Origin of the sequence: Kitasatospora sp. NPDC087861 (assembly GCF_044742585.1) — a bacterium.
Lineage (GTDB): Bacteria > Actinomycetota > Actinomycetes > Streptomycetales > Streptomycetaceae > Kitasatospora.
On sequence record NZ_JBIUUS010000009.1, the window covers coordinates 1 to 55,572 of the forward strand.

Annotated in this window: 55 protein-coding genes; 39 read left to right on the forward strand and 16 right to left on the reverse strand. The window is 73.8% G+C overall.

The annotated features are described in order from the left end of the window. The first annotated feature begins 262 nt into the window (after positions 1-262). The 14 genes from ACIOJE_RS14890 to ACIOJE_RS14955 all read left to right on the forward strand — a co-directional run bounded on the left by ACIOJE_RS14890 (position 263) and on the right by ACIOJE_RS14955 (position 12,929). Entirely contained in the window at positions 263-1,240 is a 978-nt protein-coding gene (locus ACIOJE_RS14890) for a WYL domain-containing protein (protein ID WP_280681792.1), read from the forward strand. 26 nt (positions 1,241-1,266) lie between these two features. After that, entirely contained in the window at positions 1,267-2,211 is a 945-nt protein-coding gene (locus ACIOJE_RS14895; protein WP_400776734.1) for a helix-turn-helix transcriptional regulator, read from the forward strand. A 3-nt stretch (positions 2,212-2,214) separates the two neighbouring features. Beyond that, entirely contained in the window at positions 2,215-2,445 is a 231-nt protein-coding gene (locus ACIOJE_RS14900; protein WP_280681791.1) for a hypothetical protein, read from the forward strand. Positions 2,446-2,490: 45 nt separating this feature from the next. Then, the gene (locus tag ACIOJE_RS14905) at positions 2,491-2,667 is read left to right on the forward strand and encodes a hypothetical protein (protein ID WP_280681790.1); all 177 of its coding nucleotides are present in this window, start codon (positions 2,491-2,493) and stop codon (positions 2,665-2,667) included. A 211-nt stretch (positions 2,668-2,878) separates the two neighbouring features. Next, entirely contained in the window at positions 2,879-3,196 is a 318-nt protein-coding gene (gene tatA / locus ACIOJE_RS14910; RefSeq protein ID WP_280681789.1) for a Sec-independent protein translocase subunit TatA, read from the forward strand. A 127-nt stretch (positions 3,197-3,323) separates the two neighbouring features. After that, positions 3,324-4,214: a twin-arginine translocase subunit TatC gene (gene tatC / locus ACIOJE_RS14915; protein WP_400776736.1), complete on the forward strand. Its 891-nt coding sequence runs from the start codon at positions 3,324-3,326 to the stop codon at positions 4,212-4,214. A gap of 153 nt (positions 4,215-4,367) precedes the next feature. Further along, positions 4,368-5,543: an NAD(P)/FAD-dependent oxidoreductase gene (locus tag ACIOJE_RS14920; protein WP_400776441.1), complete on the forward strand. Its 1,176-nt coding sequence runs from the start codon at positions 4,368-4,370 to the stop codon at positions 5,541-5,543. Positions 5,544-5,614: 71 nt separating this feature from the next. Continuing rightward, positions 5,615-5,929: a (2Fe-2S)-binding protein gene (locus tag ACIOJE_RS14925; protein WP_280681783.1), complete on the forward strand. Its 315-nt coding sequence runs from the start codon at positions 5,615-5,617 to the stop codon at positions 5,927-5,929. Positions 5,930-5,933: 4 nt separating this feature from the next. Next, a complete protein-coding gene (locus tag ACIOJE_RS14930; protein ID WP_400776443.1) occupies positions 5,934-7,334 on the forward strand; it encodes an NAD(P)/FAD-dependent oxidoreductase in 1,401 nt (466 codons plus the stop codon). Positions 7,335-7,483: 149 nt separating this feature from the next. Then, the gene (locus ACIOJE_RS14935; RefSeq protein WP_400776738.1) at positions 7,484-8,347 is read left to right on the forward strand and encodes a dihydrodipicolinate synthase family protein; all 864 of its coding nucleotides are present in this window, start codon (positions 7,484-7,486) and stop codon (positions 8,345-8,347) included. Between the two features lie 109 nt (positions 8,348-8,456). Then, positions 8,457-9,461, forward strand: coding sequence for a proline racemase family protein (locus tag ACIOJE_RS14940; RefSeq protein ID WP_280681777.1), 1,005 nt, complete (start codon positions 8,457-8,459; stop codon positions 9,459-9,461). Between the two features lie 50 nt (positions 9,462-9,511). After that, on the forward strand, positions 9,512-10,876 hold the full coding sequence (locus tag ACIOJE_RS14945) for an aldehyde dehydrogenase family protein (RefSeq protein WP_400776446.1): 1,365 nt from the start codon (positions 9,512-9,514) through the stop codon (positions 10,874-10,876). Continuing rightward, positions 10,876-11,904, forward strand: coding sequence for a proline racemase family protein (locus tag ACIOJE_RS14950; RefSeq protein ID WP_400776447.1), 1,029 nt, complete (start codon positions 10,876-10,878; stop codon positions 11,902-11,904). The genes ACIOJE_RS14945 and ACIOJE_RS14950 overlap by 1 nt, the downstream gene beginning before the upstream one ends. Beyond that, the gene (locus tag ACIOJE_RS14955; RefSeq protein WP_400776449.1) at positions 11,901-12,929 is read left to right on the forward strand and encodes an ornithine cyclodeaminase family protein; all 1,029 of its coding nucleotides are present in this window, start codon (positions 11,901-11,903) and stop codon (positions 12,927-12,929) included. Before ACIOJE_RS14950 ends, ACIOJE_RS14955 begins: the two co-directional genes overlap by 4 nt. Positions 12,930-12,932: 3 nt before the next feature. Here ACIOJE_RS14955 and ACIOJE_RS14960 read toward each other — a convergent pair whose 3' ends face one another. Continuing rightward, positions 12,933-13,079, reverse strand: a complete 147-nt coding sequence (locus ACIOJE_RS14960) for a hypothetical protein (RefSeq protein WP_400776451.1) — start codon at positions 13,077-13,079, stop codon at positions 12,933-12,935. 303 nt (positions 13,080-13,382) lie between these two features. On the opposite strand from ACIOJE_RS14960, the gene ACIOJE_RS14965 reads away from it, so the two are divergent. After that, on the forward strand, positions 13,383-14,093 hold the full coding sequence (locus ACIOJE_RS14965) for a GntR family transcriptional regulator (RefSeq protein WP_280681773.1): 711 nt from the start codon (positions 13,383-13,385) through the stop codon (positions 14,091-14,093). A gap of 157 nt (positions 14,094-14,250) precedes the next feature. Here the strand turns inward: ACIOJE_RS14965 and ACIOJE_RS14970 are convergent, their stop codons facing one another. Then, a complete protein-coding gene (locus ACIOJE_RS14970) occupies positions 14,251-14,934 on the reverse strand; it encodes an ABC transporter ATP-binding protein (RefSeq protein WP_280681771.1) in 684 nt (227 codons plus the stop codon). Beyond that, positions 14,931-16,007, reverse strand: a complete 1,077-nt coding sequence (locus ACIOJE_RS14975; protein ID WP_400776452.1) for an ABC transporter permease — start codon at positions 16,005-16,007, stop codon at positions 14,931-14,933. The genes ACIOJE_RS14970 and ACIOJE_RS14975 overlap by 4 nt, the downstream gene beginning before the upstream one ends. 165 nt (positions 16,008-16,172) lie before the next feature. On the opposite strand from ACIOJE_RS14975, the gene ACIOJE_RS14980 reads away from it, so the two are divergent. The 10 genes from ACIOJE_RS14980 to ACIOJE_RS15025 all read left to right on the forward strand — a co-directional run bounded on the left by ACIOJE_RS14980 (position 16,173) and on the right by ACIOJE_RS15025 (position 25,681). Continuing rightward, positions 16,173-17,444, forward strand: coding sequence for a sensor histidine kinase (locus tag ACIOJE_RS14980; RefSeq protein ID WP_400776454.1), 1,272 nt, complete (start codon positions 16,173-16,175; stop codon positions 17,442-17,444). After that, positions 17,441-18,079, forward strand: coding sequence for a response regulator transcription factor (locus tag ACIOJE_RS14985; protein ID WP_280681765.1), 639 nt, complete (start codon positions 17,441-17,443; stop codon positions 18,077-18,079). Before ACIOJE_RS14980 ends, ACIOJE_RS14985 begins: the two co-directional genes overlap by 4 nt. Positions 18,080-18,137: 58 nt before the next feature. Beyond that, positions 18,138-19,160, forward strand: a complete 1,023-nt coding sequence (locus ACIOJE_RS14990) for a nitronate monooxygenase (RefSeq protein ID WP_400776455.1) — start codon at positions 18,138-18,140, stop codon at positions 19,158-19,160. 20 nt (positions 19,161-19,180) lie between these two features. Next, on the forward strand, positions 19,181-19,414 hold the full coding sequence (locus ACIOJE_RS14995) for a type II toxin-antitoxin system RelE/ParE family toxin (RefSeq protein ID WP_400776458.1): 234 nt from the start codon (positions 19,181-19,183) through the stop codon (positions 19,412-19,414). Then, positions 19,411-19,740 (forward strand): XRE family transcriptional regulator, encoded by a 330-nt coding sequence (locus tag ACIOJE_RS15000; RefSeq protein WP_280681759.1) that lies wholly within the window; start codon positions 19,411-19,413, stop codon positions 19,738-19,740. Before ACIOJE_RS14995 ends, ACIOJE_RS15000 begins: the two co-directional genes overlap by 4 nt. 261 nt (positions 19,741-20,001) lie before the next feature. Further along, the gene (locus ACIOJE_RS15005; RefSeq protein WP_280681757.1) at positions 20,002-21,753 is read left to right on the forward strand and encodes an ABC transporter substrate-binding protein; all 1,752 of its coding nucleotides are present in this window, start codon (positions 20,002-20,004) and stop codon (positions 21,751-21,753) included. Between the two features lie 13 nt (positions 21,754-21,766). Next, a complete protein-coding gene (locus ACIOJE_RS15010; RefSeq protein WP_280681755.1) occupies positions 21,767-22,726 on the forward strand; it encodes an ABC transporter permease in 960 nt (319 codons plus the stop codon). After that, positions 22,723-23,709: an ABC transporter permease gene (locus tag ACIOJE_RS15015; RefSeq protein WP_280681753.1), complete on the forward strand. Its 987-nt coding sequence runs from the start codon at positions 22,723-22,725 to the stop codon at positions 23,707-23,709. Before ACIOJE_RS15010 ends, ACIOJE_RS15015 begins: the two co-directional genes overlap by 4 nt. Continuing rightward, the gene (locus ACIOJE_RS15020; RefSeq protein ID WP_400776461.1) at positions 23,709-24,707 is read left to right on the forward strand and encodes an ABC transporter ATP-binding protein; all 999 of its coding nucleotides are present in this window, start codon (positions 23,709-23,711) and stop codon (positions 24,705-24,707) included. Before ACIOJE_RS15015 ends, ACIOJE_RS15020 begins: the two co-directional genes overlap by 1 nt. After that, positions 24,704-25,681, forward strand: coding sequence for an ABC transporter ATP-binding protein (locus ACIOJE_RS15025; RefSeq protein ID WP_280681749.1), 978 nt, complete (start codon positions 24,704-24,706; stop codon positions 25,679-25,681). The genes ACIOJE_RS15020 and ACIOJE_RS15025 overlap by 4 nt, the downstream gene beginning before the upstream one ends. A 203-nt stretch (positions 25,682-25,884) precedes the next feature. On the opposite strand, the gene soxR is transcribed toward ACIOJE_RS15025, so the two are convergent. Then, on the reverse strand, positions 25,885-26,385 hold the full coding sequence (gene soxR, locus ACIOJE_RS15030; protein ID WP_280681747.1) for a redox-sensitive transcriptional activator SoxR: 501 nt from the start codon (positions 26,383-26,385) through the stop codon (positions 25,885-25,887). 83 nt (positions 26,386-26,468) lie between these two features. Between soxR and ACIOJE_RS15035 the strand changes: the two genes are divergently transcribed. Further along, on the forward strand, positions 26,469-26,648 hold the full coding sequence (locus ACIOJE_RS15035) for a hypothetical protein (RefSeq protein WP_400776464.1): 180 nt from the start codon (positions 26,469-26,471) through the stop codon (positions 26,646-26,648). A gap of 75 nt (positions 26,649-26,723) precedes the next feature. On the opposite strand, the gene ACIOJE_RS15040 is transcribed toward ACIOJE_RS15035, so the two are convergent. Then, positions 26,724-29,096, reverse strand: coding sequence for an immune inhibitor A domain-containing protein (locus tag ACIOJE_RS15040; protein ID WP_400776467.1), 2,373 nt, complete (start codon positions 29,094-29,096; stop codon positions 26,724-26,726). A gap of 148 nt (positions 29,097-29,244) precedes the next feature. Beyond that, positions 29,245-31,311, reverse strand: coding sequence for a prolyl oligopeptidase family serine peptidase (locus ACIOJE_RS15045; protein WP_400776469.1), 2,067 nt, complete (start codon positions 31,309-31,311; stop codon positions 29,245-29,247). Positions 31,312-31,394: 83 nt separating this feature from the next. Between ACIOJE_RS15045 and ACIOJE_RS15050 the strand changes: the two genes are divergently transcribed. Next, positions 31,395-32,567, forward strand: a complete 1,173-nt coding sequence (locus tag ACIOJE_RS15050) for an aminotransferase class V-fold PLP-dependent enzyme (RefSeq protein ID WP_280681735.1) — start codon at positions 31,395-31,397, stop codon at positions 32,565-32,567. A 74-nt stretch (positions 32,568-32,641) separates the two neighbouring features. Here the strand turns inward: ACIOJE_RS15050 and ACIOJE_RS15055 are convergent, their stop codons facing one another. Next, a complete protein-coding gene (locus ACIOJE_RS15055) occupies positions 32,642-32,974 on the reverse strand; it encodes a metalloregulator ArsR/SmtB family transcription factor (protein ID WP_280681733.1) in 333 nt (110 codons plus the stop codon). Between the two features lie 28 nt (positions 32,975-33,002). Further along, complete coding sequence (locus ACIOJE_RS15060) at positions 33,003-33,377, reverse strand: hypothetical protein (RefSeq protein ID WP_280681732.1); 375 nt, start codon at positions 33,375-33,377, stop codon at positions 33,003-33,005. 266 nt (positions 33,378-33,643) lie between these two features. Here ACIOJE_RS15060 and ACIOJE_RS15065 point away from each other — a divergent pair, with 266 nt between their 5' ends. Then, positions 33,644-36,499, forward strand: coding sequence for a DEAD/DEAH box helicase (locus ACIOJE_RS15065; protein ID WP_400776741.1), 2,856 nt, complete (start codon positions 33,644-33,646; stop codon positions 36,497-36,499). Between the two features lie 278 nt (positions 36,500-36,777). Here the strand turns inward: ACIOJE_RS15065 and ACIOJE_RS15070 are convergent, their stop codons facing one another. The 3 genes from ACIOJE_RS15070 to ACIOJE_RS15080 form a co-directional block, all read right to left on the reverse strand. Then, positions 36,778-37,266: an SAM-dependent methyltransferase gene (locus tag ACIOJE_RS15070; RefSeq protein ID WP_400776472.1), complete on the reverse strand. Its 489-nt coding sequence runs from the start codon at positions 37,264-37,266 to the stop codon at positions 36,778-36,780. A 365-nt stretch (positions 37,267-37,631) separates the two neighbouring features. Further along, a complete protein-coding gene (locus ACIOJE_RS15075) occupies positions 37,632-38,534 on the reverse strand; it encodes a 5'-3' exonuclease H3TH domain-containing protein (RefSeq protein ID WP_400776744.1) in 903 nt (300 codons plus the stop codon). 58 nt (positions 38,535-38,592) lie between these two features. Beyond that, positions 38,593-39,693 carry a cation diffusion facilitator family transporter gene (locus ACIOJE_RS15080; protein ID WP_400776475.1) on the reverse strand — a complete coding sequence of 367 codons (1,101 nt, stop codon included), beginning with the start codon at positions 39,691-39,693 and terminating at the stop codon, positions 38,593-38,595. A 324-nt stretch (positions 39,694-40,017) separates the two neighbouring features. Here ACIOJE_RS15080 and ACIOJE_RS15085 point away from each other — a divergent pair, with 324 nt between their 5' ends. From ACIOJE_RS15085 to ACIOJE_RS15110, 6 genes are read left to right on the forward strand one after another with little or no spacing between them, the layout of a single operon-like run. Further along, positions 40,018-40,635 carry an acyl-ACP desaturase gene (locus tag ACIOJE_RS15085; RefSeq protein WP_400776477.1) on the forward strand — a complete coding sequence of 206 codons (618 nt, stop codon included), beginning with the start codon at positions 40,018-40,020 and terminating at the stop codon, positions 40,633-40,635. A 37-nt stretch (positions 40,636-40,672) separates the two neighbouring features. Then, positions 40,673-41,578 (forward strand): class I SAM-dependent methyltransferase, encoded by a 906-nt coding sequence (locus tag ACIOJE_RS15090; protein ID WP_400776480.1) that lies wholly within the window; start codon positions 40,673-40,675, stop codon positions 41,576-41,578. A 9-nt stretch (positions 41,579-41,587) separates the two neighbouring features. Beyond that, complete coding sequence (locus ACIOJE_RS15095; RefSeq protein ID WP_400776482.1) at positions 41,588-43,033, forward strand: MFS transporter; 1,446 nt, start codon at positions 41,588-41,590, stop codon at positions 43,031-43,033. 13 nt (positions 43,034-43,046) lie between these two features. After that, on the forward strand, positions 43,047-43,289 hold the full coding sequence (locus ACIOJE_RS15100) for an acyl carrier protein (RefSeq protein WP_400776485.1): 243 nt from the start codon (positions 43,047-43,049) through the stop codon (positions 43,287-43,289). Then, the gene (locus ACIOJE_RS15105) at positions 43,286-44,509 is read left to right on the forward strand and encodes a beta-ketoacyl-[acyl-carrier-protein] synthase family protein (protein WP_400776487.1); all 1,224 of its coding nucleotides are present in this window, start codon (positions 43,286-43,288) and stop codon (positions 44,507-44,509) included. Before ACIOJE_RS15100 ends, ACIOJE_RS15105 begins: the two co-directional genes overlap by 4 nt. A gap of 15 nt (positions 44,510-44,524) precedes the next feature. Then, positions 44,525-45,271 carry an SGNH/GDSL hydrolase family protein gene (locus ACIOJE_RS15110; RefSeq protein ID WP_400776490.1) on the forward strand — a complete coding sequence of 249 codons (747 nt, stop codon included), beginning with the start codon at positions 44,525-44,527 and terminating at the stop codon, positions 45,269-45,271. A gap of 110 nt (positions 45,272-45,381) precedes the next feature. Here the strand turns inward: ACIOJE_RS15110 and ACIOJE_RS15115 are convergent, their stop codons facing one another. Further along, complete coding sequence (locus ACIOJE_RS15115) at positions 45,382-46,131, reverse strand: gamma-glutamyl-gamma-aminobutyrate hydrolase family protein (RefSeq protein ID WP_280681718.1); 750 nt, start codon at positions 46,129-46,131, stop codon at positions 45,382-45,384. Positions 46,132-46,286: 155 nt separating this feature from the next. On the opposite strand from ACIOJE_RS15115, the gene ACIOJE_RS15120 reads away from it, so the two are divergent. The 4 genes from ACIOJE_RS15120 (at position 46,287) to ACIOJE_RS15135 (ending at position 51,121) form a co-directional block, all read left to right on the forward strand. Then, the gene (locus ACIOJE_RS15120) at positions 46,287-47,672 is read left to right on the forward strand and encodes a glutamine synthetase family protein (protein ID WP_400776493.1); all 1,386 of its coding nucleotides are present in this window, start codon (positions 46,287-46,289) and stop codon (positions 47,670-47,672) included. A 5-nt stretch (positions 47,673-47,677) separates the two neighbouring features. Next, positions 47,678-49,060, forward strand: a complete 1,383-nt coding sequence (locus ACIOJE_RS15125) for an aldehyde dehydrogenase family protein (RefSeq protein WP_280681713.1) — start codon at positions 47,678-47,680, stop codon at positions 49,058-49,060. Positions 49,061-49,067: 7 nt separating this feature from the next. Beyond that, on the forward strand, positions 49,068-49,856 hold the full coding sequence (locus tag ACIOJE_RS15130; RefSeq protein ID WP_280681711.1) for a 3-oxoacyl-ACP reductase: 789 nt from the start codon (positions 49,068-49,070) through the stop codon (positions 49,854-49,856). 101 nt (positions 49,857-49,957) lie between these two features. Then, the gene (locus ACIOJE_RS15135; RefSeq protein WP_400776494.1) at positions 49,958-51,121 is read left to right on the forward strand and encodes a DUF2510 domain-containing protein; all 1,164 of its coding nucleotides are present in this window, start codon (positions 49,958-49,960) and stop codon (positions 51,119-51,121) included. Positions 51,122-51,258: 137 nt separating this feature from the next. On the opposite strand, the gene ACIOJE_RS15140 is transcribed toward ACIOJE_RS15135, so the two are convergent. The 3 genes from ACIOJE_RS15140 to ACIOJE_RS15150 form a co-directional block, all read right to left on the reverse strand. Continuing rightward, positions 51,259-52,173, reverse strand: a complete 915-nt coding sequence (locus ACIOJE_RS15140) for a lytic polysaccharide monooxygenase (protein ID WP_400776496.1) — start codon at positions 52,171-52,173, stop codon at positions 51,259-51,261. 249 nt (positions 52,174-52,422) lie between these two features. Beyond that, on the reverse strand, positions 52,423-52,833 hold the full coding sequence (locus ACIOJE_RS15145; protein ID WP_400776499.1) for a hypothetical protein: 411 nt from the start codon (positions 52,831-52,833) through the stop codon (positions 52,423-52,425). A 64-nt stretch (positions 52,834-52,897) separates the two neighbouring features. Then, positions 52,898-54,115, reverse strand: a complete 1,218-nt coding sequence (locus ACIOJE_RS15150; protein ID WP_400776501.1) for an alanine racemase — start codon at positions 54,113-54,115, stop codon at positions 52,898-52,900. A gap of 90 nt (positions 54,116-54,205) precedes the next feature. Here ACIOJE_RS15150 and ACIOJE_RS15155 point away from each other — a divergent pair, with 90 nt between their 5' ends. After that, entirely contained in the window at positions 54,206-54,949 is a 744-nt protein-coding gene (locus ACIOJE_RS15155; protein ID WP_400776504.1) for an SseB family protein, read from the forward strand. A gap of 73 nt (positions 54,950-55,022) precedes the next feature. Here ACIOJE_RS15155 and ACIOJE_RS15160 read toward each other — a convergent pair whose 3' ends face one another. After that, positions 55,023-55,400, reverse strand: coding sequence for a DUF1844 domain-containing protein (locus ACIOJE_RS15160; protein WP_280681703.1), 378 nt, complete (start codon positions 55,398-55,400; stop codon positions 55,023-55,025). Between the last annotated feature and the right edge of the window lie 172 nt (positions 55,401-55,572).

A 55,572-nucleotide genomic window follows, 5' to 3' on the forward strand; every position in this document is an offset into this window, starting at 1 on the left:
CCGGGGGCCCCGCAACCCGGCCCCCCCCCCCGCCCCCCCGGGGGGGCCCCCCCGTTTTGTGGGGGGGCGCCGGGGGGGGGGTCTGCGCGGGGGGGGGGGGCCCCCCCCCGGGGGGGGGTGCGCCCCACGGTCGTGTCCTGAGGAGCAGGTGCCGGACGCCGCTTTTGCAGTGCGTACCGCTACCGGTACGGTCGGTCCCGCCGGGTGACGACTACCCGGCGGCGCACCCCGCGCACGGCGCGGCACACCGGAAGGGTCAGCGATGGCGATCGCCAAGGCAGAGCGGCTGATGAATCTCGCCCTGTGCCTGATGAACACCAGGCGTCCGCTCTCCAAGAAGGAGCTGCGGGAATCCATCGAGGCGTATCGCGAAGCCTGGCAGAACAGCAGCGAGGACGCCTTCAACCGGATGTTCGAGCGGGACAAGGACGACCTGCGGGAACTCGGCCTGGTGATCGACGTGGACGAGAACGCCCTGGACGGCGAACTCGGCTACCTGGCCCGCGCCGACCGCAACCGGCTGCCCGAGATCGCGCTGGACGCCGAGGAGGCGGCCGCGCTGACCCTGGCCGCCCGGGTCTGGCAGCAGGCCAAGATGTCCGGCGCGGCCAGCGGCGCGCTGCAGAAGCTGCGCGCGGCCGGGGTGCCGTTCGCCGAGCCCGAGGGCCGGACCGCCCTGGAGCCGCGCATCCCCGCCCGGGAGGCCGCGTTCGAGCCGCTGCTCACCGCCGCCCGGGACCGCCGAGCGGTCGGCTTCGAGTACCGCAAGGCCGGCGCCGCCGCCGTCGAACTGCGCAGCGTCGAGCCGTGGGCACTGGAGTGCTGGCGCGGGCACTGGTACCTGGCGGGGTGGGACCGCGACCGCGGCGACGCCCGGGTGTTCCGGCTCAGCCGGATCATCGGCAAGGTCCGGGCCAAGTCCGGCGCGTTCCTCGGCACCGTGCCCGAGCACGTGGACGTCCGCGCCACCGTCGCGAAGTTCGCCGGTGAGGGCGCCACCGCCACCGCCTCCGTCCGGGTCCGCCGGGGGGCGGGCTTCCCGCTGCGCACCAAGGCGCTGAGCAGCTCGCGGGTGGACGAGGACTGGGACGAACTGGAGATCCCGTACGGCAACGGGCTGGGCGCCGACCTCGCGGAGTTCGGGCCGGACGTGCTGGTGCTCGGCCCCGAGGAGCTGCGGGCCGACGTGATCGACCGGCTGCGGGCCGTCGCCGGGCTGAGTGAAGGAGTGCGGGCGTGAGCAACGCGATCGACCAGACCAGGCGGATGCTGTCGCTGGTCACCTACCTGCGCGAGCGCCCCGGCGCCGAGGTGGCCGAGGTGGCCCGCGCCTTCGGGATCTCCGAGCGCGAGCTGATCGGGGACCTCAACGTGCTGCCGATGTGCGGCACCAGCTTCCGCGGCGGCGACCTGCTCGACATCGACACCGACGGCGAGCGGATCTGGTGGCACAACGTCGACGACGTGGCCCAGCCGCTGCGCCTGGCCGCCGACGAGGCCACCGCGCTGCTGGTCGCCGCCCGTGCGGTGGCCGGCCTGCCCGGCCTGCGGGCGGGCGACCGCGAGGCGCTCACCCGGGCCGTCGTCAAGATCGAGAACGCGGCCGGAGAGAGCGCCGCCGGCAGCGCCCGGGTCGGCGTGACCTTCGAGGCGGAGGGCCACGTGTTCGCGGACATCGACCGCGCGCTCAGCGAGGGGCGCCGGCTGTGGCTGCGCTACTACTCGCACGGGCGCGGCGGGATGACCGAGCGCGAGGTCGACCCGATCCGGCTGCTCACCGAGGGCCACACCTACCTCGAGGCCTGGTGCCGCACCTCCGAGGACCACCGGATGTTCCGGCTGGACCGGGTCGCCGAGATCCGGGTGCTGGACGTCCCGGCCGACCCGCCCCGGCGCGAGCCGCGCGACCTGAGCGGCGGGCTGGTCAACCCGTCCGCGGACGACCCCGAGGTGGTCGTCGAGGTCTCCTCCGGTGGGCGCTGGGTGGCCGAGTACTACACCCACGACCGGGCCGAGGAACTGTCCGACGGCGGACTGCGGATCACCCTGCGCAGCGCCGACCCCTCCCAGCTGCGCCCGCTGGCGCTGCGGCTGGGCCGGGACGGCCGGATCGTCTCGCCGCCCGAGCTGGCCGGACAGGCCCGCGCGGCCGCCCTGGAGGCGCTGGCCGCCTACGGCGAGCCGACGGTCGGCGGGGAGCGGCAGGTCTGATCGGTGGAGCCCGGGACCAGATTCAAGGTGTACTGCTCCGAGTGCCGGGAGAAGGTCGAGCTCCCGGCCGAGGAGTTCCGGCTGACCCTCGGTCGTACCCCGGCCCAGGCGTACTACAGCTTCGGCTGTCCGCTCTGCGGGGCGGCGGTGCGCAAGCCGGCCGGGGAGAAGATCGTCGCGGCGCTCACCGGTGCCGGGGTCCGCACCATGCGGCTCGTCCCGGCCGAGGGGTAGCGCACCCGGCCGGAGCCGCAGGTGGGCCCGTATAGGGTGGGGCGCATGTCCTGGATGCTCGTCGCCGCCGTCCTGCTCGCCACCGCGGGCCTGCTGGTCCTCGGGGCGCTCGCGATCCGGCTCTGGCTGGACGTGCGGGCGCTGGCCAAGGGCGTGGACGCGGCCTCGCGGGCGCTGGCCGAGGCGGCGGGGGACCTGGCCTCGGCCGTGCCCGGCCGGTAGGGCCGGTCCGGTAGCACAGTGGGGCCGTCGGTGGGACGGGGCTGCTGCCGGGAGGCCCGGGCGGGTTACGCTCTCAGGTGGCTCCTGCACTGCTTCACGGCGAACGGGGGTCGCTGTCCTGTTAGGGAGGCCGTCGTCGTGGCGTCATCCGCAGCGGTTACCATCCGCGGCGGGCGGCCCGACGGGTCGCCATGAGTGAAGGTGGTCGCGCATGCGTATCTCGATGACCGCGATCGTGGTGGTCGTGGTTTTCGCCGTCCTGCTGTTCGGCGCGAAGCGGCTGCCCGATCTGGCGCGTTCGCTCGGGAAGTCGATGCGGATCCTGAAGAGCGAGGCCAGGGCGATGCGCTCGGACGGCGCCGAGGAGGGCGACGCCGCGACGCCGCCCCCGGCGGCGCAGGTCGACGGTGGTCCGGCGACGACCGCGGCCAGGACCATCCAGGCCGCTCCGGGCGCGTCGGGCACGGCCCGTCCGGTGGCCGAGCCCACCGCCGGGCCGTCCGCGCCCGACGGCGACCGCCCGCACTGAGCGCGGCGCACGTGACGAACGCGACCACGGAGGCCCGTCGACCGGCGGGCCTCGACGCACGAGTTGAGGACCGGGGTTGAGCAAGCTCTCCAAGGCGTCGAAGGCGTCCAAGGATCCTGAGGGGCGGATGGCCCTCGCCGACCACCTGCGGGAACTGCGCAACCGCGTGGTCAAGTCGGTCCTGGCGATCGTGGTGATCACGATCATCGCGGCGATCTACCACAAGAAGATCGAGGACTTCCTGCTCACGCCGCTGCCGCACTGCACGCCGGACACCGCCGACCAGTACCACGGCAAGTGCGCCCAGGTCTCCAACATCGGTCTGACCGCCGGTTTCACCTGGATGCTCAAGGTGTCGCTGACGGCCGGTGTGGTCGCGACCGTGCCGATCTGGCTCTACCAGGTCTGGGCCTTCGTGGCGCCCGGTCTGCACAAGCACGAGAAGAAGTACGCGGTCATCTTCATGGCCGCCGGGGCACCGCTCTTCCTGGCCGGTGTGGGCTGCGCCATCCTGGTGCTGCCGACCACCGTCGACGTGCTGATCTCGTTCACCCCGAACCACACCACGCCGATCCTGCCGCCCGAGGACTACCTCGACATCGCCACCCGGATGGTGCTGGTCTTCGGTCTGGCCTTCGAGTTCCCGTTGCTGCTCGTGATGCTGAACATGGTCGGCATGGTCACCGGCAAGCGGCTGCTCGGCTGGTGGCGCGGCATGGTCATGGGCATCACGGTCTTCGCGGCCTTCGCGACGCCGAGTGCCGATCCGGTGAGCATGCTCGTCCTGGCCGCGCCGATCTGGGCGCTCTACTTCATCGCGGTGGCCATCGCGTTGTTCAACGACAAGCGCAAGCTCCGCCGGAACCCCGATGCCGGGCTGAGCGACGAGGAGGCCTCGCAGCTGGACCTCTCGGTGCAGCCGGTGGCCGGTGCGGAGATGGTCGAGGCCTCGACCGCGCCGGCGGCCGGAGCCCCGGTGCCGGCCGCCCGCCACGAGCAGATCGACGACATCACCTGAGCCGGTAGCGCATCGTGAGGGCGTGTGCCACACGCCCGGGGCCCCGGCCCGCCGCCCGACGCGGCGGGCCGGGGCTTTTGCGCTGTTCCGGTCCGGTTCGGGATTCGGCCGGATGGTCTTGGCAGGGTGGATGGCATGTGACATATTACCGACGTGCTGAAGACCCAGAGACCTCCCCTGGACGTCGTCGTGGTCGGCGCCGGCGTGGTCGGCGCCGCCTGCGCCTACTACGCGGCCCGCGCCGGGCTCACCGTCGCCGTCGTCGACCGCGGGCCGGTGGCCGGCGGCACCACCGGCGCCGGTGAGGGCAACCTGCTGGTCTCCGACAAGGAGCCCGGGCCCGAGCTCGACCTCGCGCTGCTCAGCACCCGGCTCTGGCGCGAGCTCGCCGAGCGCTTCGGCGCGGCCATGGAGTACGAGCCCAAGGGCGGCGTGGTGGTCTCCGCCACCGCGGCCGGGCAGGACGCGCTGCGGGCCTTCGCCGCCGGGCAGGCCGCCGTCGGCGTCACCGCCGAGGAGGTCCCCGCCGAGCGGCTGCGCGACCTGGAGCCGCACCTCGCCCCCGGTCTGGCCGGCGGCTTCCACTACCCGCAGGACGCCCAGGTCCAGCCCGCCCTCGCCGCCGCCCACCTGCTGCGCGAGGCCCGCCGGATGGGCGCCGAGCTGATCACCGGCGAGACCGTCACCGCCGTGCTCCGGGGGCCGGACGGCGCCGTGCGCGGCGTGCGGACCGACCGCCGCCGGCTGGACGCCCCCGCCGTGGTCAACGCGGCCGGCACCTGGGGCGGCGAACTGGCCCGGCTGGCCGGGGCGCACCTGCCGGTGATGCCCCGCCGCGGCTTCGTCCTGGTCACCGAGCCGCTGCCGCGGATCGTCCGGCACAAGGTCTACGCCGCCGACTACGTGGCCGACGTCGCCAGCGGCTCGGCCGGGCTGCAGACCTCCGCCGTGGTCGAGGGCACCCCCGGCGGGCCGGTGCTGATCGGCGCCAGTCGCGAGCGGGTCGGCTTCGACCGGACCCTCTCCCAGGAGGCGCTGCGGCGGCTCGCCGCACAGGCCGCGGCGCTGTTCCCGGTGCTCGCGGACGTCACCGTGATGCGCACCTACCGGGGCTTTCGCCCGTACCTGCCGAACCACCTGCCGGCGATCGGCGAGGACCCCCGGGTGCCCGGGCTCCACCACGCCTGCGGGCACGAGGGCGCCGGCATCGGGCTGGCCCCGGCGACCGGCCTGCTGATCAGCGAGCAGCTGACCGGCAAGCGGCCGGAACTCGACCTCGCGCCGTTCCGCGCGGACCGCTTCCCGGCGGACACCGGTACGGACGCCTGAACCGGCTCCTCGACCTGCGTCCGACCCCCCGCACCCCCCTGTCGACCACCCCCGGAACGGAGAGGCCGCTGATGCGCCGCACCCCCGCCGAGCTGGTCGGGGCCGAGCCCGGCCCCGCCCACCACATCGAGTTCGACGGCCGACCCGTCCCGGCCCTGCCCGGACAGTCGATCGCCGCCGCGCTCTGGGCCGACGGCGTGCTCGCCTGGCGCACCACCCGGGTCGGCGGCCGGCCGCGCGGCGTGTTCTGCGGCATCGGCGCCTGCTTCGACTGCCTGGCCACCGTCGACGGCCGCCCCAACCAGCGCACCTGCCTGCTCCCCGCCGAGCCCGGCACCACCGTGACCACCCAGGAGGGCAACGGCCGTGCCGACCTCGCCGTCTGAGCCCGTGGAACCGCCGCAGTCCGCCCGGTACGACCTCGCGGTGGTCGGTGCCGGCCCGGCCGGGCTCGCCGCCGCCGTCACCGCCGCCGACCTCGGGCTGCGCTGCGTCCTGCTGGACGGCGGCCGCGACACCGGCGGGCAGTACTACCGCCACCCCGCGCCCGGCCTCGGCGCGGCCCGCCCGGACCGGCTCCACCACGGCTGGTCCGTCTACACCGGACTGGCCGACCGGCTCGCCGCGCACGAGCGGGCCGGGCGGGTCCGCTTCCGCGGCGGGCACCAGGTGTGGGCGCTGGAGCGGACCGCCGACGGCTTCGCCGTGCACGTGACGCGCGGGCCGGAGGCCGCCGACCGGACCACCGTCCCGGCCCGCTCCGTGCTGCTCGCCACCGGCGCGTACGAGCGGCAGCTGCCGTTCCCCGGCTGGACCCTGCCCGGGGTGGTCACCGCGGGCGGCGCACAGGCCATGCTCAAGGCCGGGCTGGTGCTGCCCGGGCGGCGGATCGTGGTGGCCGGCAGCGGGCCGCTGCTGCTCGCGGCGGCGTCCTCGCTGGTCACCGCCGGGGCCGAGGTGCCCGCGGTGGTCGAGGCCACCGACTACCTCGGCTACGCCCGGCGCCCGGGCGTACTGGCGGCCGTCCCCGCCAAGCTCGTCGAGGGCGCCGGGCACGGGGGCGTGCTGCTGCGGCACGGCGTCCGGCTGCGTCCGCGCGGCGCCGTCGTCGAGGCGCACGGGACCGAGCGGGTCACCGCCGTCACGGTGGCCCGGCTGGACGCCGAGTGGCGGCCGGTGCCCGGCACGGAGCGCCGGATCGACTGTGACGCCGTCGCCGTGGGCCACGGACTGCTGCCGCAGATCGACCTGGCGACCGAACTCGGCGCGGCCACCCGGACCGCACCGGACGGCGCGGTCGGACTCCGGGTCGACGCCCGGCTGCGCACCACCGTGCCCGGCCTGTGGTCGGCGGGGGAGACCAACGGCGTCGGCGGCGCGGATCTCGCGATCGTCGAGGGCGAACTGGCCGCGCACGCCGTGGCCGACCGGGTGCCGAAGCCCGCGCTGCTGCGCCGCCGGACCCGGCTGCGGAAGTTCGCCGAGCTGATGGCCGCGGCCCACCGGCCCGGCCCCGGCTGGACGGGCTGGCTGCGGCCGGACACCGACGTCTGCCGGTGCGAGGAGGTGCCGGTCGCGAGGATCCGGGAGGCCGTGGACGAGCTGGGCGCGGGCGATCCGCGCACCGTCAAGCTGCTCACCCGGGCCGGGATGGGCTGGTGCCAGGGCCGGATGTGCGGTCCGGCCGTGGCCTGCCTGGCCGGTCCGGGTGAGCCTGGGCCGGACCGGCGGCCGCTGGCCTGCCCGGTGCCGCTCTCGCAGCTGGCGGCCGGGCCGTCCGGCGAGGGCTAGGGCCTGTCCGGCCCTAGGGCCGGTTTTCGAACCTGTGGGCCGGGGACTCTTGTCTCCGGCCCCTCCCCTCTAATAAAATGTCACACCTCACCAAGGAGCTCATCGTGTCCAACACCCCGCGCGACACCACCCGGCCCTGGCGCGGCATCATGGTCGCCACCACGATCCCGCTGCGCCCGGACCTCTCCGTCGACTACGACGCGTACGCCGAGCACGTCCGCTGGCTGATCGAGTCCGGCTGCGACGGCGTCGTCCCCAACGGCTCGCTGGGCGAGTACCAGACGCTCACCGCCGAGGAGCGCGCCCGCGTCGTCGAGGTGGCCGTCGAGGCGGCCGGTGACGGCTCCCGGGTCATGCCCGGCGTGGCCGCCTACGGCAGTGCCGAGTCCCGCCGCTGGGCCGAGCACGCCGCCGAGGCCGGTGCCGGGTCCGTGCTGCTGCTGCCGCCGAACGCCTACCGGGCCGACCACGCGTCCGTCCGCGCGCACTACGCCGAGGTCGCCAAGGCCGGCCTGCCGGTCGTCGCGTACAACAACCCGATCGACACCAAGGTCGACCTCGTCCCCGCGCTGCTCGCGCAGCTGCACGGCGAGGGCTCGATCGTCGCGGTCAAGGAGTTCAGCGGCGACGTCCGCCGGGCCTACGAGATCGCCGAGCTGGCCCCCGGGCTGGACCTGCTGATCGGCGCCGACGACGTGCTGCTGGAGCTGGCGCTGGCCGGCGCGGTCGGCTGGATCGCCGGCTACCCGAACGCGCTGCCGGAGGCCAGCGTGGCGCTGTACCGGGCGGCCGTGGCGCACGAGTTGGACACCGCGCTGCCGCTGTACAAGTCGCTGCACTCGCTGCTGCGCTGGGACTCCAAGACCGAGTTCGTGCAGGCCATCAAGCTGTCCATGGACATCGCCGGGCGCCCCGGCGGCCCGGTCCGCGCGCCGCGCCAGCCGCTGACCCCGGAGATCGAGACGGCCGTCCGCGCGGCCACCGAGAAGGCGCTGGCCGAAGGCCTCGCGTAACTGCGGGACATCGTCACCAGGCCGGCTGCGGGGGCAGCCGGCCCGGCCCACCCATCCGATCCCGTACGGTCGTCCTGTCCGTACGGCCACCCGACGGGAGTCGTAAGCCATGCGCAGCCGTCACGTGTTCCACGCCGTCGACTCGCACACCGAGGGCATGCCGACCCGGGTCGTCACCGGCGGCTTCGGCGTCATCCCCGGGGCCACCATGGCCGAGCGCCGGGTGCACTTCCAGCAGCACCTGGACCACTTCCGCACCCTGCTGATGTACGAGCCGCGCGGCCACGCCGCGATGAGCGGCGCCATCCTGCAGCCGCCGACCCGGCCGGACGCCGACTTCGGCGTGCTCTACATCGAGGTCTCCGGCCTGCTACCGATGTGCGGGCACGGCACCATCGGCGTCGCCACCGTGCTGGTCGAGACCGGCATGGTGCCCGTGGTCGAGCCGGTCACCACGGTCCGGCTGGACACGCCCGCCGGGCTGGTGATCGCCGAGGTGCGGGTCGAGAACGGCGCCGCGACGGCGGTGACCATCCGCAACGTGCCCTCCTACTCGGTCGCGCTGGACAGCAAGATCGAGGTGCCCGGGTACGGCTCCGTCGGCTACGACCTGGCGTACGGCGGCAACTTCTACGCCGTCCTGCCGCTCGCCGAGTTCGGGCTGCCGTTCGAGCGCGAGCGCAAGCAGGACATCCTGGACGCCGGACTGGCCCTGATGAAGGCCATCAACGCGAGCCCCGACCGCCCGGTGCACCCGGAGGACGCGTCCATCCACGGCTGCCACCACGTCCAGCTGCTCGCGCCCGGTTCGACCGCCGAGCACTCCCGGCACGCCATGGCCATCCACCCCGGCTGGTTCGACCGCTCGCCCTGCGGCACCGGCACCTCGGCGCGGATGGCGCAGCTGCACGCGCGCGGCGAACTGCCGCTGGGGCGGGACTTCCGCAACGACTCCTTCATCGGGACGACCTTCATCGGGCGCCTGGTCGAGGAGACCGAGGTGGCCGGGCGGCCCGCCGTGGTGCCCACCGTCACCGGGCGGGCCTGGATCACCGGCACCGCCCAGTACTTCCTGGACCCGAGCGACCCGTTCCCGGCCGGATTCCTGTTGTGAGCGGTGCCTGCTCCGACGCCTGCTGAACCACCTCTGAAGGGCTGCTAGTTGTGACCATCACCTCGTACAACCCCGCCGACCCCGCGGACCTCGTCGTCGCCGTCGAGGAGCCCGGAGCGGAGGCCGTCCGGGCCGCCGTCGGGCGGGCCCGGGCCGCGCAGCCCGGCTGGCTCGCGGCCGGTGCGGGCGCCCGCTCGGCGGCGCTCGGCCGGATCGCCGAGGCGGTCGAGGCGCACGCGGAGGAACTGGCCGGGCTGATCGTGCGCGAGGTCGGCAAGCCGCTCGCCGAGGCGCGCGGCGAGGTCGCCCGCACCGCGGCGATCTGGCGGTACTACGCGCAGGCGCCGTTCGCGCCGTCCGGGGCGGTGCACGAGACCGCGGCCGGGCCCGGGCTGCTGCTCACCCGGCGCCGCCCGTACGGGGTGGCCGGGCTGATCGCACCGTGGAACTTCCCGCTGGCGATCCCGACCTGGAAGGCCGCGCCGGCGCTGGCGGTCGGCAACACCGCGGTGCTCAAGCCGGCGCCCGAGGCGACCGCCTGCGCGCTGCGGCTGGCCGAACTGGCCGCGGGGGCCGGGCTGCCCGAGGGCGTGTTCACCGTGCTGCCGGGCGGCGCGGAGGAGGGCGTGGCGCTGGTCGACGCGGTGGACGTGGTCTCCTTCACCGGCTCGACCGGCGTCGGCCGGGCCGTGGTCCGGGCCGCCACCGAGCGCGGCGTGCCGGTGCAGGCCGAACTCGGCGGGCTGAACGCCGCGTTGGTGCTGCCGGACGCCGACCTCGCGCAGGCCGCCGCCCACATCGCCTCCGCCATCGCCGGGTACGCCGGGCAGAAGTGCACCGCCACCAGCCGGGTGATCGCGGTCGGCGCCGCGTACGAGCCGCTGCGCGACGCCCTGGTCAAGGCGCTGGAGCTGGTCGACGACGCGGCCTGCGGGCCGGTCATCAACGCCGCCGCCCGGGACCGGCTCACCGACGCCGTCGCCACCGCCACCGCCGCCGGGGCCACCCTGCTCACCGGCGGCCGGGCGCCCGAGCGGGACGGCTGGTACGTCGAACCGGCCCTGCTCACCGACGTGCCAGCCGAACACCCGCTGGCGCGTGAGGAGTTCTTCGGCCCGATCGCGCTGCTGCACGCCGCCGCCGACCTGGACGAGGCGATCGCGCTCGCCAACGACACCCCGCACAGCCTCTCCACCTCGGTGCACACCCGCAGCCTGGACGTGGCGCTGGCCGCCGCCGACCGGCTGGACGCGGGCATGATCCGGGTCAACGCGCCGTCCAGCGGCGTCGACTTCCACCTGCCGTTCGGCGGCGCCAAGGGAGCCGCCCACGGCGAGCGCGAGCAGGGCCAGGCGGCGCTGGACTTCTACACCGTCAGCCGCACGGTCAGTGTCCTGCCGGGCGGTGGTGCGTGATGTTCGTCCGCACCGTCGACTACCACGCGGCCGGTGAGCCGTTCCGGATCGTGCTGGACGGCGTGCCGGCGATCCCCGGCGACACCGTCGCCGAGCGGCGGGCCATCGCGCTCGGCGCCGGCGGCAGCGCGACCGCGCCCCGGCCGAGCGCGCTGGACGACGTCCGGCGGCTGCTCAGCCGCGAGCCGCGCGGCCACGCCGGGATGTACGGCGGGTTCCTGGTGCCGCCGGACGACGACGAGGCGCACCTCGGGGTGCTGTTCTGGCACAAGGACGGCTACTCGACGGCCTGTGGGCACGGCACCATCGCGCTCGGCGCCTGGGCGGTGGACTCCGGACTGGTCGCGGCCCCCGCCGACGGCGTGGCGCGGGTGCGGATCGACGTGCCGTCCGGCCGGGTCACCGCGCTGGTGCACCGGGCCGGCGGGCGGACCACCGGCGTGACCTTCCGCAACGTGCCCACCCGGGTCAGCGCGCTCAAGCTGGCGCTGGCCACCTCGCGGGGCACCGTGGAGGTCGCGGTGGCGCACGCGGGCGCCTGCTACGCCTCGGTGCCGGCGGCCGCCCTCGGCCTCGCGGTGGAGCCCGGGCAGCTGCCCGAACTCACCGCCGCCGGGCGGGAGATCAGGGAACTGCTGGTCGGCTCGGCGGCGGTGGCGCACCCGGCCGACCCGCTGCTGTCGGGCGTCTACGGGGTCATCCTCTACGACGAACTCCCGGCCGAGGACGGGGGGGTGAACCAGCGGAACGTCACCGTCTTCGCGGACGGGCAGATCGACCGTTCGCCCTGCGGCTCCGGCACCTCGGCCCGGCTCGCCGTGCTCGCCGCCGAGGGGCGGCTGGCGCCGGGGGAGGAGCTGCGGCACGAGTCCGTCATCGGGACGGTCTTCACCGGCCGCGTCCTGCCCGGCGGCGACCCGCTGGGGGGCGGCGTCGTCACCGAGGTCACCGGCAGCGCGCACCGCACCGGCGAGCACGGGTTCGTCCTGGAACCGGACGACGACCTGGGTGCGGGGTTCCTGCTGTGAGCGGCCCCGTCCCGATTCCGGCCGTCCCGATTCCCCCCGTCCCGGTTTCCCCCGCGCAGCCCGGTGCGGCGGCTGAGCCGCTCCAGTACGCCGTGCCGGGCGTTGGTGATGTCACGGCCGCCGGGGCCGTGGCGGCGATCGAGCGGGTGCTGCTCGACGGGTTCGACCCGGAGCCGGCCCCGGCCCGCTCGGCCGTCCCGGTCCCGGCCGGCGAGCTGCTGATGATGCCGGCCGCTGCCGGGCCGTACGCCGGCGTCAAGATCGCCGGGGTCGCGCCCGCCAACCCCGAGCGGGGGCTGCCCCGGATCACCGGCAGCTACCTGCTGCTCGACGGGCCCACCCTGCAGCCGCTCGCCCTGCTCGACGGCGCCGCGCTCACCACGCTGCGCACACCCGCCGTCACCGCCGTCGCACTGCGCCGGCTGGCCGTGCCGGACGCCGCGCACCTGGTGCTGTTCGGCTCCGGGCCGCAGGCGTACGGGCACCTGGATGCGCTGCTGGCCGTCCGGCCGCTGACCCGGCTCACCGTGGTGGCGCGCAACGCCGAACGGGCCGGGGCACTGGCCGCGTACGGGCGGGGGCTCGGGCTGGTGGCCGAGGTCGGCGGGCCCGGGGCGGTGGCCGGGGCGGACCTGGTGGTCTGCTGCACCACCGCGCGCACGCCGCTGTTCGACGGCGCGCTGGTGCCCGCGCACGCCGCTGTCGCGGCGGTCGGCTCGCACGAGCCGGACGCGCGGGAGGTGGACGAGGTGCTGGTCGAGCGGGCCGAACTGTACGTGGAGGCGCGGGCGGTGGCGGCCCGGGAGGCGGGCGACCTGCTGATGGCCGGGGTCGCGGGGGGCGGGGACGGTTCGCGGCGGGTGTGGAACCTGGCCGAGCTGGTGGCCGGGGAGGTGCCGGTGCCGGGGGACCGCCCGCGGTTCTTCAAGAGCGTCGGCATGGCCTGGGAGGACCTGGCGGTCGCGGCGGCGGTGTACCGGAGCGCCGGGCGTGCGGAGGCAGGTGGGGCCGCCGGGAGCGCCTGACGCTCAGTCGCCGAGGAGGCGGCGCCGGCTGCCCGGGGTGGCGGCGAGTGCCGGGCCGTGGTCGCCGGAGAGGTGCAGCAGCGTCGGGCCGGGCCGGCGGCCGGCGTCCGGAGGGCCGTCGTACAACGCGATGTCGATTCCCAAGTCCATTACTCCGGGCGCTTGTCGGGAGTCGTGAAGCAGGGGTCGGCGCGGTGGGAAGGGATCCCCCGCCGCGTCGGCTCCGTTCGTCTGCTCGCGGGGAGCGTCGTGTGAGAATGCGTGGCAGCTCGTGCGCCGCCGGCCGTTGTCACGGTCGGCGGCCGCTGTCACGATGGGCGTCGGCCGGATCGGAGCCGGCGAGGGCTCGGCGAACTGACAGTAGCTGACAGGTCGCTCGAATCGCGGAATGTTGCACACTCAACGTAACGTGACATTGTACACTGGTGTTCTGCACCCACCCGGAGGAACACCATGGCCGACCTCAAACCCCGCACCCTGATCTCCGTACAGGAGCGGCTTCGCGACCAGGTCGCCCACGCGCTCCGGGCGGCCCTGATCTCCGGCGAACTGCGCCCCGGCGTCGTCTACTCCGCACCCGCGCTCGCCGCCGACTTCGGCGTCTCCGCCACCCCCGTCCGCGAGGCCATGCTCGACCTCGCCCGCGAAGGCCTCGTCGAGGCCGTCCGCAACAAGGGCTTCCGGGTCACCGAGCTCACCGAGCGCGACCTCGACGACTACACCGAGATCCGCGCCCTGATCGAGGTCCCCACCGTCGGCCGGGTCACCCGCACCGCCACCAAGGAGCAGCTGGAGCGGCTGCGCCCGCAGGCGGAGGCCATCGTCGCCGCAGCCCGCAAGCACGACCTCATCGGCTACCTGGAGGCGGACCGGCAGTTCCACCTGGACCTGCTGGGGCTGGCCGGGAACGCCCGCCTCGTCGACGTCGTCAGCGACCTGCGCAAGCGCTCGCGGCTGTACGGCCTCAACCGGCTCGACGAGCGCGGTGAGCTGACCTCCTCGGCGGAGGAGCACCTGGAGCTGCTGGACCTGATGCTCACGGGCGACGCGGAGGCGGCGGAGGCCTGCATGACGCGCCACCTCAGCCACGTCCGCTCGCTGTGGGCGGGCCAGGAGGAGGCGGCCGAGGCGGAGCGCCCGGCGCTGCGGTTGCGGGCGCGGTAGGGGTTAAACCACTCGGTCGGGTGAAGGCCGCGGATCGGGCGCGCCGGAAGGCGCCTGCACGCCGTCCACCACCCGGGGCAGCCGTTCACACGGCCGGAGTCGATCGGGGCGTCGGTGACGCTCACGGTGGACGACGTGCTGACGGCGCGGAAGAAGCTCAGACCGCCGCCGCGGGCACCGTCAGGCGGCCGTCGTGGACCTCGGCGACCTGGTCGACGGCGGTCAGGTGGGTGCGGTCGTGGGTGACCAGGACGGTGGCGGTGGCGCGGCGGTGGGTGAGCTCGGTGATCAGGTCGAGGACGGCCGCGCCGCGCTCGTGGTCGAGGGCGCTGGTGGGTTCGTCGATCAGCAGGACGGTGGGGTCGTTCATCAGCGCGCGGGCGATGTTGACGCGCTGGCGCTGACCGCCGGAGAGCTGGTGCGGGCGGCGGCCGGCCTGGTCGCGCAGACCGACCGCGGCCAGCAGGTCCAGGGCCCGGGGGAGGGCGGCGCGCGGGGAGCGGCCGTCCAGGTGGGCCATCACCTGGAGCTGTTCGGCGGCGGTCAGCGAGGGCAGCAGGTTGGCCTGCTGGAAGACGATGCCGATCCGGGTGCGGCGCAGCGCGGTCAGCTCGGCGCGGCCGAGGCCCGTGGTGTCGGTGCCGTCCACCACGACCCGGCCGGAGTCCGGGGTGATCAGGGTGGCGGCGACCGCCAGCAGGCTGGACTTTCCGGAGCCGGACGGGCCGACCACGGCCGTGATCGAGCCCTTGGGGACGGTCAGCGAGACGTCGTCCAGGGCGGTGAGCCGGTCGTCGCCGTCCGGGTAGGTGAGGGTGATGCGGTCGAGGTGAAGGCTCATCGGGCGCTCCCCAGGGCGGTCAGCGGGTCGACGGAGGTGATCCGGCGGATGGACAGGGCCGCGCCGACGGCGCCGAGCGCGATCATCACCACGGCCGGGAACAGGACGGTCGGGGCGTCCAGCACGAAGGGCACGGCGGAGCCGACCAGTGCCCCCACGCCCGCCGCGAGGGCGGTGCCGAGGGCGGTGCCGAGCACCAGCAGCAGGACGGCCTGGCCGAGGGCGTCGCGCAGCAGGTAGCGGGTGGAGGCGCCGAGGGCCTTCAGCACCGCGATGTCGCCGCTGCGCTGGATCGTCCAGACGGTGAAGAACGCGCCGATGACCAGCGCGGCGATGGCGAACAGGAAGCCGCGCATCAGTTGCAGCGAGCCGTTCTCGGAGGTGTAGGAGCCGATCGCGGCGAGGGCGTCGTCGCGGGTGCGGGTGACGGTGCCGTGGCGGGCGTCGGCGCCGCCCAGGTCGGCGCCCTCGGCGGTGGTGAGCGCGATGACGGTCGCGTGGCCGGCGCCGCCGGGGGCGGCCTGCTGCCAGTCGGTGAGGCTGGTCCAGATCACCGGGGTGTGGCTGTACGCGGCGTCGCCGTCGACGGCCGCGACCTGGAGGTGGTGGCCGGCCAGGGTGACGTCGGCGCCGGGGGCGAGCCCGCCCAGGTTCTCGGCGGCGGTCTTCGACAGGACGGCCTGGCCGGGGGCGATCCGGGCGCCCTGCGGGGCCAGCCCGGAGCCGTCCGGGACGCCGAAGGCGGACAGCGCGGCGGTGCGGGCGCCGGCGGCGGCCTTGGTGGTGGTGATGCCCAGCGGCTGGGCGGAGGTGACGCCCGGCTCGCGCGCCCAGGCCTGCCACTGCTCGGGGGTGACCTGGGAGTCGGTGAAGGAGAGCTTCTGCCCGTCGGCCGGTTTGCCGAACACCAGGTGGTCGGCGGGCAGGCCGGTGATCGCGGAGATGTTCTGCCGGCCGAGCCCGGCGGTCAGGCCGGACAGCAGGCCGACCAGTACGGTGATCAGCACGATGACGGTCCCCATCAGGGCGAACCGCCCCTTGGCGAACCCCAGATCCCTCCAGGCGACGAACACGGTGGGCCTTTCTTGTGGACAACTGCTTTCCGACGCTTCCACCGTCCCGGAGGAGGGGCCCCGCGGGCATCGCACCGGGGATTGCATCCTCGGCATCAAAGGGCAGAAGCGGAGTTCAACCTTTTGATTGATGCCGGGGCCCGGCGCGGAACCTAGGCTGGACGGATGGCGACCGAACGATCCCGCACCACCCCCGTCGCCCGCGTCCTCCAGGTCTGCCTGCACCTGCTCGTGGCGGGCCTGCTCGCACTCGCCGTCGCCCGCGCCGTGGTCGGCCGGGGCGCCGAGCCGGCGTCCGTCGTCGCCGCGGCCACCGCGATGGCCGCCGTCTATGCCGTCGGGCCCCGACTGGCCGCCGTCCGCCGCTCGCGCCGGGCCGCCGCGCTCTGGCTGGCGCTGCTCGGCGTGACCTGGGTGGGCGTGCTGGTCGCCACCCAGGACGGGGTGTGGCTGGCGTTCCCGCTGTACTTCCTGGAACTGCACCTGCTCGGGCGGCGCGCCGGCCTCACCGCGGTCGGGCTGACCGCCGCCACCGCGATCGCCGCCTGGTCCTGGCACCAGCACACCTTCAGCCTGCCCGCCGCGATCGGGCCCGCGCTCGGCGCGGCCGTCGCCACCGCCACCGTGCTCGGCTACCAGGCGCTGTACCGGGAGAGCGAGGAACGGCGCCGGCTGATCGACGAGCTGACCGCCGCCCGTGCCGACGCCGCCGCCGCGCACCACATGACCGGGGTGCTCGCCGAGCGGGAGCGCCTCGCGCGGGAGATCCACGACACCCTCGCGCAGAGCCTCACCTCCATCCAGCTGCTGCTGCGGGCCGCCCAGCGGGAACTGCCGGAACGCACCGAGGCCGCCGCCGGGTACGTCGAACAGGCCCGGCAGGCCGCCCAGGACAACCTGGACGAGGCCCGGCGGTTCGTCCGCGCGCTCACCCCGCCCGCGTTGGACGGCGACCCACTGCCGGTCGCGCTGGAACGGCTCTGCGCGACCACCACGGCGCACAGCGCCCTGCCCGTCCACCTGCACGTCTCCGGGGAGCCGGTACGGCTGCCGGTACCGCAGGAGGTCGCGCTGCTGCGGATCGCGCAGTCCGCGCTCGGCAACACCGTCCGGCACGCGCAGGCCTCGCACGCCGAGGTGACACTCAGCTACATGGAGGGCGAGGTGGCGTTGGACGTGTTCGACGACGGGGCCGGATTCGATCCGGCGGCGGTCGCGGGTCGCACCGGTGCGGACGGCGGATTCGGGCTGCCGTCGATGCGGGCCCGGGCGCGGGCGCTGGGCGGCACCTTCACGGTGGAGTCGGCGCCCGGCGAGGGGACGGCGCTCGCGGTGCAGTTGCCCGTCGTGGGGCGGCCGCTTGGCGCGGAGGATCTGCCCGGTACGGACGATCTGCCCGGTACGGAGGATCTGCCGGGTGGGGAGGAGCGCGGATGAGCGGCGCGGTGATCCGGCTGCTGCTGGCGGACGACCACCCGGTGGTGCGGGCCGGGCTGCGGGCGGTGCTGGAGGGCGAACCGGACTTCGCCATCGTCGCCGAGGCCGCGACCGCCGAGCGGGCCGTCGAGCTGGCGGCGGCGGGCGGGGTCGACGTGGTGCTGATGGACCTCCAGTTCGGGCCCGGTTCGGCCATGAACGGCGCCCAGGCGACCGCCGAGATCACCGCCCGGGCGGGCGCGCCCCGGGTCCTCGTCGTCACCACCTACGACACCGACGCCGACACCCTGCCCGCGCTGGAGGCCGGCGCCACCGGCTACCTGCTCAAGGACGCCCCGCCGGAGCACCTGGCCCAGGCCGTCCGGGCGGCCGCGGCGGGACGCTCGGCGCTGGCGCCGAGCGTCGCCGACCGGCTGCTGGAACGGATGCGGACGCCCGCGGCTGCGCTCAGCGCGCGGGAGACCGAGGTGCTGGGGCTGGTCGCGGACGGGCTGACCAACCAGCAGATCAGCCAGCGACTGCACCTGAGCCAGGCCACGGTGAAGTCCCATCTGGTGCACATCTACACCAAGTTGGGGGTGGACTCGCGTACTGCGGCGGTGCGGGCGGCGCGCGGACGGGGGCTGATCCGCTAGGGCGGGTCCGGGCATAGGGTGGGATGGTCCGTGCCCGCAGGAAGTGGAGGAACTCCCGATGGCCGTGCGTCTCGACGAACTCGCCGTACCGGTGGTCGGCGCGCCGATGGCGGGTGGGGCGTCCACCCCGGAACTGGTGGCCGCGGTGAACCGGGCCGGCGGGCTGGGGTTCCTCGCCTCCGGGTACCGGAGTGCCGCCGCGATGGCCGAACAGATCGCACTGGTCCGGGAGTTGACCGATCGGCCGTACGGCGTGAACCTGTTCGTCCCGGCTCCGCCCGGCGATCCGGCGGCCGTCGCCGCGTACCGGGAGCGGCTGCGGCCCGAGGCCGAGCGGTGGGGTGTGGCGCTGCCCGAGGAGATCGGGCCGGACCGGGACGACTGGGAGGCCAAGCTCGCCGTACTGCTGGCGGATCCGGTGCCGGTGGTGTCGTACACCTTCGGTCTGCCCGCGCCGGAGGAGGCGGCGGCGGTCCGGGCGGCCGGGACGGTCCAGGTCGGCACCGTCACCACGCCCGCCGAGGCGCGGGCGGCGGAGGCGGTCGGGATGGACGCGCTGTGCGTGCAGGGCCCGGAGGCCGGCGGGCACCGCGCCACCCACCGCGTCGAGGACGAGCCCGGGGCCGTCCCGCTGCTGGAACTGCTGCCCGCCGTACGGGCGGTGACGACGGTGCCGTTGATCGCGGCCGGCGGGCTCGGCGACGGCCCGGCGGTGGCGGCGGCGCTGCGCGCCGGGGCGGTCGCGGTGCAGCTGGGCACGGCCCTGCTGCGCGCCGACGAGTCCGGCGCCTCGGCGGTGCACCGGGCGGCGCTCACCGACCTCCCGGAGACGGTCGTCACCCGGGCCTTCACCGGTCGCCCGGCCCGCGGCCTGCGCAACGCCTTCATCGACCGCCACGGTCCGTACGCGCCGCCCGCCTACCCCGAGGTGCACCACCTCACCCAGCCGCTGCGCGCCGCCGCCACCCGTCGTGCCGACGTCCAGGCCATGCACCTCTGGGCCGGCACCGCCCGCCACCTCGCCCGCACCGGCCCGGCGGCCGACCTGGTCACCCGGCTCTGGCGGTCCGCCCAGGGGTAGCGCGCCCCGCGCGGCCTGCGGTGGACCGGATCCACCGCAGCCGGTTGCACAACCTCAAGGAACTGAGGCCCGGGTTCTCGGGCGGCAGCGAGGTGCGCATGCTCTTCGTCTTCGACCAGGAGCGGGAGGCGATCATCTTCGTGGCGGGTGACAAGTCGGGTCATTGGTCGGAGTGGTACGACAAGTCGATTCCTCTGGCGGAGAAGCGGTATGCGGACTGCGTCGAGGAGCGGCGGAAGGGAGCGCGCGCATGAAGGGTCGGAGCTGGACGGAGGTTCGGGCCGAGGCACTCCGCCTCAACCCCGAGCTGGCGACGCCGGAGGCGGAGGCCGATCGGGCGCGCATCCGGCAGGAGACGCTGGCGAGGATCCGCGGATACGAGCTCGCCGAGTTGCGGCGGAAGGCCGAGCTGACGCAGAAGGACGTGGCCGCTCTGATGGGGGTGAGCCAGGCGAGGGTGTCGCAGATCGAGCACGGGCAGGTGGACAGCCTGGAAAATCTGCGGGCGTACGCGGCGGCGATCGGCGGAGAGGTCGAGGTGGCGGTGCGGCAGGGGGAGCGGACGGTCAAGGTGGCGTGATCGCCCGACCCCGGGGCCTCGGCTGAGCAGGGTCGGGTGTGGGCCCCGGGTGAACTCCTGTGGGAGGCGGGGGAGGTGCGGCCCGGACACAGCTCGGTAACGGGTGGCGTCACCTCTTGTGCAGTGCAATTTCACATTACTATGTTACGGGTCACACCGCGGAGTGGCCGGGCCTTGACGGTCGCCCTCCCGGTCGGGCCCCGGATCCCTGCCGGGGTGGACCACGGGCTTCACGGCAGGCCCCCCACAGCGGAGTTGCACATGACCAGGCGCACCCACGCCGCCCTCGCGGCGGCCCTCGCGGCGACCCTCACCCTCGGCCTCGGGGCCTGCAAGAACGACAAGAGCGACAGTGGCGGCGACGCCGCGCCCTCCAGCACCAAGGGCCCGGGTGCGGAGTCCGGGTCGATCGTCGGCGGCACCCCGGTCAAGGGCGGCACCCTCACCGTCCTGTCCAACCAGGACTTCGCCCACCTCGACCCGGCCCGCAACTGGACCATGCCGAACATGGACTTCGGCATCCGGCTGCTCTACCGCACCCTGGTCACCTTCAAAGCCGAGCCGGGCGCCGCCGGCAGCGAGCTCGTCCCCGACCTCGCCACCGACCTCGGCCGCCCCTCCGACGGCGGGAAGACCTGGTCGTTCACCCTCAAGGACGGCGTCAAGTACGAGGACGGGACGCCGATCAAGGCCGCCGACGTCAAGTACAACGTCGAGCGCTCCTTCGCCCCGGACCTCACCGGCGGCCCCGACTACGCCCAGCAGTACCTGGCCGACGGCGAGAACTACAAGGGCCCGCTGAACGGCGAGCACCTGTCCAGCATCGAGACCCCGGACGACAAGACCATCGTCTTCCACCTGAAGCGCCCGGTCGCCGAGTTCTCCTACACCACGACGCTGTCGACCTTCGCCCCGGTGCCGCAGTCCCAGGACAAGGGCACCCAGTACGACCTGCGCCCGTTCTCCTCCGGCCCGTACAAGATCGAGACCTACGACCGCGGCAAGCAGCTGACGCTGGTCCGCAACGACAAGTGGGACCAGTCCACCGACCCGGTCCGCAAGGCCTACCCGGACAAGATCGTGGTCGTCGAGGGCCTCAAGGGCGGACAGGTCGACGACCGGATCATCGCCAGCGAGGGCGCGGACGCCTCCGCGATCGAGTGGATGAACCTGCGCCCGGAGTCGATCTCCAAGGTGCTGCCCAAGCCGGACGTGAAGTCCCGGCTGATCGCCGAGCAGCAGGGTTGTACCGACATGCTCTACCCCAACACCTCCAAGGCGCCGTTCGACGACCCGAAGGTGCGCGAGGCGCTGATGTACGCCGTGGACCGGGACGCCCAGGTCACCGCGTACGGCGGCCCGGCGATGGCCGACGTGGCCACCTCCTACCTGCCGCCCGCGCTGACCGGCGGCACCAAGCAGGACACCCTGAAGATCGCCCCGACCGGCGACCCGGAGAAGGCCAAGCAGCTGCTCAAGGACGCCGGCAAGACCGACCTCAAGGTCTCGCTGACCACCTCCTCCGGTGACAAGACCCGGGCCGAGGCGCTCCAGCAGTCGCTGTCCAAGGTCGGCATCCAGGTCACCATCACCACCGCCGACCCGTCCGTCTACTACGACACCATCGGCGACACCAAGAACGCCCCCGACCTCGCCATCGTCGGCTGGTGTCCGGACTACCCGTCGGGCGCCACCTTCCTGCCCATGGTCTTCGACGGCCGCACCATCAAGGAGAAGGGCAACCAGGGCAACGTCGAGCAGTTCCGCGACCAGGCCACCTCGGACCGGATCGACCAGATCAACGCGATGAGCGACGTCACCGAGGCCAACAAGGCCTGGATGCAGCTCAGCGACGACCTGCTGAAGAAGGCGCCCACCGTGCCGATGCTGTGGCAGCGCCGCCCGCTGCTGGCCGGCACCAACGTGGCCGGCGCCTTCGGCCACCCGGTCTGGACCGGCCAGTGGGACTTCGCCACCATCGGTCTCAAGGACCCCTCGAAGAGCAAGGGCTGAGGGACCGTCCGCGATGAGTACAACCACTGAGCCCGCCGCCGCGCCGGTCGCGGTGGCGGGCCCCGCGAAAGCCGCCGGCCGTGGGCCGTGGCGGCTGGTCTGGGACCAGTTGTGGGCCAAGGGATCGGCCCGCTTCGGCCTGATCACGGTCGCCCTCATGGTCCTGCTGACCGCCCTGGCCGGACCGCTGAGCGCGCTCGGCGGCTGGACGCCCGACGAGTTCGACAAACGCGCGATCGACCCCTACCTCGGCGGCCTGCCGATCGGTGACTTCGGCGGGATCGGCACCCGGCACTGGCTGGGCGTCGAACCCGCGACCGGGCGCGACCTGTTCGCCCGGGTCCTGCACGGCGGCCAGACCTCGCTGCTGATCGCGTTCACCGCCACCGCGGTGGTCGTGGTCGTCGGCACCCTGACCGGCATCGTCGCCGGCTACTTCGGCGGCCGCACCGACGCCGTGCTCTCCCGGGTGATGGACCTCACCATGTCCTTCCCGTCCCTGATCTTCATGATCTCGATGATGTCGGTGGCCAAGGACGTCAACCGGATCGTGCTGATGACCCTGGTGATCGGCCTGTTCGGCTGGCCCGGCATCGCCCGCGTGGTCCGCGGCCAGACCCTCTCGCTCAAGCACCGCGAGTACGTCGACGCGGCCAAGGTCGGCGGCGCCCGTTCCTGGCGGATCCTCACCCGGGAGATCCTGCCGAACGTCTCCGGCCCGATCATCGCCTACACCACGCTGCTCATCCCCGGCATGATCGCCACCGAGGCCGCGCTCAGCTACCTCGGCGTGGGCGTGCGCCCGCCGACCCCGTCCTGGGGCCAGATGATCGCCGAGAGCATCGTCCACTACGAGACCGACCCGACGTACTTCCTGATCCCGACGGTCTTCCTGTTCCTCGCGGTGCTCGCCTTCACCCTGCTCGGCGACGCGCTGCGCGACATCCTCGACCCCCGGGGAGGCCGGTCGTGATCCTCTACCTCGGCCGTCGACTGCTCGCCGCGGCCGGCATCCTGCTGGCCGTCTGCGCGATCACCTTCACCATCTTCTACCTGCTGCCCTCCGACCCGGCGGTGGCCGCCTGCGGCAAGACCTGCAGCCCCGAACGGGTCGCCGAGGTCAAGATCGCGATGGGCCTGGACAAGCCGGTCTGGGAGCAGTTCGCCACCTACCTCACCGGCATCTTCGCCGGGCGCGACTACGGCAGCGGCGCCAGCGCCACCCACTGCGGCTTCCCCTGCCTCGGCTACTCCTACGAGTACTCGCTGCCGGTCTGGGACCTGCTCACCGACCGCCTGCCGGTCTCCGTCTCGCTCGCCGTCGGCGCGGCCGTGCTCTGGCTGGTCCTCGGCCTGGGTGCCGGTGTCACCTCGGCGCTGCGCAAGGGCAGCCTCACCGACAAGACGCTGATGGTGGCCTCGGTCGGCGCCGCGTCGCTTCCGGTCTACTTCACCTCGATCATGCTGATCTGGGGCGTCGTCAGAACGGCTGGCCTGCTGCCGTACCCGTCGTACCACCAGTTCACCGACAACCCGGTCGAGTGGGCCTCCAACCTGCTGCTGCCGTGGATCGCGCTGGCCCTGCTGTACGCGGCCATGTACGCCCGGCAGAGCCGCAACTCGATGATCGAGGCGATGGCCGAGCCGTACATCCGCACCGCCCGGGCCAAGGGCCTGCCGCCCGCCACCGTCGCCGTCAAGCACGGGCTGCGCGCCGGGATGACGCCGATCCTCACGATCTTCGGCATGGACCTCGGCGGCCTGCTGGCCGGCGCCGTCATCACCGAGTCCATCTTCGGCCTGCCCGGCGTCGGACGGCTGTTCTACGACGCGCTGGTCCGCTCCGACCAGCCCGTCATCCTCGGCGTCACCCTGCTCGCGGCCTCCTTCATCGTCGCCGCGAACCTGCTGGTCGACCTGCTCTACGCGTACGTCGACCCGAGAGTGAGGTATTGATGACTCTGTTGGAGGTCGACGACCTCAGGGTCTCCTTCGACACGCCCCGCGGCGTCGTCCGGGCGGTGGACGGCATCTCCTTCGCCGTCGAGGCCGGGCGCACGCTCGGCCTGGTCGGCGAGTCCGGCAGCGGCAAGTCGGTCACCTCGCTCGCCGTGATGGGCCTGCACCGCGGTGCCGCCGTCACCGGCTCGATCCGGCTCAACGGGCAGGAGCTCAACGGGCTCGGCGAGCGGGCGCTGGGCACCGTCCGGGGCCGCCGGATCGCGATGATCTTCCAGGACCCGCTGTCCAGCCTGCACCCCTTCTACACCGTCGGGGAGCAGATCGCCGAGCACTACCGGGTGCACTTCAAGGCCAACCGCAGGGCCGGCCGCGAGCGGGCGATCGAGATGCTGGCCGAGGTCGGCATCCCGGAGCCGGCCCGCCGGGTCGACGAGTACCCGCACCAGTTCTCCGGCGGCATGCGCCAGCGCGTCATGATCGCCATGGCGCTCGCCTGCGAGCCCGAACTGCTGATCGCCGACGAGCCCACCACGGCCCTCGACGTCACCGTCCAGGCGCAGATCCTCGACCTGATCGCCCGCATCCAGCAGGAGCGCGGCCTCGGAGTCTTCATGATCACCCACGACCTCGGCGTGGTCGCCCGGGTCGCCCACGAGGTGCTGGTCATGTACGGCGGCCGGGCCGCCGAACAGGCCCCGGTGGACCGGTTGTTCGCCACCCCCGCGCACCCGTACACCCGCGGCCTGCTGGACTCGCTGCCGCGCCTGGACGACACCGACGACGCCCCGCTGCGGGCCATCCCCGGCAGTCCGCCGTCGCTGATCGCCCCCGCCCCCGGCTGTGCCTTCGCCCCGCGCTGCGCCCGCACCGTCGCCGCCACCGCCGAGGAACACGCCCGCTGCCTGGCCGAACGCCCCGTGCTCGGCCCGCTCGCCCCCGGCCACCAGGCCGCCTGCCATCTGCCGCTGGTGCCGGAAGGAGCCCGGGCATGACCGAGACCCTGCTGTCCGTACGGGACCTGGTGAAGACCTTCCCCGGTCGGCGCGGGCGCACCGGCCGGCCCGGCGCCCCGATCCGCGCCGTCGACGGCGTCAGCTTCGACGTCGGCACGGGCGAGACGCTCGGCCTGGTCGGCGAGTCCGGCTGCGGCAAGTCCACCACCGGGCGGATGATCGTCCGGCTGCTCGACCCGACCTCGGGGACCGTCACCTTCGGCGGCACCGAGATCGGCGGGCTCTCCCAGGCCCAGCTGCGGCCGCATCGCAAGCACCTGCAGATGGTCTTCCAGGACCCGTACTCCTCGCTCAACCCCCGGCAGACGGTGGCCCGGATCATCTCCGAGCCGCTGCTGGTCCAGGGGTCGAGCGCGGCCGACGCGCGCAAGCGGGCCGGCGAGCTGATGGAACTGGTCGGGCTGATCCCCGAGCACATCGACCGCTACCCGCACGAGTTCTCCGGCGGCCAGGCGCAGCGCATCGGCATCGCCCGTTCGCTCGCGACCTCGCCGAAGCTGGTCATCGCCGACGAGCCGGTCTCCGCGCTCGACGTGTCGATCCAGGCGCAGGTGGTCAACCTGATGGAGCGGCTCCAGCAGGAGCTGGGCCTGGCGTACGTGTTCATCGCGCACGACCTCTCGGTGGTCAAGCGGGTCTGCGACCGGGTGGCGGTGATGTACCTCGGGCGGATCGTCGAGATCGGCGACAAGAGCGAGGTGTACGGCAACCCGGCGCACCCGTACACCAGGGCGCTGCTGTCCGCCGTGCCGCTGCCGGACCCGGCGGCGGAGCGCGCGCGGGAGCGGATCGTGCTGCTCGGGGACCCGCCGAGCCCGGCGAACCCGCCGTCCGGGTGCAGCTTCCACCCGCGCTGCCCGAAGGCGCAGGAGGTCTGCCGGACGGAACGCCCGCTGCTGCAGATCACCGGGGCGGGCAGCCGGCAGGCGGCCTGCCACTTCCCGGAGGCCTGAGCCTCTCCCGGGCCTGAGCCCTTGGGGAGTCTGCGGCTCCCCGAGGTCCGAGGCCACCACCAGAGCCGCCGTACCGCCCAGCTGCCCCCACGCCGGGCGGTACGGCATCCAACCGGCGAGGGACGCACCCCCTCGCCGCACACGCCCGGTCGGACGTGGCGGGGAACCTCACGAGGGCCGCGTCCGACCGGGTTCCGCCGTTGCTACGCCCCGGCCGCCCCGCCGGCCCCGCCCGCCGCACTGGCCTCGCCCGCCGTACCCGGCAGCAGCCGGCGCGGGCCCGGCCCCTCGGCGGCCAGTTCGTCCCCGGGGTTGAGCACCCGGCAGCGGCGCAGCGACACGCAGCCGCAGCCGATGCAGCCGGTCAGCTCCGCCTCCAGGCGCTCCAGCTCGGCCCGCCGGGCGCGCAGCTGCTCGGCCCACCGCCGCGAGATGCGGTCCCAGTCGTGCTTGCCCGGCATCCGGTCCTCGGGGAGCCCGGTGAACACCTCGGCCACCTCGGAGAGCGGGATGCCGAGCCGCTTGGCGACCAGGATCAGCGAGATCCGGCGCAGCACGTGCCGTCGGTAGCGGCGCTGGTTGCCCGTCGTCCGCTCGGAGGAGATCAGGCCCTGGTCCTCGTAGAAGCGCACCGCCGAGGTGGCGATCCCGGCCCGCCGGGCCACCTCGCCGACGCTCAGCAGGTCGACCGGTGCGGTGTCCATGACGGCTCCTCGACTTCAAGTCCTGTTGAAGATCAAGCGTACCGGACGGGACCGGATCATTCTCCTTACGAAGCGCTACTGCCATGGCGCAGCAGGACAGTTACCCGCCGGAGTCGGGGTCGAAGGAGCCCGCCGGCGGTTGGCGTGAACTGTTCTCCGGGCGTTACCTCGCCGCGGCGTCGATCCTGACCTCCGGCATCGCCGCGGCCACCCTGCTGGGGGTGGCCACGGCCGTGCTCACCGCCCGCCGCCGCGGGCGGTGAGCTCAGGCCGGTGACTCCGAGCGGCCCCGGGTCCCTTTTCGTCGGGGGCCCGGGGCCTTCGTGCGCGGGTACGGCTCAGGAGGCCGGGCCCACCCGGACGGTGGTGATCCGCCCGCCCTGGGACTCCCGGACGACCTCGATCCTGGTGTTGGTGTCCGGCACCTTCACCGTGAGCTGCGGGGTGGCCGGGTCGCCGTACACACCGGTGTGGTCGTTGAAGACCGGGACGGCCGGCTCGGACGGGATCCGCACCGCGACGCCGCCCTTGTGCAGGGTGAACGGTGTGGTCGGCTTGAGCGAGAACGGCGCGTCGTAGGTCTGCGCCCGCGCGTTGACCAGGGTGCCGTCGGTGAAGCGGATCGGCGCCGGGTGGGCGTCGATCGGCAGGATCAGCCCGCCGCCGGGGTGGTCCTTGGTGTTGTTGTCGCCGTACGCGGTGTCCCACAGCCAGAGCAGGACGCCCTCCTGGTAGGGGTAGTTGTCGACGACGTTGGCCTTGCCGGTGACGCCGCCGTACCCGAAGTTGTACGGGCCGGTCTTCAGGAACGCGCCGTAGCCGGTGTAGCGGCGGTTCTCGGCGAGGTAGGCGCGCGGGTGCTGCTTGACGGCGGTGCGGCCGGTGATGACGGTGAACCCGTTGGCGGTCCAGCCGTTGGCGCCGTTCTCGGCGCCGTCGGCGAACAGCTCGGTGCCGCCGGCGGTGATCTTCACGGCGTCGACCAGCACGCCCCGGCCGTGGGTGTTGTTGTCCGAGGTGGCGTGGAAACGCAGCCGGACCTGCTGGCCGAGGTAGCCGTCCAGCGGGATGTGCAGCTTCCGGTAGGTGCCGGAACTGCCACTGAGGCCGGGAGTGTTGGCGTTGGTGTTGCCGATCGGCGCGCCGTCGACGGTGCCGCCGAGGGCGGTCCAGTGCTTGCCCTGGTCGGTGGAGGCCTCGACGGTGAGGAAGTCGTAGTCCTGCTCGGTGTCGTACCAGGCCGCGGCGTCCAGGGCGGCCGGGCCGGTGGCGGTGCGCAGGTCGACGTCCCGGCTGAGGGAGTTGTCGAGGTTGTCGCCGGTGTCGCTCCACCACTGTTTGCCGCCCTCGTACGGGTCGGCGAGGTCGGTGCTGGTGGTGCCGTCCGGCAGGTGGACCAGGACGGCCTGGGCCTGATCGGTGTTGTAGCTGCTCACCCCGAGGGCGTGGCTGGAGCGGGTGGCGGCCTGCGCCTCGTCGTAGTTGAGCCAGCCGAACTGGAGCTTGCTCCAGGCGTCGAGGTCGCCGGGGTAGCCGCCGGTGGTGTTCGGGCCCTTGCCCAGGTACGAGCCGGAGGACATCAGCGACCAGAAGTTGACGCTGTTGTCGCCGCCGTTGGTGCTGTACAGGTCGGGCAGGCCGAGGTTGTGGCCGTACTCGTGGGCGAACAGGCCGACGCCGCTGTTCTCGCCCGCCTGGACGTAGTCGTAGACGTAGAGGCCGGTGTCGCCGACCGGCGCGCCGCCGATCTTGTTGCCCTCCGGGCCGGTCTGGCCGGTCGCGTCGGGGAAGGTCCAACTGCGGTGCGCCCACAGCGCGTCGGCGCCCTGGGCGCCGCCGCCCCAGGTCTCGTCGACGCCCGCGTGCACCACGATGACGTTGTCGAGGTAGCCGTCGGGCTGGTCGAACTCGCCGGTCTTGGTGTGGTCGTAGCGGTCCTGGACGTCGTACTGGGCGAGCTGCGCCCTGATGTCGGCGACGCTGCGGCCCTTGGCGATCTCGCCGTCGTACCAGGCCTTGACGGCGTCCCGGATGAACTCCTGCCCCTGGGTCCAGGCGCCGGAGCCCTGCGGGCCCTTGTTGCTACCGTAGCGGGCCTCGTTGTACGGGACGGTGACCCAGTCGCTGACGGTGCCCTGGACGTCGTAGCGGCCGGAGGACTGGGTGCGGTAGTAGTTGCGCATCGACACGGCGCCGGGCGTGTCGTCGAAGAACATCTTCTGGTAGTGGTCGCGGCTGAAGTCCGAGGCCCACAGCGTGTGGTTGTCGTCCTTGCCCGGCTTGGGGATCTGGTTGTGGCGCGGGCCGGGGGTGCCGCCGTAGCGGGGCTGGCCGCCGTACTGGGTGGTGTTGTCGACCTCGTCGCCGAACTGGGCGAGGATCACGAAGACCTTGTCCGTGCGCTGGTGCGCCAGCTGGACGTAGTCGTTGCCGACCTTCACCTTGGCGGGGGCCCGCTTGTCGGCGGTCTTGGCGACCGTGCCCTTGTTGAGCTGTTCCAGGGCCTTGGTGCGGAGTGCCTGGCGCTCGCGCTCCTGGGGGGCGAGCGGCGCGGGCGGGGCTTCGGCGCCGCCGGCTTCGGCGCCCTGTTCGGCGGCGGCGGCGATCGTGGCGGGGGCGGGCGGTGCGGCCTGGGCGGGGGTGCCCAGCAGGGTGGCCGCTATCGCGCTCGTGGTGAGCGCGGCCGCGAGTACCGCGGACAGTCTGCGCAACTGACCGGTCCTTTCCGGGGGAGGGGAGTAATCGTCCGGTGAAGCGCAGGTAATATTTCACATGTCACGGGTCACGTGGAAGAGCTGGCGGCAGTGGAAAGGGCGCCGCACCACCGGTGCGACGCCCCTGCCCGGAGGATCCGAAGGCTCAGCCCAAGGAGGCGCGCAGGAAGGCCAGTTCGGCCTGGGTGACCTGCTCGTTCACCCCGCCCGGGGTCATGTGGGTGACGCCCGGCAGCGGCAGCACGGCGTGCGGGCGGCCGGCCTTGGTGAGGGCCTCGGAGAGCAGCAGGGTGTGCGAGGGGTGGACGTTGTCGTCGGCCAGCCCGTGGATCAGCAGCAGCGGCCGGGTCAGCCCCGGCGCGTCGGTGACCAGGCAGTCGTCGGCGTAGCCCGCGGGGTTGTCCTGCGGCAGTCCGAGGTAGCGCTCGGTGTACGCGGTGTCGTAGTGCCGGAAGTCGGTGGGCGGGGCGCCCGCGCAGGCGGCGTGGAAGACATCCGGGCGGCGCAGCACGGCGAGCGCCGCGAAGTACCCGCCGTAGGACCAGCCGCGCACGCCGACCCGGCCGAGGTCGAGGTCGGGGTGTTCGTCGGAGAGCGCTCGCAGGGCGTTCACCTGGTCGTCCAGCGCCACCTGGGAGAAGCGGCGGAAGATCGCCCGGGTGAAGTCCGGCGAGACGAACGGGGTGCCGCGGTTGTCGGTGGTGACGACGGCGAAGCCCTGGTCGGCCCACCACTGGCGGAGCTGCCAGCGGCGCGGCTCGGCCGCCACGGCCTGGAAGCCGGGCCCGCCGTAGACGTCCAGCAGCACCGGCAGCCGGCGGCCGGCGGCGTGGTCGCGCGGGTACACCACCGCGGTGGGCAGGGCGAGTTCGGTGACCCGGGCGAGCTGCGGCCGGACCCGGTGGGGCAGGGCGGCGCTCAGGTCGGTGAGCGGCAGTTCGCGCCCGTCCAGCAGCAGGCGGCGGCGGATGCCGTCGGCGTCGGCGGTGGTGAGCAGCAGGGTGTCGGCGGCGGCGAGCGCGGAGTGCACGCCGGGGCCGGTGGTGACGGCCTCGGGCGCGCCGCCGTCCGGGTCGATCAGGTGGACGTACTGGTCGGCCGGGTCGCCCTGGCCGGTCTCGCAGAGCAGCCTGCCGCGCAGCCGTCCGACCACCCGGCGGATCTGCAGGCCGGTGGTGTCCAGCGGCTTGCCGTCCAGGGCGAGGCCGCGGGCCTGCGGGGTGTCGTGGACGGTGAGGAGCCGTCCGTCGGCCAGCCGGGCGGGGGTGCCGGGCAGGTCGTCGACCCAGAACTCGTCGGTGGTGCGGGAGAGTTCGCGGGTCTCGCCGGTGGTCGGGTCGGCGGTCAGCAGCAGCACGTGCTGCTGCAGCCGGTCGGCGACGGTGAGCAGCACCTCGTCGTCCGAGGCCCAGGCGGCGGCGCAGAGGTACGGGAACGCGGCGGTGTCCCAGCGCAGGCGGACCCGGCTGCGGTCGAGGCCGAGCACCCAGAGCTGGACGTCCGCGTTGGGGCCGCCGGCCAGCGGGTAGGCGAAGTCCTCGGCGGGCTCGCCGGGGTGGGCCGGGTCGGCGAAGTAGCGCCGGGGGAGGGCGGATTCGTCCACCCGGGCGGCCAGCAACGCGCCGCCGTCCGGGCGCCACCAGTGGCCGCGGGAGCGCCCGAGCTCCTCGGCGGCGGCGAACTCGGCGACGCCCCAGCGGGCGCCGTCGGCGGGCGAGAGCGGTTCGGGGTCGGGGGTGGCGTACAGGGCGTCGGCGGCGACGTAGGCGACGCGCTCGCCGGCGGCGTCCGGTCGGGGGTCGAACGCGGGGCCGGCGACGGGCAGTTCGGTGCCGGTTCCGGTCGCGGTGTCGATGCGGAACAGTCGGCCGTCGAGGGCGAGGACGGCGGTCGCGAGGTCGGCGGTGGCCGCGTACGTGCCGATGCCGGCGGCGACCAGGCGGGTGCGTTCGCGCAGGCGGCGCTCGACGGCGGGCAGGTCGTCGCGGTGGCCGGTGCGTCCGGGCGCGAGCACCGCCGGGTCGGCGACCAGCCGTTCCTCGCCGGTGGTGGCGTCGAGCAGGTGGAGGCGGTCGACCGGGTCCTCGGGGCCGGCCGAGCGGAGCAGCAGCAGCCGGGTACCGTCCTCGGCGAGGGTGAACGCGCGTGGCGCACCGAAGGTGAACCGGCCGGTACGGGCGCTGAGGGACAGGAAGGCGTCGGTGATGGTCACGGCCCGATCGTGGTCGCGGGGCGCGCCGCCCGACCAGTAGTCTGGCATGTGAAATGTCACACATCATTATCAGGGAGGATGCCGTGATCGAGGACCTGTGGACCGCCGAACCCCCTGCCCCGTTGCCCGCCGCCGACGGGCTGTTCAGCGTCTCGGCGGACGCGGCGCACCTGAACCACGGTTCGTTCGGCGCGGTGCCCGTCCCGGTGCAGCGGGTGCAGGAGCGGTTGCGGACCGAGCACGAGCTGGACCCGGACGACTTCTTCGCCGACCTGCCGGCCCGGGTCGGCGCGGCGCGCCGCCGGATCGCCGCCGACCTGGCCACCGATCCGGACCGGCTCGCCCTGGTCTCCAACGTCACCGAGGCGGCCGCGATAGCCCTGGACACCATCCCGTTCGCGCCCGGTGACCGGATCCTGGTCACCGACCACGGCTACGGCGCGGTCACCCAGGCGGTGGCCCGCAGGGCCGCCGAGACCGGCGCCGAACTGGTCGTCGCGGCGGTGCCCTTGGACGCTCCGGACGATCAGGCCGTCCGCGAGGCGGTGCTCGCCGCCGTCGACGAGCGCGTCACCGTCGCCGTGCTGGACCAGATCACCTCGCCCACCGCCCGCCTGGTCGCCGGCCCGGCCCTGCTCGCCGACCTGCGCGAACGCGGCGTGACCACCGTCGTGGACGGCGCCCACGCGCCCGGCATGCTGCCCGACCCGGTCGACCCGAACGCCGACTTCTGGTTCGGCAACCTGCACAAGTGGGCCTTCGCCCCGCGCGCCACCGGCGTGCTCTCCGTCGGCCCGCAGTGGACGGACCGGGTGCGCCCGCTCGCCCTCTCCTGGGAGCACGACCAGGGCTTCCCGGGCAACGTCGAGTGGCGCGGCACCTGCGACTACACGCCCTGGCTGGCCGCCCCGGCCGGGTTCGACCTGCTGCGCGAGCTCGGCGCGGAGGCGGTGGCCGCGCACAACGCCGGGCTCGCCCGGTACGGCCAGCGGGTGCTCGCCGAGCGGGCCGGTCTGGCGCCGCTGCCCGCGACGCCCGGGGTGTGGATGCGCTCCCTGCGGCTGCCGGCCGGGTGGGTCGAGGCGGAGCAGGACGTGCGGCCGCTGAAGGACGAGGTGCGGCGGCGCCTCGGCACCCGGATCGCGATCCGCCCGTGGGACGGCGGCGGGGTGCTGCGGATCAGCGCGCAGCTGTACAACCGGCCGCAGGAGTACGAGCGGCTGGCGGACGGGCTGGCCGCCCTGTTGAAGGGCTGACGGGTCTGGAGGGCTGGTGGGCTGGTGGGCTGGCCGCCTTGTTGAAGGGCTGGCGGGCCTGAACGGCTGGCGGATCACTCGGAGCCGGCCCGCAGCTCGGCGAGCAGCAGGTTCTGGTCGGCGAGCAGCCCGGTGAGGATCCGCCGGGCCGCTCGCAGCAGGTCGGCGACATCGCCGCCGGCCAGTGCGTACACCACCGTGCTGCCCTCCCGGGTGGCGGTGACGATGCCGGACCGGCGCAGCACCGCGAGCTGCTGGGAGAGGCTGGAGCGTTCGACCTCCAGCTCGGCGAGCAGGCCGCGGACGGGCGTCGGTCCGGCCTGGAGCAGTTCCAGCACCCGGATCCGGACGGGATGGCCGAGCATCCGGAAGAACTCGGCCTTGGCCTGGTAGAGCGCTACCGCCACGAGGCCCCCTTTCCTGGTGTCGGTCCGCTCAGACCTCCAGCGAGAGTTCGATCCGCCTGAGGTGGTGGCGGGCCATCGCCAGGTTGGAACGCCCGCGGTTGAGCGCCAGGAAGAGGAAGAGGCCGCGTCCGGTGGGCGTGGTGATCGGCCGGACCAGGTGGTACTGGTTGGTGAGACTGATCAGGATGTCCTCGATCTCGTTGTCGAGGAGGTTGAGCATCTCCATCGCCCGCATCTTGGCGCGGACCACGTCGGTGTTCCCGGCGGCGGCGAGGTTGAGATCCAGTTCGCCGCCGTCGCTGAGGCTGCCGAGCGCCATGCCGCTGCTGTAGTCGACCAGCGCGACGCCGATCGCGCCGTCGATCGACATGGCCTCTTTGAGGGACGTCTCCAGGTTCGCCATCGTCGGTGTCCTCCCGTGAGTTGGTGGCTGTGGCACCGAAGGTAGGGAAGCGACGCCGGGTTCCACCGGGGATGACCGGAGACGTCCGAAGCTGGTCGGACTCTGATCACTTGAAGATGTTTGCAACTATGGATGTGAGAGGGAAGCGATCCCGGAGTGATCCCGCAGCCGATCCCGCGCTGCGGAAAAACGGTGCTATCGATGTCAGTGCCGCCGGGTAACCTCTCGCTGAGATGCGAGATCACACCAACCACACCCGGACGGCGATGAACACCCCTGAGCCCCAGCCCCACGTCGACCAGGAGCTCAGCCCCGCCGAGGCGTACGCGGCCAGTCGCCGCCGGGCCAAGGAGCAGGCGACCGCCCTCCACGGCTTCCAGCAGCTGTACGACTTCCCGCTGGACGACTTCCAGCTGGAGGCCTGCGAGGCGCTGGAGGCCGGCTCCGGCGTCCTGGTCGCCGCGCCCACCGGCTCCGGGAAGACCATCGTCGGCGAGTTCGCCGTGCACCTGGCCCTCCTGGGCGGGCGCAAGTGCTTCTACACGACGCCGATCAAGGCACTGTCCAACCAGAAGTACGGCGACCTGGTCAAGCGCTACGGCGCCGCCAAGGTCGGCCTGCTCACCGGCGACAACACCGTCAACGGCGACGCCCCCGTGGTGGTCATGACCACCGAGGTGCTGCGCAACATGCTCTACGCGGGCTCCAGCACCCTCGACGGCCTCGGCTACGTCGTCATGGACGAGGTGCACTACCTCGCCGACCGCTTCCGCGGCGCCGTCTGGGAGGAGGTCATCATCCACCTCCCCGAGTCGGTCACCCTCGTCTCGCTCTCCGCGACCGTCTCCAACGCCGAGGAGTTCGGCGACTGGCTGGACACCGTGCGCGGCGGCACCCGGGTGATCGTCTCCGAGACCCGGCCCGTACCGCTGTGGCAGCACGTGATGGCCGGCAACCGGATGTACGACCTGTTCGCCAACCCCGACCGGGACGGCCGCCCCAAGGACGGCCCTCGCAACCCCGGCAAGGCCGTCAACCCCGAGCTGGTCCGGCTCGCCCGCTCCGAGCTCGACCGCAACCCGCGCGACCGGTTCGGCCGCGGCCGGGGCCGCAGCATGCCCAACGGCCGCCCGGGCAAGGTCTGGACGCCGGGCCGGGTGGACGTCATCGACCGGCTCGACGCCGAGGGCCTGCTGCCCGCGATCACCTTCATCTTCAGCCGGGCCGGCTGCGAGGCCGCCGTCCAGCAGTGCCTCAGCTCCGGCCTGCGGCTCAACAAGGACGCGGACCGCGCCCGGGTCCGGGCCATCGTCGAGGAGCGCTGCGCCGACATCCCCGACGAGGACCTGCACGTCCTCGGCTACTTCGAGTGGCTGGACGGGCTGGAGCGCGGCATCGCCGCCCACCACGCCGGGATGCTGCCGCGGTTCAAGGAGGTGGTCGAGGAGCTGTTCGTGAAGGGCCTGGTCAAGGCTGTCTTCGCGACCGAGACCCTGGCGCTCGGCATCAACATGCCCGCCCGCTCGGTGGTCATGGAGAAGCTGGTCAAGTGGAACGGCGAGACCCACGCCGACATCACCCCCGGCGAGTACACCCAGCTCACCGGCCGGGCCGGGCGCCGCGGCATCGACGTCGAGGGCCACGCCGTGGTGCTCTGGCAGCGCGGCCTCGACCCGGAGGCGCTGGCCGGCCTGGCCGGCACCCGCACCTACCCGCTCAAGTCCTCGTTCCGGCCCTCCTACAACATGGCCGTCAACCTGGTCTCCCAGTTCGGCCGGCACCGTTCGCGCGAACTGCTGGAGACCTCCTTCGCCCAGTTCCAGGCCGACCGCTCGGTGGTCGGCATCGCCCGCCAGGTCCAGCGCAACGAGGAGGGGCTGGAGGGTTACCGCGAGTCGATGACCTGCCACCTCGGCGACTTCGACGAGTACATGGAGCTGCGCCGCCGGCTCAAGGACCGGGAGAACGAACTCGCCCGCGAGGGCAGCAGCCAGCGCCGCGCCGCCGCCATCGAGTCCATCGAGCAGCTCAAGCCGGGCGACGTGATCCACGTGCCCACCGGCAAGTTCGCCGGCCTCGCCCTGGTCCTCGACCCGGGCCTGCCGCCGGTCAGCCGCAACGGCCGGGTCGGCGCCCGCCACCCCGACTTCCAGGACGGGCCGCGCCCGGTGGTGCTCACCGCCGAGCGGCAGGTCAAGCGGCTCGCCATGATCGACTTCCCGTACCCGGTCGCCGCCGTCGATCGGCTGCGCATCCCGAAGTCCTTCAACCCGCGCAGCCCGCAGTCCCGTCGGGACCTCGCCTCCGCGCTGCGCACCAAGGCCGGCCACCTGGAGCCCGAGCGGTTCCGCCGGGGCCGGGCGGCCGCCGCCGACGACCCGGAGATCACCCGGCTGCGCACCGAACTGCGCCAGCACCCCTGCCACGGCTGCGACGAGCGCGAGGACCACGCCCGCTGGGCCGAGCGCTACCACCGCCTGCACCGCGACACCGAGCTGCTGGAACGCCGGATGCGCTCGCGCACCCACACCATCGCCCGCACCTTCGACCGGGTCTGCGGGCTGCTCACCGACCTCGGCTACCTGAGCGGCGACACTGTCACCGATGACGGCAAGCGGCTCGGCCGGCTCTACGGCGAACTCGACCTGCTCGCCTCCGAATGCATCCGCGAGGGCGTCTGGAGCGGCCTGGACTCCGCTGAACTCGCCGCCTGCGCCTCGGCGTTGGTCTTCGAGGCGCGCCAGTCGGACGACGCCACCGCCCCCCGGGTGCCGGAGGGCGCGGCCAAGGAGGCGCTGGGCCAGATGGTCCGGATCTGGGGCCACCTGGACGCCCTGGAGGAGCAGCACCGGATCAACACCGCCGAGGGCGTCGGCCAGCGCGAGCCCGACCTGGGCTTCGCCTGGGCCGCCCACCGCTGGGCGCTCGGCCACAGCCTGGACCAGGTGCTGCGCGACGCCGACATGCCGGCCGGCGACTTCGTCCGCTGGACCAAGCAGCTGATCGACGTCCTCGGCCAGATCCAGGACGCGGCCGGCGAGGACGCCGAGCTGCGCCGGACGGCCCGCAAGGCCGTCGACGGGCTGCGCCGCGGCATCATCGCGTACTCCTCGGTGGGCTGACACCGCACCCCGCAGGGGCCCGCACGTTCGACATCGAACGTGCGGGCCCCTGTCGTGCCCGGCGACTTTCTAGTGATGAAGGTGGGGGGAAGCCCCCACCCCCCACCCCGGCCTTTCCCGCCGCCGCTTCCAAGCTCTGAGGCCCGCGTTGATAGGGACGTAAGGAAGTGGAAGGCCCGCGCCCCAGGGAACTGGGGCGCGGGCCGAAGGATGGGATGAAGACGCTTCTGCCCCTGCCATCGGCAGGGGCAGAAGCAAGGCGATCCCAGGCGAGATGTTCAGTGAGCAGGGTCCACCGGGGCGAAGTAGTCACGGAGCATCCCCGTCGTCCACGCGGGTTGGCGCACCTCTCCGCGTGGTCCGAACTCCTGGAACCAGGGCTTCACTTCGATGACTGGCGTGCCGTCGATGGCGTCCAGGTCCTCGACGTGCAGGTCCAGTCCATCGACCTTGACGAGTCGGCAGCGGGAGGACCCGAGCCAGTTGATGCGGCGCATGTTCCGGTGGCCGAACACGCCGACCTCGGGCCAGTCCGGGTTGTCCCGGGGACGGCGCGCGCCGAGGTTCAGGTCGGCCGGGTCGGTCTTGTGGAACCGGAAGATCACGTCGAGATGGGAGAACTCCTCCAGCCCCTTCGTCGCGTCGAGCGGAAACCTGTCGCCGTCGAGCCGGATGATGGCACGCGTCCCTCCCCAGTAGTCGTCGGTCGGTTCCGTACGGCCTCCCACAACATGCCCGAGCGCTTCCACGTTGAAGACCTCACCCACGGCTTCCCCTCCTGTGAACGGACCGCGCCAGGACGGCGGGTCAGATGGTGGCTGCCAGATAGTCGGCGGCGCGCCCTTCGTCGCGGGCCCGGGCAAAAGTTGGCGCGTGTCGATCTACAGCGAGACGAACGGCATCAACTTCCGCTCCGCCAAGATAGCCCCGGACATCTCCTTCCGGCGGGCGGTGCGAACCGTGGCGAGGGCGTTTGACATCAGCGAGGTTCACCTCCCCGGAGGGGAACCCACCCTCCACGCCGAGGTGTCCGCGCTGGTCGCGGTGCTCACCGGAACAGGGGCTGAGCGTCGGAATGACCAGCAACGGGGTGTCCCGTCTCGAACGTGCGGGCCCCTTCGCGGGTGCGGGGTCAGCGGGCGGCCAGGGACTCCAGGAGGCGTTCCAGGGAGGTGCCGAGGCCCCAGCGGGCGGAGAGCTCCTCCAGGGTCATCGGGTCCAGCGGCTCGCGGGGGAGGGCCGGGTCGACCTCGGGCAGCGGGGCGTCGGCGGCGACCCGGACCACCGTCGGGGCGACGTCGAGGTAGGCCGCGCCCTCGACGATGTTGCGCCGGCGGGCCGGAGTCAGCCGGGAGCCGACGTCCAGTGCGGCCGCCCGGATGCCCGCGAGGTCCCCGTACTCGTCGATCAGCTGGGCGGCGGTCTTCTCGCCGATGCCCTTGACCCCGGGCAGGCCGTCGCTCGGGTCCCCGCGCAGGGCGGCCATGTCGGCGTACTGGGCGCCGCGCACGCCGTACTTCTCCAGCAGCAGCGCGTCGTCGGTGACCTGGAGGTTGCCCATTCCCTTGACCGGGTAGAGCACGGTGATCCCGCGGGCGTCGTCGACCAGTTGGAACAGGTCGCGGTCGCCGGTGACGATCTGCACCGGCCCCTTCGAGCGGGCGGTGAGGGTGCCGATCACGTCGTCCGCCTCGTAGCCGGGGGAGCCGATCCGGGCGATGCCGAGCGCGTCCAGCACCTGCTCGATCACCGGGACCTGCGGGGCCAGCGTGTCCGGCACCTCCTCCTCGCCGTCCTCGGCGGCCTCGGCGACCCGGTGGGTCTTGTACGAGGGGATGAGGTCCACCCGCCACTGCGGGCGCCAGTCGGCGTCCATGCAGGCGACGAGCTGGTCGGGGCGGTGGTCGTGGACCAGCCGGGCGATGAAGTCCAGCAGGCCGCGGACGGCGTTGACCGGTTCACCCTGCGGGGAGCGCAGGGTGTCCGGCACGCCGTAGTAGGCCCGGAAGTACAGGCTGGCGGAGTCGAGGAGCATCAGTCGCGGTGCGGTCACGGGTCAGATCATGCCGTACGGGGGCGACAGCCGGCGGTCTTCAGTGCTCGTGCGGGCCGGCGCGGTGCACCGGGCCGTGCGCGTCGGCGCAGTGCTCGGCCGGCTGCTCGCCCGGGGCGGCGATCTGCAGCAGCGCGCCCGCCGCGTCCTCGCCGACGTGGTCGACCTGGAGCGTGCTGTGCGTGATGCCGTACTCGTCGCCCAGTCGGCGCTGCAGCTCGCGCCGGACGGCGTGGCAATCGCCGCCGGGGGTGACCAGGATGTGCGCGGACAGCGCCGGCTGGCCGGAGGTGATCTCCCAGATGTGCAGGTCGTGGATCTCCTCCACCAGCGGCTGGGCGACCATCCGGTCGGCCACCGCGTCCGGGTCGATCCCGGCCGGAGCGGCCTCCAGGAAGATCCGCCCGGAGTCGCGGACCAGGCCGATGCCGGCCTTGAGCATCAGCGCGACCACGATCAGCGAGGCGATCGCGTCGGCCCGGGCGAAGCCGGTGGTCAGCATGACCGCGCCGGCGACGGCGGTGGCGATGAATGCGTACAGGTCGGTCAGCACGTGCTGGAAGGCACCCTCGACGTTCAGCGAACTGCGGTTGGCCTTCGACATGCACCAGGCAGCGGCCAGGTTGACCACGATCCCGATCAGTGCGGTGACCAGCACCAGCGAGCCGGCGACCTCCGGCGGCTCGAACAGCCGGGTGATCGCCTCGTAGCCGAGCCAGGCGGACAGCACCAGCAGGGTGACGCCGTTGGCCTGCGCGGACAGGATCTCGGCGCGCTTGAGGCCGTAGGTGTAGCCGCCGCGGGCCGGGCGGGCGGCGAGGCGCATCGCGACCAGCGCGAGGACGATCGAGGCGGCGTCGGTGAGCATGTGCGCCGCGTCGGAGATCAGGGCCAGGGACTTCGCGGCGAAGCCGACCACGACCTCGCCGGCCATGAAGACGACGATGAGGGCGAGGGCGCTGAGCAGCCAACGGCGGTCGGCGTCGGCGGCGACGCCGTGCGAGTGGCCGCCGTGGCCTCCGTGGCCGTGACCGCCGTGCGAGTGCCCGCCGTGCCCGTGGCCGCGGCCTTTCGGGCCGTGGTCGTGCGCGTGCTGGTCGTCATGCGCATGATCATCGAGGGAATGCTCGTGCCCGGCCATCGAAGTCCTCTCTGGACGCACAGGTGGGAGGGGCGGGGTCGCGATCGCCCCGCATCCGAAGTGAACCTCAGATCGGACAAAGATCCAAAGGCTGTACTGGTGACCGTTGTCGTTGCCGTTCGGATGCCCTGCGCCGAACGGGTGGAGCGGCCCGCGGGGCGGCCTCCCGACTGCTCAACGCGGCCGCCCTCGGCGGGTTACCCGGGGGCTGCGGCGGCCGGATTGCCGGTGGCATAGACCCTGGTCGGAGCCGGATGACGGCGTCACTCGAACGGGTGAGGTGAGTTTGCGCGGCGACGCGGGATTCGACGACGATCATGGCCCGTGAAGATCGCTACCGCGGACACCGTCCGCCGGCTCGTCGAACTCGAGGCAACAGCCGAAGAGCTGATGAACCGTCATCTCACGGCGGCGCGCGAGTGGTTCCCGCACCAGTACGTCCCGTGGAGCCTCGGCCGGGACTTCGACGGCCCGCTCGACGGCGAGCCCTGGCATCCCGGGCAGTCCGCGCTCGGCCCCGCCCTGCGCTCCGCCCTGGTCGTCAACCTGCTGACCGAGGACAACCTGCCCGCCTACCACTGGATCATCGGCGCGCAGACCTCCCGGGACGGCGCCTGGGGGTCCTGGCTGCACCAGTGGACCGCCGAGGAGGACCGGCACGCCTCCGCCCTGCGCGGATACCTGCACGCCACCCGCGCCGTCGACCCGGTCGTCCTCGCGGTGGCCGGGGACTACGACCCGCGGGTGCACCACGACGAGGTGCTCGTCCCGTTGCTGCGGGCCCTCCGGGTCCACGACCTGGCCGGGCTCGGCCCCGCCGGGGAGCAGGCCCGCGACCGGATCGCCTCGCACGTCGAGCAGCTGGACGCCCGGGCCGCCCGCTTCGTCGAACGCCGCGCCCGGACCCTCGCCGTCCGGGCCCGCCGCGCCGGATCCGCCTGAGCCCCGCCCCTTCGCCGCCCAAGCGAACAGGAACCGCATGACCATCACCACCGCCGGCAGCAGCGCCGCCGACATCGAGTTCCACTACGACCTCGGCAACGACTTCTACGCCCTCTGGCTCGACGAGACGCTCGCCTACACCGCCGCCCGGTGGGACGGCATCGCCCGCGACGAGCCGGACGCCACCGCGCTGCCCCGCGCCCAGCGCGCCAAGCTCGACCACCACCTGGACCTGGTCGGCGCCCGCCCCGGCGACGGCCTGCGGTTGCTGGACGTCGGCTGCGGCTGGGGCGCGATGCTGGAGCACGCGAGCCGCGACGACCGGGTCGCCGAGGTCGTCGGCCTGACCATCTCCCGCGCCCAGTACGAGTTCCTCACCGCCCGCGCCCTGCCCGGCGTCGAACCCCGGCTGGAGAGCTGGGAGGACCACACCCCCGAGCGCGCCTACGACGCCGTCGTCTCGATGGGCGCCTTCGAGCACTTCGCCACCGCCGGGATGACCAGGGCCGAGCGGCTCGACGGTTACGCCCGCTACTTCGAGGCCTGCCACCGCTGGCTGCGCCCCGGCGGCCGGATGTCGCTGCAGACCATCGCCTACGACGGCGCCGCCGACGGCTCCGGCCCGGTCGGCGAGTTCGTCGGCAGCGACATCTTCCCGGGCGGCCGGCTGCCCCGGCTGAGCGAGATCGCCGCCGCCTGCGACCCGTACTTCTCGGTGGTCGCGCTCACCGCCTCGGCCGAGGACTACGCCCGCACCCTGGCCTCCTGGTCGGCGCGGCTGCTGCGGGCCCGCGAGGAGGCCGAGCGGCTGGTCGGCCCCGAGGGCTACCGGCGCTACCGGCGCTACCTGCGGGCCAGCGAGGTGACCTTCCTGCGCGGCGCGGCCACGCTGTACCGGATCGGCTTCCGGCGGCGTGCCGAACCGCTCCGGCTGTCGGTCTGAGGCCCGGGCGTGCACCCCTCGGACACGGCGCTCCCGCCGCACCGGGCCTGGGCGGCCGTCACGGTGGTCTGCGCCGCGCTGTTCCTGCTCGGTCTGGACTTCACCGTCCTCAACGTGGCGATCCCCCGCCTGCGCACCGACCTCGGCCCCACCCTCGCCGAGACCCAGTGGATCGTCGACGGCTACGCCCTCGCGCTCGGCGGCTGCGTGCTGGCCGCCGGCGCGCTCGGCGACCGGTACGGCCGGCGGAAGGCCTTCCTCGTGGGCCTGGCGCTCTGCGCGGCCGCCTCGGCGGCCGGCACGCTCGGCACCGGTGCCGCCCAGCTGGTCGCCGCCCGCTGCGGGATGGGCCTCGGCGCGGCCCTGTTCATGCCCGCGACCCTCTCCACCGTCGTGTACGTGCTGCCCGAACCGGCCGCCCGGAAGCGGGCGATCGGGATCTGGGCGGCGGTGGCCGGGGTCGGCGCGGTGTTCGGCCCGGTCGCCGGCGGCCTGCTGGTCGAACGGTACGGCTGGCAGTCGGCGTTCTGGCTGAACGTCCCGGTCATCGCGGTGATCGCCGCGGCGGCGGTCGTCCTGCTGCCCGAGTCCCGCGACCCCGATGCCCGCCCGCTGGACGGGCCCGGCGCGCTGCTGTCCTGCACCGGGCTGCTCGCGCTGGTCTGGGGCGTGATCGAGGCCCCGGGCCGCGGCTGGACCAGCCCCGGGGTGCTGGCCGCCGGCACGCTCGCCGTCCTGCTGCTGGCCGCCTTCGTCCGGCGTCAACTCCGCTGCGCGGCACCGATGGTGCCCGTCCGGCTGCTGAGCGGCGGACCGGTCTGGCCGGCCACTGCCGCGCTCGCCCTGATGTCCTTCGCGATGTTCGGCGCGATGTTCCTGCTCACCCTCTACCTCCAGCAGATCCGCGGCCTGACCGCCTGGCAGGCCGGGTTGCGGATGATCCCGCTCTCGCTCGGCCTCGCCGTCGGCGCGGTCCTCGGGCCGCTGCTGGCACGGCGGTCGGGCGCGCGGATGCCGTGCGCCGGGGGGCTGCTGCTGATCGCCGCCGGGTTCGTCCAATTCGGTGGGCTGGAAGCCGGATCGGGGGACGTCCCGGTGCTGCTCTTCGAGGCCCTCGCCGGGCTCGGCGCCGGGCTGCTCGCGCCGGTCGCCACCGAACTGGTGATGGGCGCCGTCCCGGCCGCCGCGGCCGGCGTCGGCTCCGCGCTCAACGACGCCACCCGACAGGTCGGTTCGACCCTCGGAGTCGCGGTGCTCGGTTCCGTCCTCGCCACCTCGCTCACCGACACCGCGCCCGGCGACCAGATCGCCTTCACCGAAGGCCTCACCGCGGCGGCCGTCGTGGGCGGCGCCGTCGCCCTGGTCGCCGCCGTCCTCGCCTGGTTCCGGCTGCCCGGGCGCCGGCCGCGGCCCGTCCTCGTGCCCGACCGCGACCTCTCAACCACCTCGAACTGAAAGGCAGTTCGCCATGTCCACCGCCTACGAAACGATCCGCGCCAGCCTCGTCGACGAGTTCGACGTCGACCCCGCCGTGGTCACCCCCGACGCCACCCTCGCCTCGCTGGCGCTCGACAGCCTCGCCCTGGTCGAGCTCTCCCTGGTGGTGGAGGAGCGGCTCGGCGTCACCGTCGCCGACGTCACCCCGGACCGCACCCTCGGTGAACTCGCCGCCCACGCGGACGCCACCCTGGCCGCCGGCGCCGTCAGTTGAGCGCCAGCGCGGTGGCCGTCACCGGGCTCGGGCTGGTCACGCCCGCCGGCACCGGGGCGGCCGCCGTCTGGGAGCGCTTCCTCGGCGCCGAGCCCACCGCCGGGCCCGACCCCGAACTCGCCGGCCTGAACGTCGACTTCTCCTGCCAGGTGGCCGACTTCGACCCGCCCGCGCTCCTCGGCGGGCGGCTCGCCCGCCGCCTCGACCGCTTCACCCAACTCGCCCTGGTCGCCGCCCGGCAGGCCGTCGCCGACGCCGTGCTCGACCCGGCCGCCTGGGACGGTACCCGGGTCGGCGTGGTCCTCGGCGTCAGCGCCAACAGCGTGCAGACCTACGCGGTCGAGTACGCCCGGCTGGAGCAGGGCCGGGCCGACCGGGTCTCCCCGCTGATGCTGCCGCGCAGCATCCCCAACATGGCGGCCGGCGAGGTCGGCCTCGACCTGGGCATCCGCGGCCCCGGCCTGGTGGTCAGCACCGCCTGCGCCTCCGGCACCACCGCGCTCGCCCTCGGCGCCGACCTGATCCGGGCCGGCACCTGCGACCTCGTCCTCGCCGGCGGCACCGACAGCCCCCGCACCCCGATGACGGCCGTCGCCTTCGACCGGCTCGGCGCGCTCTCCCGCCGACGGCACGACCCGGCCGGCGCCTCCCGCCCCTTCGACGCCGACCGGGACGGCTTCGTCCTCGGCGAGGGCGCCGGCGTCCTCGTCCTCGAACGCGCCGAACACGCCCGCGCCCGCGGCGCGCGCCCCCGCGCCTACCTGGCCGGACACGGCGCCGCCGGCGACGCCCACCACTTCACCGCCCCGCACCCCGGCGGCGACGGCCTCGCCCGCGCCGTCCGCGCGGCCCTCGCGGACGCCGGGCTCGCCCCGTACGAGATCGGGCACGTCAACGCGCACGGCACCGGCACCGCGCTCAACGACCCCGCCGAGGCGGCCGCCCTGCGGCAGGTCTTCCACCGGCCGCCGCCGGTCACCGCCAACAAGAGCGTCATCGGCCACACCATGGGCGCGGCCGGCGCGATCGAGGCCGCCGTCACCGTCCTCACCCTCCAGCACCGGCTCATCCCGCCCACCGCCAACCTCGACCGGCTCGACGACGCGATCGACCTCGACGTGGTCGCCAAGGCGCCGCGCCCGCTCGCCGTCCCGGCCGCCCTGTCCGTCTCCAGCGGCTTCGGCGGGCAGAACGCCGCCCTCGTCCTCACCGCCGCCTGATCCCGGAGCACCGTCATGCGCCGCCCCGCCACCCGGCTCGCCCGGCTCGCCCGGCTGTACACCCACCTGCTGGCCCACCGCCCGCCCGCCGACTGGTCCGTCCCGGTCGCCGACGGGCGGTACGGGCCGGCCGAACCCGCCTCCGAAGACCGGCCGCTCACCCTGCTGATGCTCGGCGACTCGCTCGCCCAGAGCTTCGGCGCCCACCGGCCCGAGCAGACCCTCGGCGCCCGGCTCGCCCAGGGACTCGCCGAGGGCACCGGCCGCCCGGTGGACCTCCGGGTCCTGGCCCGGGTCGGCGCCACCACCGCCGCGGTCGGCCGCCAGGTGTCGCGCGCCGCCCGGCTGCGGCCCGGCATCGCGGTCCTGATCGTCGGTGGCAACGACGTCCTGCTGCCGAGCCCGCTCGGCCGCGCCGCCCGCCGCTTCGCCCACCTCGCCCGGAACCTGCGCGACGCCGGCTGGCAGCTGGTCGTGGTGCCCTGCCCCGACCCCGGTCACGCCCCCGGCTTCCGCGTCCACGCCCGCTGGATCGGCCACCACCGCTCCCGCCGCCTCGCCCGCCGCCACACCCGCACCGCCGACCGGGTCGGCGCCCACCTGGCCGCCACCTCGGGCCCCGAGTTCCGCGACCAGGCGGCCCACCTCCTCGGCCCCGACGGCGTCCACCCCTCGCCCCACGGCTATGCCACCCACGCCGCCCGGATGCTGCCCACCCTGCTCGCCGCCGCCCACCTCCCCGAACCGGCCGCGCACGTCTGACCCCGGAACACCGGGGCCCGCGAACGCGGAGGCTCCCGCGCTCCGGACGGAGCGCGGGAGCCTCCCGGGCCGAAACCCGACTCCCCGGCGGCCGGTCGGCGGCGCCCCGGCTACCCCGGCAGCACCGCGTCCACGTCCACCTGCACCGCGTCCAACTGCGCCGCGGTGGCCGCCCGGACGAGGGCCCGCATGACCCGCAGGTCGTCCCCCTGCTCCGGGTGCCACTGCACGCCCAGGGTGAACCCCGGACCCTCGACCGCCTCCACCGTCCCGTCCGGCGCATGGGCGCCGACCCGCAGGCCCGTCCCGACCCGGTCGACGGCCTGGTGGTGGAAGGTCGGCACCTCCACCTCGCTCTCCGGCAGCAGTCCGCCGAGCAGCGTCCCCGGTACGGGACGCACCAGGTGCGTCCCGTACCCGCCGTCGGTACCGCCGTGGACGTCCACCGGCAGGACGTCCGGGAGGTGTTGGACGAGCGTCCCCCCGCAGACGACGTTGAGCACCTGCATGCCCCGGCAGATCCCCAGCAGCGGCATCCCGGCCGCCAGGGCCGCCCGGAGCAGGGCCGCCTCCCACTGGTCCCGCTCCGGGGAGTCGACCTCGGTGCGGGGGTGGGCGGACTGCCCGTAGTAGGCGGGGTCGATGTCCGGCCCGCCGGCGATGACGAGGGCGTCGAGCCGGGCGAGCACCTCGGGTGCGCGTTCGGGGGCGTCGGGCGGCAGGAGTACCGCGATCCCGCCGGAGTCCTGGACGTACGCGGTGTACCGCTCGGGCAACAGGGCCACCCGGCGGCCCCGCCAGTTGCTCCAACTCGCGTCGACCACGTAGGTGCTGACGCCGATGAAAGGCCTGCGATCCATGGCGCGCATTCTCCTCCCGTACCGCCTGATCCCTCGTCAATCGCGCACATCGGCGCGCCACACCCGCCCGCCCTCTTCCGCGCCGTCCGCCGCAGGCCGTACGGTTCGCTGTGACCGCTTGATCTCGAAGAGTGATCGAGGAGAAGGGTTCCGTCATGCCCGAGAACGCCGCCGCGGGCGTGCCGCCCCGTCCGCCGTTGACCCTGGACGAGCTGCGCACCCTGGTGGACACCGGAGAAGTCCACACCGTCGCGCTGGCGTTCACGGACATGCAGGGGCGCCTGCAGGGCAAGCGCTTCGCCGCCCGCTTCTTCCTGGACGAGGTGGTCGAGCACGGCGCCGAGGCCTGCGACTACCTGCTGGCCGTCGACGTGGACCTGAACACCGTGGACGGCTACGCCTTCTCCTCCTGGGCGACCGGCTACGGCGACTTCGCGATGCGCCCCGACCTCGGCACCCTGCGGCTGACCCCCTGGCAGCCGGGCACCGCACAGGTGACCGCGGACCTGGCCCGGCACGGCGGCCACCCAGTCGACGCGGCCCCGCGCCAGCTGCTGCGCCGCCAGATCGCGCGGCTGGCGGAGTACGGGCTGGCCGCCGACATCGGCACCGAGTTGGAGTTCCTGGTGTTCCGGGACACCTACGAGCAGGCCTGGTTGGGCGGCTACCGCGGTCTGACGCCGGCGAACCTGTACAACGTGGACTACTCGATGCTGGGCACGGCCCGGGTGGAGCCGCTGCTGTCCCGGATCCGCACCGAAATGGCGGGCGCGGGCCTGGTGGTGGAGTCCGCGAAGGGCGAGTGCAACCTGGGCCAGCACGAGATCGCCTTCCGCTACGCGGACGCGCTGACCACCTGCGACCAGCACAGCGTCTACAAGACGGGCGCGAAGGAGATCGCCGCGCAACAGGGCTGCGCGCTGACCTTCATGGCCAAGTACAACGAGCGCGAGGGCAACAGCTGCCACATCCACCTGTCGCTGCGCGACGCGGTGGGCGCGCCGGCCTTCGCCGACCGGGACGGCCGGATGACCGACACCATGCGGCACTTCCTGGCCGGCCAGCTGACGGCGCTGCGCGAGTTCAGCCTGCTGTACGCGCCGAACATCAACTCGTACAAGCGGTACCGCCCGGGCTCGTTCGCCCCGACGGCGGTGGCCTGGGGCCGGGACAACCGGACCTGCGCCTACCGGGTGGTCGGCCACGGCCCCGGCCTGCGGATGGAGAACCGGGTGCCGGGCGGGGACGTCAACCCGTACCTGGCGGTGGCCGGGATGATCGCGGCCGGCCTGCACGGACTGCAGCGCAAGCTGGAGCTGCCCGCGCCGTGCCTGGGCAACGCCTACGCGGTGCAGGAGTACGCCCGGGTGCCGGGTTCGCTGCGCGAGGCGGCGGAGCTGTGGGCGCAGAGCGAGCCGGCCCGGGCCGCCTTCGGCGACGACGTGGTCGAGCACTACCTGAACATGGCCCGGGTGGAGCAGTGCGCCTTCGACGGGGCCGTGACCGACTGGGAGCGCTACCGCTCCTTCGAACGGATGTGAGGCCGATGACCGAGCCGGCTACCACCGGGCCCACCAGCAGCACCGTCCGCAATCCGACCACCGGCGAGGTGCTCGCCACCGTCCCGGACACCACCGCCGAGCAGCTGGAAGCGGCGGTGCAGCGCGCGCTGAAGGCCCAGTCGGGCTGGGCGGCGCTGGCACCGGGTGAACGGGCCCGGCTGCTGCGCCGGTTCGCCGACCAGGTCGAGGTGCACGTCCCGGAGCTGGCCGCGCTGGAGGTGCGCGAGGCCGGGCACACCGTGGGCAACGCCCGCTGGGAGGCCGGCAACGTCCGGGACCTGCTGGAGTACGCGGCCGGGGGAGTGGAGCGGCTGACCGGCCGCCAGATCCCGGTGGCGGGCGGCCTGGACGTGACCTTCCACGAACCGGTCGGCGTGGTCGGGGTGATCGCGCCGTGGAACTTCCCGATGCCGATCGCCGCCTGGGGCTTCGCGCCCGCCCTGGCGGCGGGCAACGCGGTCCTGCTGAAGCCCGCCGAGGCGACCCCGCTGACGGCACTGCGCCTGGCCGAACTCGCCCTGGCGGCAGGGCTGCCGGAGGGCCTGTTCCAGGTGCTGCCGGGCGCGGGCGGGACGACCGGGCGGGCCCTGGTGGACCATCCGGCGGTCCGCAAGATCGTCTTCACCGGCTCGACCGTGGTCGGCAAGGAGGTGGCCGCCCGCTGCGCGGCCCGGGCCAAGCGGGTCACCCTGGAGCTGGGCGGCAAGAGCCCCAGCATCGTCTTCGCCGACGCCGACCTGGCCCGCGCCGCGGACCCGATGTCCTTCGCCGACAACAGCGGCCAGGACTGCTGCGCCCGCAGCCGGATCCTGGTCCAGCGGGAGGTGTACGACGACTTCCTGGCCCTGCTGCTGCCCGCCGTCGAGGCGCTGCGCACCGGCGACCCGGCGGACCCCGAGACCCGGCTCGGCCCGCTGATCTCGGCCGCCCAGGTGCGCCGGGTGGCCTCCTACCTCACCCCGGAGCTGCCGGTGCTGGCCCGCGGCGCGGTGCCGGACGGGCCCGGTTACTGGTACCCGCCGACGGTGATCGCGCCGCCCGACCCGCAGGTGCCGGCGGTCACCGAGGAGATCTTCGGCCCGGTCGCCGCCGTGCTGCCGTTCACCGACGAGGCGGACGCGCTGCGGTTGGCCAACGCCACCCGCTACGGCCTGTCCGGCTCGATCTGGACCAGGGACCTCGGCCGGGCGCTGCGGCTGGCCCGGGGCGTCGCGGCGGGCAACCTGTCGGTCAACTCGCACTCCTCGGTGCGGTACTGGACGCCGTTCGGCGGCTACGGCGAGTCCGGCGTCGGCCGGGAGCTGGGGCCGGACGCGCTGCGCCAGTTCACCGAGACCAAGAACGTCTTCATCCACAGCGAGGAGTAAGAGCCCGATGACCGACAACGACGCCACGGTGTGCCGCCGGCTGGTCGACCGCACCGCCGTGATCACCGGCGCGGGCAGCGGGATCGGCCTGGCGGCCGCCCGCCGGCTCGCCTCGGAGGGCGCGAAGGTGGTCTGCGCGGACCTGGACGAGGAGTCGGGGCGGGCGGCCGCCAAGGAGGTCGGCGGCCTGTTCGTGCACACCGACGTCACCGACCCGTACATGGTCGAGGCGCTGTTCGACGAGGCCTACGAGACGTACGGGAGCGTGGACGTCGCGTTCAACAACGCGGGCATCTCGCCGCCGGAGGACGACTCGATCCTGACCACCGGGCTGGACGCCTGGCGCAAGGTCCAGGAGGTCAACCTGACCTCGGTGTACCTGTGTTGCAAGGCCGCGCTGCCGTACATGCGGCGGCACGGGCGGGGCTCGATCATCAACACCGCCAGCTTCGTGGCCCGGATGGGCGCGGCCACCTCGCAGATCTCGTACACCGCCTCCAAGGGCGGGGTGCTCGCGATGTCCCGCGAACTGGGCGTGCAGTTCGCCCGGGAGGGGATCCGGGTGAACGCGCTGTCGCCGGGGCCGGTGGACACCCCGCTGCTGCGGGAGCTGTTCGCCGAGGACCCGGAGCGGGCGGCCCGCCGGCTGGTGCACATCCCGTTGGGCCGGTTCGCCCGGGCGGAGGAGATCGCCGCCGCGGTGGCCTTCCTGGCGAGCGACGACTCGTCCTTCATCACGGCGAGCGAGTTCCTGGTGGACGGCGGCATCTCGGGCGCGTACGTGACCCCGCTGTAGCCGCGCGGCGGGGCCCTTCTCACCGTAATCTCATCGAAAACCGCCGGAATTCCGGGCTGCGCTGATTTCGCGCTTATCCACGTGCCTTTAGATTCTCTGTTGTGAGTGAGCAGATTCCCGCCGGGTGGTACCCGGACCCGAAGGACACCGGCAGCGACCCGAGGCCGCAGCGCTGGTGGGACGGCAGGGGTTGGACGGCCAGCACCCGGCCCGCACCCTCGGACGCCCCGGAGCCGGTGCCCCCGGCGGCCGGGTCTCCGGGGCCGGGGTCGGCCGAGGAACCCACGGTCCTGGAGGGCGAGGTGCTGGACAGCGGACCGACGGTCCGCTACCCGGAGCCGCCGCCCTTCGGCACCGCCTACGGTGCCGCGGCGCCGCCCCCGCCGCGGGGGCCCCGGCGCCGCCCGTCCCGGCTGGTGATCGCCACCGCCGTGGCGGCGCTGCTCGGCCTGGGCGCCGGCTCCGGGATCACCTACCTGGCGATGGACGGCCACGGCGACAACCGCACGCAGCGCAGCGCCCGACCGGTCGTGCCGAACGGCGAGAACGGGCCCTGGAACGGCTTCCCGGGCCTCGGCGGCGGCAACGGCGACAGCGGCAACGGTGGGAGCGGGAGCGGCGGCAACGGGAGCGGTGGGAACGGCGGCAACGGGAGTGGCGGCAACGGCAGCGGCAAGACCAGGCCCGGCGCCGGGAACGCGATCGACCTGGTGAACCGGCTCACCCTGCCCGTCCCCTCCGGCTGGCGGGCCGACGCCACCAACGACGGCTACGCCGTGCTCACCGTCGGCTCGTACACCTGCCCGGACGGCAGCAGCACGTGCACCCTCGGCGGCGTGACCACCGGCCGGATCGACGGCGGCGGCACCGACGCCCAGACGGCGGCCAAGGCCGACATCGACAAGGCGGCCAAGGAGTCGTACGGCGACATCACCGGGCACCAGGAGCTGAAGTCCGAGGCGGTCAAGGTCAACGGCCAGGACGGCTACCTGGTCCGCTGGAAGGTCGACGCGCCCAAGGGCAACAACGGCTACGTGCAGACGGTGGTCTTCCCGTCCGCCGACGGCAAGGCGCTGGTCTCGGTGCACTTCGGCTTCGACATCGCCGACAAGGCGCCGGACCCAGGCGTGATGGACACCATCCTCAACGGCATCACCGACTACAAGGGCAAGCTGCCGTCCCTTCCGGGCGGCGGACTGCCCGGCGGCGTTCCCGGTGGCGTTCCCGGCGGTGGTGCCGCCGGAACCGGCGGCACCAGCACCTGAGCCACCCGCTCCTCACACGGCGGCGGCCCACCCGGAGAAGCACTCTCCGGGTGGGCCGCCGCCGTTCGTTTCACACGGGGTGGAGCCACGGAACCGGGTCGGACGGGGGTATGGCCGGCCCGGTCCCGCGCCCGGCGTCAGGAGTCGCGTCGAACAGCCTCGATGCGACGGCGCCGGAGCACCATGCCGGCCCAGCCGACGCTGATCGCGGCGGCGCCGGCCAGCAGCAGCGGACCGGTGGCCGACGTGCCGACGGCCGCGGCGGTGGTCGGGATCACCGCGCCGGCCGGGGAGTTGGGGTCACCGCCGTGGCCGTGGTGGGCGACCGTGGACTTGGACGCGTCGGCCGCGATCTGCGCGTCGCCGGGCGCGGCCGGGGCCTGCGCGGCGAGCGCCGTGCCGGCCGGGGCGCCGGCCGTGCCGAAGTCGATGTCGGAGCAGCTGTAGAACGCCTCCGGGCTGTCGCTGCGCTGCCAGACCGTGTACAGCAGCTGGCGGCCGGTGCGCTGCGGCAGGGTGCCGGAGTAGGTGTAGAAGCCGTTGGTGGCGGTCCGGTCGACCTGCACCTGGGCGACCGGGGTCGGGTCGAGGTCCGACCACTTCAGCGGCTTGGTGGGGTCGTAGCTCGGCTTGGTGATGTAGACGGTCTGGGTGCCGACGTGCGGCGCGGTGGTGCGGAACTGGAAGGTGAAGGCGCCCGTCTTGACCGCGGTGGCCGGCCAGTCGGTGCGCGGCCAGTCGAGGGCCTGGTACTTGTCGCGGTTGGCCGAGCAGAGCTTGCCGTCCGGGATCAGCGCCTGGTGGTTGCCGGCCGCGTTGGCGATGTTGACCTCGTTCCAGTCGTACAGCGGCTGGGTGCCGCTCGCGGCGACGAGGTCCTTGCAGACCTGGGACACCGGGTGCTCGGGGCCCTCGGCGTAGCAGGCGGCGACCCGGCTGACCGGGTTGGTCATCGTGCCGTGGGCGCTGGCGGTACCGGCGGTGGAAACGGCCACCGCGAGGACCGCGGCGCCGACCACGCCGACGGACAGGGCACTTCGCTTGATGGACATGGGGTGGGGACTCCTTGACCGTCGTTCCGGGCGAGTGTGGGGGAGCGGACACGCCTGCCCGTTCGGGGGCCGCCGACCCGGACCGCGGGTCCCTGGCCAGAGCGTATGATTGGTCTGGACCAGTTGGCAATAGCCGTGCGCGCCGCGCTTCTTGACGGACAGTAGGCCCAGGAGCAGCGCAAAGGCCCGATGGAACACCCGGGTTAGGCGTTCCATCGGGCCCGCTTAAGGCTCCGGAAAGGTCGGGCGTCAGAAGTTCAGACTGCCGTTGATCGTGTGGGCCTGGACGACCTTGCCGTGGATCGTGGCGGTGCTGCTGATCTCGTTGTGCACCGTGCCGGGCTGCGTGGGCACCTGCGGTGCCAACTCGTCCAGGATCCGCCGGAGTTCGTCGACGGCCTCCGGGCTCTCGCGGAACAGCGTGCGCAGTCGGGTGCGCAGCACCGCGGTCTGGTCGTCGCGGGCCTCCTGGTCCTCGCCCGCCTCCAGCAGTCCGGTCCGGACCGCTTCCAGCTCGGCGCCGGCCTGCTCGTCACCCTCGCCCCGCCCGAACAGCCGGGCGATCCGCGAACTGACCTGCTCCCAAGCTGCGGTGGCCATCAGCGTGGCCAACGACGTGGCGCCCGACGTCACCATTTGCTGCACGATCTCGGCTTCCATGCCGCCCCCTTCTCGCCCTGCTCCGCAGTATCGGCACCACGGTAGAGCACCGAACGCCGCCTGGTCAGAGGAACGTCTTCCCCTCACCCCGGTACGTCGGGACGGTCCGCACCACCCGATCCCCTTCGATCAGGTGCAGTTCGGCGAAGCGCTCGCACAGCTCGCCCGCCTTGGCGTGCCGGAACCAGACCCGGTCGCCGATCAGCAGGTCGTCCGCGGCCGAGCCGAGCAACGGGGTCTGCACCTCGCCGGCGCCCTCCACCGGGTCGTACCGCAGCCCCTGCGGCAGGTACGGCACCGGGGAGCGGTCCGGGCCGGCCGCGCCCGAGGCGGGGTAGCCGCCGCCGAGCACCGTCACCACCCCGACGCCGGGCCGGCGCACCACCGGCTGGCCGAACAGCGCGGCCGGACGGCCCTGGAACGAGCTGTAGTTGTCGAACAGCCGGGGCAGGTAGAGCCCGGAGCCGGCCGCGACCTCGGTGACGGCGCGCTCGGCCGCGGTGGACTCCACACTGCCGGTGCCGCCGCCGTTGACGAACTCCAGCTCGGCCACTCGCCGCAGCCGCCTGACCACGGCCGCGCGCCGTTCGGCCAGTTCGGTCCTGGACTTGGCCTGCATCAGCCGGATCAGCCGCGAGCGCGCCGGCCGTCCGGGCACCTGGTCGCCCACCCCGGCGACGTGCCCCTCGTAGGCCATCAGGCCGACCACCCGGAACCCCTGGCGGTGCTGGACGAGTTCGGCGAAGGCGCCGAGGTCCTCGGGGGTTCGCAGCGGGGAGCGTCGGGCGCCCACCCGGACGCGTCCGCCGAGCAGGTGCAGCGCGGTGTCCAGTTCCAGGCAGACCCGCACCTCGGCGTCGCCGCCGCGGGCCTTGTCGATCAGGTCCAGCTGGGCGGGGTCGTCGAGGACGACGGTGATCTCGCGGGCGAGCGCCGGATCGGCGGTCAGTTCGGCGTAGCCGGTCCGGTCGGCGGAGGGATAGGCGAGCAGGATGTCGCGGACGCCGGTGCGCGCCAGCCAGAGCGACTCGTCGAGGGTGTAGCTCATCACCCCGGCGAAGCCGTCCACGGCCAGTGCGCGCTCCAGCAGGGCCCGGCAGCGCACCGACTTGCTGGCGACCCGGATCGGCTTGCCGGCGGCCCGGCGTACCAGATCGGCGGCGTTGGCGTCGAAGGCGGCGAGGTCGACGACGGCCACCGGCCCGTCCAGGTGTGCGGTGGCCCGGTCGTACCGGTGGCGGTCGGAGACCGGGGCGGGGGCGGCGGTTTCGAGCATGACCATGCGCGCAGGGTGCCACACCGTCCTACCCGTGGGTAGGCCCCGCGTGCAGGGAAATGAGGTCGGGGGCGCGCGGTGGCATAGGGTCGGTGGGTGGACCGCAAGAACATCCCGAACCCCGGCTTCGCCGACGACGACGGCACCGCCGACCCGGCGCTCACCGAGGCCCTCGCCCGCTGGTCGCAGGACCGCGCGGCGGAGCCCGAGCTGCTGGCGGCGCTGACTCCGACCCGGCTGATGGTCCCGATCGTCGCCCTCCTCGGCGAGGTCGAGGTGGACGAGCACGGGCACAAGCACGAGAAGACCAGCGACATGGCCGTCCCGGTGCTGGAGGCCCCGGACGGGCGCCGCGCGCTGCCGGCCTTCACGTCGCTGGAGACGATGGCCCGCTGGCGCGCCGACGCCCGCCCGGCGCCGGTGGTCGCTCCGCAGGCCGCGATGGTGGCCTTCTCCGAGCGCGCCGACATCCTGCTGATCGACCCGGCCGGACCGGTCGCCTACCAGGTGGCCGGGGCCCGGCTGCGGGCGCTGGCGGAGAACCGGCCGTACCTGCCGCCGGTGCGCGACCCCGAGGTGCGCGAGGCGGTACGGGCGCTGCTGGCGGCCGAGCCGCAGGTGCTCACCGGGCTGCTGGCGGCCGCTGAGGGCGCGGACGGGGTGCTCGCCGTGGTGTTCGACCCGGAACTGGACCAGCCGGGCGTCCAGGCGGCCGCGCAGCGGGTGGGGCGGGCGGTGGCCGCGGACCCGGTGCTGCGGGTGCGGCTGGACCGGGGGCTGGACCTGGCGGTGCTGCCGGTGACCGCGCAGCTGCCCGGCGAGCCGCTCTACCGGCGGTAGGAACACCTCGGGCGGGAGGAACGGAACAGGGGCAGTGGCTCACGAGAGCCACTGCCCCTGCTGCGTGCGCGGGTCAGGAGTAGACCGGCCCGGTGAACTTCTCGCCCGGGCCCGTGCCCGGGGCGTCCGGGACGATGGAGGCCTCGCGGAAGGCCAGCTGCAGCGAGCGCAGGCCGTCCCGCAGCGGTGCCGCGTGGAAGTTGCTGATCTCCGGGGCGCCGGCGGTGATCAGCCCGGCCAGCGCGGTGATCAGCTTGCGGGCCTCGTCGAGGTCCTTGTCCTTGTCGCCGCCCTCGGCCAGGCCGCACTTGACCGCGGCGGCGCTCATCAGGTGCACCGCGACGGTGGTGATCACCTCGACGGCCGGGACCTCGGCGATGTCCCGGGTGAGGTCGTCGAAGCCGATCGCGTCGTCGTCCGCGCCGGGGGTCTGGGTGGGCTCGCTGCTCAAGGGGGGCTCGTTCCGTCGTGCCGGTGTCCGTACCCCTGGAGCGTACAAGTTGGTCCGAAGTGGGGCGGAATAGTGTTCTACGGCCCAACGCTGTATGCTTCGAGACTGACCGGCCGGGATCCCGCAGGGGAGCCTGGCCAGCAAGAGGAGGCTCCACCCAGGAGGCCCGAGA

Bases quoted from the DNA above. Each gene is read 5' to 3' on its own strand.
- ACIOJE_RS14890 (WP_280681792.1), top strand. From the start codon at position 263: ATGGCGATCGCCAAGGCAGAGCGGCTGATGAATCTCGCCCTGTGCCTG.
- ACIOJE_RS14895 (WP_400776734.1), top strand. From the start codon at position 1,267: ATGCTGTCGCTGGTCACCTACCTGCGCGAGCGCCCCGGCGCCGAGGTG.
- ACIOJE_RS14905 (WP_280681790.1), top strand. From the start codon at position 2,491: ATGTCCTGGATGCTCGTCGCCGCCGTCCTGCTCGCCACCGCGGGCCTG.
- tatA (WP_280681789.1), top strand. From the start codon at position 2,879: ATGCGTATCTCGATGACCGCGATCGTGGTGGTCGTGGTTTTCGCCGTC.
- tatC (WP_400776736.1), top strand. From the start codon at position 3,324: ATGGCCCTCGCCGACCACCTGCGGGAACTGCGCAACCGCGTGGTCAAG.
- ACIOJE_RS14925 (WP_280681783.1), top strand. From the start codon at position 5,615: ATGCGCCGCACCCCCGCCGAGCTGGTCGGGGCCGAGCCCGGCCCCGCC.
- ACIOJE_RS14935 (WP_400776738.1), top strand. From the start codon at position 7,484: ATGGTCGCCACCACGATCCCGCTGCGCCCGGACCTCTCCGTCGACTAC.
- ACIOJE_RS14940 (WP_280681777.1), top strand. From the start codon at position 8,457: ATGCGCAGCCGTCACGTGTTCCACGCCGTCGACTCGCACACCGAGGGC.
- ACIOJE_RS14950 (WP_400776447.1), top strand. From the start codon at position 10,876: ATGTTCGTCCGCACCGTCGACTACCACGCGGCCGGTGAGCCGTTCCGG.
- ACIOJE_RS14960 (WP_400776451.1), bottom strand. From the start codon at position 13,079: ATGGACTTGGGAATCGACATCGCGTTGTACGACGGCCCTCCGGACGCC.
- ACIOJE_RS14965 (WP_280681773.1), top strand. From the start codon at position 13,383: ATGGCCGACCTCAAACCCCGCACCCTGATCTCCGTACAGGAGCGGCTT.
- ACIOJE_RS14970 (WP_280681771.1), bottom strand. From the start codon at position 14,934: ATGAGCCTTCACCTCGACCGCATCACCCTCACCTACCCGGACGGCGAC.
- ACIOJE_RS14980 (WP_400776454.1), top strand. From the start codon at position 16,173: ATGGCGACCGAACGATCCCGCACCACCCCCGTCGCCCGCGTCCTCCAG.
- ACIOJE_RS14985 (WP_280681765.1), top strand. From the start codon at position 17,441: ATGAGCGGCGCGGTGATCCGGCTGCTGCTGGCGGACGACCACCCGGTG.
- ACIOJE_RS14990 (WP_400776455.1), top strand. From the start codon at position 18,138: ATGGCCGTGCGTCTCGACGAACTCGCCGTACCGGTGGTCGGCGCGCCG.
- ACIOJE_RS15000 (WP_280681759.1), top strand. From the start codon at position 19,411: ATGAAGGGTCGGAGCTGGACGGAGGTTCGGGCCGAGGCACTCCGCCTC.
- ACIOJE_RS15005 (WP_280681757.1), top strand. From the start codon at position 20,002: ATGACCAGGCGCACCCACGCCGCCCTCGCGGCGGCCCTCGCGGCGACC.
- ACIOJE_RS15010 (WP_280681755.1), top strand. From the start codon at position 21,767: ATGAGTACAACCACTGAGCCCGCCGCCGCGCCGGTCGCGGTGGCGGGC.
- ACIOJE_RS15020 (WP_400776461.1), top strand. From the start codon at position 23,709: ATGACTCTGTTGGAGGTCGACGACCTCAGGGTCTCCTTCGACACGCCC.
- ACIOJE_RS15025 (WP_280681749.1), top strand. From the start codon at position 24,704: ATGACCGAGACCCTGCTGTCCGTACGGGACCTGGTGAAGACCTTCCCC.
- soxR (WP_280681747.1), bottom strand. From the start codon at position 26,385: ATGGACACCGCACCGGTCGACCTGCTGAGCGTCGGCGAGGTGGCCCGG.
- ACIOJE_RS15035 (WP_400776464.1), top strand. From the start codon at position 26,469: ATGGCGCAGCAGGACAGTTACCCGCCGGAGTCGGGGTCGAAGGAGCCC.
- ACIOJE_RS15060 (WP_280681732.1), bottom strand. From the start codon at position 33,377: ATGGCGAACCTGGAGACGTCCCTCAAAGAGGCCATGTCGATCGACGGC.
- ACIOJE_RS15065 (WP_400776741.1), top strand. From the start codon at position 33,644: ATGAACACCCCTGAGCCCCAGCCCCACGTCGACCAGGAGCTCAGCCCC.
- ACIOJE_RS15075 (WP_400776744.1), bottom strand. From the start codon at position 38,534: ATGCTCCTCGACTCCGCCAGCCTGTACTTCCGGGCCTACTACGGCGTG.
- ACIOJE_RS15080 (WP_400776475.1), bottom strand. From the start codon at position 39,693: ATGGCCGGGCACGAGCATTCCCTCGATGATCATGCGCATGACGACCAG.
- ACIOJE_RS15090 (WP_400776480.1), top strand. From the start codon at position 40,673: ATGACCATCACCACCGCCGGCAGCAGCGCCGCCGACATCGAGTTCCAC.
- ACIOJE_RS15100 (WP_400776485.1), top strand. From the start codon at position 43,047: ATGTCCACCGCCTACGAAACGATCCGCGCCAGCCTCGTCGACGAGTTC.
- ACIOJE_RS15110 (WP_400776490.1), top strand. From the start codon at position 44,525: ATGCGCCGCCCCGCCACCCGGCTCGCCCGGCTCGCCCGGCTGTACACC.
- ACIOJE_RS15115 (WP_280681718.1), bottom strand. From the start codon at position 46,131: ATGGATCGCAGGCCTTTCATCGGCGTCAGCACCTACGTGGTCGACGCG.
- ACIOJE_RS15120 (WP_400776493.1), top strand. From the start codon at position 46,287: ATGCCCGAGAACGCCGCCGCGGGCGTGCCGCCCCGTCCGCCGTTGACC.
- ACIOJE_RS15125 (WP_280681713.1), top strand. From the start codon at position 47,678: ATGACCGAGCCGGCTACCACCGGGCCCACCAGCAGCACCGTCCGCAAT.
- ACIOJE_RS15130 (WP_280681711.1), top strand. From the start codon at position 49,068: ATGACCGACAACGACGCCACGGTGTGCCGCCGGCTGGTCGACCGCACC.
- ACIOJE_RS15140 (WP_400776496.1), bottom strand. From the start codon at position 52,173: ATGTCCATCAAGCGAAGTGCCCTGTCCGTCGGCGTGGTCGGCGCCGCG.
- ACIOJE_RS15145 (WP_400776499.1), bottom strand. From the start codon at position 52,833: ATGGAAGCCGAGATCGTGCAGCAAATGGTGACGTCGGGCGCCACGTCG.
- ACIOJE_RS15150 (WP_400776501.1), bottom strand. From the start codon at position 54,115: ATGGTCATGCTCGAAACCGCCGCCCCCGCCCCGGTCTCCGACCGCCAC.